This is a genomic window from Mycobacterium sp. 1245111.1, from assembly GCF_001673405.1.
Classification (GTDB): Bacteria; Actinomycetota; Actinomycetes; order Mycobacteriales; family Mycobacteriaceae; genus Mycobacterium.
This window is the reverse complement of record NZ_LZLV01000008.1, coordinates 1-41309: the sequence shown is the minus strand read 5'-3', so window position 1 is coordinate 41309 and position 41309 is coordinate 1. Positions and strand designations below refer to the sequence as shown.

At 66.5% G+C, this 41309-nt stretch carries 38 protein-coding genes; 26 read left to right on the top strand and 12 right to left on the bottom strand.

Annotated elements, in window-relative coordinates; genetic code table 11:
* From A5658_RS02000 to ppc, 9 genes are all read left to right on the top strand, one after another.
* On the top strand, positions 1-536 hold a 536-nt coding region (locus A5658_RS02000), incomplete at its 5' end, for a 2-phospho-L-lactate transferase CofD family protein (protein ID WP_369830468.1).
* Complete coding sequence (gene whiA / locus A5658_RS01995; RefSeq protein WP_156751206.1) at positions 533-1510, top strand: DNA-binding protein WhiA; 978 nt, start codon at positions 533-535, stop codon at positions 1508-1510. The genes A5658_RS02000 and whiA, both read left to right, overlap by 4 nt.
* A gap of 154 nt (positions 1511-1664) precedes the next feature.
* Entirely contained in the window at positions 1665-3419 is a 1755-nt protein-coding gene (locus tag A5658_RS01990; protein WP_067330482.1) for a DUF3556 domain-containing protein, read from the top strand.
* A gap of 76 nt (positions 3420-3495) precedes the next feature.
* Positions 3496-4518 carry a type I glyceraldehyde-3-phosphate dehydrogenase gene (gap, locus tag A5658_RS01985; protein WP_067330479.1) on the top strand — a complete coding sequence of 341 codons (1023 nt, stop codon included), beginning with the start codon at positions 3496-3498 and terminating at the stop codon, positions 4516-4518.
* A gap of 2 nt (positions 4519-4520) precedes the next feature.
* The gene (gene pgk / locus A5658_RS01980) at positions 4521-5732 is read left to right on the top strand and encodes a phosphoglycerate kinase (RefSeq protein ID WP_067330477.1); all 1212 of its coding nucleotides are present in this window, start codon (positions 4521-4523) and stop codon (positions 5730-5732) included.
* 66 nt (positions 5733-5798) lie between these two features.
* Positions 5799-6584, top strand: a complete 786-nt coding sequence (gene tpiA / locus A5658_RS01975) for a triose-phosphate isomerase (RefSeq protein WP_067330470.1) — start codon at positions 5799-5801, stop codon at positions 6582-6584.
* Between the two features lie 222 nt (positions 6585-6806).
* Positions 6807-8018, top strand: coding sequence for a hypothetical protein (locus tag A5658_RS01970; protein ID WP_067330468.1), 1212 nt, complete (start codon positions 6807-6809; stop codon positions 8016-8018).
* A gap of 44 nt (positions 8019-8062) precedes the next feature.
* Complete coding sequence (gene secG, locus A5658_RS01965) at positions 8063-8299, top strand: preprotein translocase subunit SecG (protein ID WP_067330465.1); 237 nt, start codon at positions 8063-8065, stop codon at positions 8297-8299.
* A gap of 45 nt (positions 8300-8344) precedes the next feature.
* The gene (gene ppc, locus A5658_RS01960) at positions 8345-11137 is read left to right on the top strand and encodes a phosphoenolpyruvate carboxylase (protein WP_067330462.1); all 2793 of its coding nucleotides are present in this window, start codon (positions 8345-8347) and stop codon (positions 11135-11137) included.
* Here the strand turns inward: ppc and A5658_RS01955 are convergent.
* Positions 11134-11532: an ATPase gene (locus A5658_RS01955; protein ID WP_067330459.1), complete on the bottom strand. Its 399-nt coding sequence runs from the start codon at positions 11530-11532 to the stop codon at positions 11134-11136. The genes ppc and A5658_RS01955 overlap by 4 nt on opposite strands.
* A gap of 48 nt (positions 11533-11580) precedes the next feature.
* Here A5658_RS01955 and A5658_RS29055 point away from each other — a divergent pair, with 48 nt between their 5' ends.
* On the top strand, positions 11581-11706 hold the full coding sequence (locus A5658_RS29055) for a hypothetical protein (protein ID WP_255361303.1): 126 nt from the start codon (positions 11581-11583) through the stop codon (positions 11704-11706).
* On the opposite strand, the gene pgl is transcribed toward A5658_RS29055, so the two are convergent.
* From pgl to tkt, 5 genes are read right to left on the bottom strand one after another with little or no spacing between them, the layout of a single operon-like run.
* Positions 11703-12446: a 6-phosphogluconolactonase gene (gene pgl, locus A5658_RS01950; protein ID WP_067330455.1), complete on the bottom strand. Its 744-nt coding sequence runs from the start codon at positions 12444-12446 to the stop codon at positions 11703-11705. The genes A5658_RS29055 and pgl overlap by 4 nt on opposite strands.
* Complete coding sequence (gene opcA, locus A5658_RS01945; protein ID WP_067330498.1) at positions 12443-13354, bottom strand: glucose-6-phosphate dehydrogenase assembly protein OpcA; 912 nt, start codon at positions 13352-13354, stop codon at positions 12443-12445. The genes pgl and opcA overlap by 4 nt, the downstream gene beginning before the upstream one ends.
* Entirely contained in the window at positions 13351-14901 is a 1551-nt protein-coding gene (gene zwf, locus A5658_RS01940) for a glucose-6-phosphate dehydrogenase (protein WP_067330452.1), read from the bottom strand. Before zwf ends, opcA begins: the two co-directional genes overlap by 4 nt.
* Entirely contained in the window at positions 14898-16016 is a 1119-nt protein-coding gene (gene tal / locus A5658_RS01935) for a transaldolase (protein WP_067330450.1), read from the bottom strand. Before tal ends, zwf begins: the two co-directional genes overlap by 4 nt.
* Before the next feature lie 15 nt (positions 16017-16031).
* Positions 16032-18134, bottom strand: coding sequence for a transketolase (gene tkt, locus A5658_RS01930; RefSeq protein ID WP_067330447.1), 2103 nt, complete (start codon positions 18132-18134; stop codon positions 16032-16034).
* Positions 18135-18373: 239 nt separating this feature from the next.
* On the opposite strand from tkt, the gene A5658_RS01925 reads away from it, so the two are divergent.
* From A5658_RS01925 to A5658_RS01880, 10 genes are all read left to right on the top strand, one after another.
* Positions 18374-19294, top strand: a complete 921-nt coding sequence (locus A5658_RS01925; protein ID WP_067330444.1) for a heme o synthase — start codon at positions 18374-18376, stop codon at positions 19292-19294.
* A gap of 98 nt (positions 19295-19392) precedes the next feature.
* Positions 19393-20898 (top strand): PPE family protein, encoded by a 1506-nt coding sequence (locus A5658_RS01920; RefSeq protein ID WP_067330442.1) that lies wholly within the window; start codon positions 19393-19395, stop codon positions 20896-20898.
* Positions 20899-21015: 117 nt separating this feature from the next.
* Complete coding sequence (locus tag A5658_RS01915; protein ID WP_067330439.1) at positions 21016-22512, top strand: PPE family protein; 1497 nt, start codon at positions 21016-21018, stop codon at positions 22510-22512.
* The gene (locus A5658_RS01910; RefSeq protein WP_067330436.1) at positions 22512-23717 is read left to right on the top strand and encodes a cupin domain-containing protein; all 1206 of its coding nucleotides are present in this window, start codon (positions 22512-22514) and stop codon (positions 23715-23717) included. Before A5658_RS01915 ends, A5658_RS01910 begins: the two co-directional genes overlap by 1 nt.
* Entirely contained in the window at positions 23717-24676 is a 960-nt protein-coding gene (locus tag A5658_RS01905) for a hypothetical protein (RefSeq protein WP_067330433.1), read from the top strand. Before A5658_RS01910 ends, A5658_RS01905 begins: the two co-directional genes overlap by 1 nt.
* 82 nt (positions 24677-24758) lie before the next feature.
* Entirely contained in the window at positions 24759-25067 is a 309-nt protein-coding gene (locus A5658_RS01900) for a PE family protein (RefSeq protein WP_067330430.1), read from the top strand.
* Positions 25068-25069: 2 nt separating this feature from the next.
* Positions 25070-26701, top strand: coding sequence for a PPE family protein (locus tag A5658_RS01895; protein ID WP_067330496.1), 1632 nt, complete (start codon positions 25070-25072; stop codon positions 26699-26701).
* A 47-nt stretch (positions 26702-26748) separates the two neighbouring features.
* Complete coding sequence (gene esxG / locus A5658_RS01890; protein WP_067330427.1) at positions 26749-27042, top strand: type VII secretion system protein EsxG; 294 nt, start codon at positions 26749-26751, stop codon at positions 27040-27042.
* A gap of 27 nt (positions 27043-27069) precedes the next feature.
* Positions 27070-27360, top strand: coding sequence for a WXG100 family type VII secretion target (locus A5658_RS01885; protein ID WP_067330420.1), 291 nt, complete (start codon positions 27070-27072; stop codon positions 27358-27360).
* 126 nt (positions 27361-27486) lie between these two features.
* Complete coding sequence (locus A5658_RS01880; RefSeq protein ID WP_067330414.1) at positions 27487-29115, top strand: PPE family protein; 1629 nt, start codon at positions 27487-27489, stop codon at positions 29113-29115.
* Here the strand turns inward: A5658_RS01880 and A5658_RS01875 are convergent.
* Positions 29112-30092 (bottom strand): quinone oxidoreductase, encoded by a 981-nt coding sequence (locus A5658_RS01875; protein WP_067330493.1) that lies wholly within the window; start codon positions 30090-30092, stop codon positions 29112-29114. The two genes, A5658_RS01880 and A5658_RS01875, sit on opposite strands and share 4 nt — an antisense overlap.
* A 60-nt stretch (positions 30093-30152) precedes the next feature.
* The gene (locus A5658_RS27265) at positions 30153-31337 is read right to left on the bottom strand and encodes an RNA-guided endonuclease TnpB family protein (protein ID WP_082992882.1); all 1185 of its coding nucleotides are present in this window, start codon (positions 31335-31337) and stop codon (positions 30153-30155) included.
* An 84-nt stretch (positions 31338-31421) separates the two neighbouring features.
* Between A5658_RS27265 and A5658_RS01865 the strand changes: the two genes are divergently transcribed.
* Complete coding sequence (locus tag A5658_RS01865) at positions 31422-32096, top strand: hypothetical protein (RefSeq protein WP_067330409.1); 675 nt, start codon at positions 31422-31424, stop codon at positions 32094-32096.
* On the opposite strand, the gene A5658_RS01860 is transcribed toward A5658_RS01865, so the two are convergent.
* Genes A5658_RS01860 through mptB form a run of 4 tightly spaced genes read right to left on the bottom strand, consistent with a single transcriptional unit; the run spans position 32046 to position 36508 of the window.
* Positions 32046-33008, bottom strand: a complete 963-nt coding sequence (locus A5658_RS01860; RefSeq protein WP_369830471.1) for a heme A synthase — start codon at positions 33006-33008, stop codon at positions 32046-32048. The two genes, A5658_RS01865 and A5658_RS01860, sit on opposite strands and share 51 nt — an antisense overlap.
* Positions 33009-33037: 29 nt before the next feature.
* Positions 33038-33814: an ABC transporter permease gene (locus A5658_RS01855; RefSeq protein ID WP_067330404.1), complete on the bottom strand. Its 777-nt coding sequence runs from the start codon at positions 33812-33814 to the stop codon at positions 33038-33040.
* Between the two features lie 49 nt (positions 33815-33863).
* Positions 33864-34796 (bottom strand): ABC transporter ATP-binding protein, encoded by a 933-nt coding sequence (locus tag A5658_RS01850; RefSeq protein WP_067330401.1) that lies wholly within the window; start codon positions 34794-34796, stop codon positions 33864-33866.
* Positions 34793-36508 (bottom strand): polyprenol phosphomannose-dependent alpha 1,6 mannosyltransferase MptB, encoded by a 1716-nt coding sequence (mptB, locus tag A5658_RS01845; RefSeq protein WP_067330490.1) that lies wholly within the window; start codon positions 36506-36508, stop codon positions 34793-34795. The genes A5658_RS01850 and mptB overlap by 4 nt, the downstream gene beginning before the upstream one ends.
* 80 nt (positions 36509-36588) lie before the next feature.
* On the opposite strand from mptB, the gene A5658_RS01840 reads away from it, so the two are divergent.
* The 5 genes from A5658_RS01840 to A5658_RS01820 form a co-directional block, all read left to right on the top strand.
* A complete protein-coding gene (locus A5658_RS01840; protein WP_369830470.1) occupies positions 36589-37398 on the top strand; it encodes a helix-turn-helix transcriptional regulator in 810 nt (269 codons plus the stop codon).
* On the top strand, positions 37395-38846 hold the full coding sequence (gene sufB / locus A5658_RS01835) for a Fe-S cluster assembly protein SufB (RefSeq protein ID WP_067330395.1): 1452 nt from the start codon (positions 37395-37397) through the stop codon (positions 38844-38846). The genes A5658_RS01840 and sufB overlap by 4 nt, the downstream gene beginning before the upstream one ends.
* Positions 38846-40036: a Fe-S cluster assembly protein SufD gene (sufD, locus tag A5658_RS01830; RefSeq protein WP_067330392.1), complete on the top strand. Its 1191-nt coding sequence runs from the start codon at positions 38846-38848 to the stop codon at positions 40034-40036. Before sufB ends, sufD begins: the two co-directional genes overlap by 1 nt.
* Positions 40033-40806 carry a Fe-S cluster assembly ATPase SufC gene (gene sufC / locus A5658_RS01825; protein WP_067330390.1) on the top strand — a complete coding sequence of 258 codons (774 nt, stop codon included), beginning with the start codon at positions 40033-40035 and terminating at the stop codon, positions 40804-40806. Before sufD ends, sufC begins: the two co-directional genes overlap by 4 nt.
* Positions 40807-40877: 71 nt before the next feature.
* Positions 40878-41309, top strand: a 432-nt coding sequence (locus tag A5658_RS01820) for an aminotransferase class V-fold PLP-dependent enzyme (RefSeq protein WP_369830469.1), incomplete at its 3' end; no start/stop codon positions are given.

Below are 41309 nucleotides of genomic sequence, written 5' to 3'. Positions count from 1 at the left end.
GCGATCGCCACCTGCCCGCGAATCGCCCGGAACATCCGCGGGTCGGCTTCCAGGCCGGAGACGTCGGCCTCGATCTGGTGGTGCTGGGCCCCGGCTCGTGGTTCACCAGCGTGATCCCGCATGTCCTGGTGCCCGCGCTTGCCGCGGCGCTGCAGGCGACCTCGGCCCGCCGTGCGCTGGTGCTCAACCTGGTGGCCGAACCGGGGGAGACCGCGGGGTTCTCGGTCGAACGTCATCTGCATGTACTTGCCCAGCACGCTCCGGGTTTCACCGTTCACGACGTGATCATCGACGCCGAACGGGTGCCGAGCGAACGCGAGCGCGAGCAACTGCGCCGGACCGCGACGCTGCTGAATGCCCAAGTTCAATTCGCGGACGTGTCCAGGCCTGGTACACCTTTACATGACCCGGGCAAACTGGCCGCGGCGCTGGACGGAGTGGGCGTGCGTGACACGGCTCGGCCGCCTGGTGCGGGATCCACGGACGCGGACAGACAGGATCGCAACGGACCGAGGGGTGACGACGCGTGGCGATGACGGCCGAAGTCAAGGACGAATTGAGCCGGCTGGTGGTGACCGCGGTGAGCGCGCGGCGTGCCGAGGTGACGTCGCTGTTGCGCTTTGCCGGCGGATTGCACATCGTGGCCGGCCGTGTGGTCGTCGAGGCCGAGGTCGATTTGGGCAGCATCGCGCGACGCCTGCGCAAGGACATCTTCGATCTGTACGGCTACAACGCCGTCGTACATGTGTTGTCCGCCAGTGGAATCCGCAAGACCACTCGCTATGTCCTGCGGGTCGCCAACGACGGCGAGGCGCTGGCCCGACAGACCGGATTGCTGGATCTGCGTGGCCGGCCGGTGCGCGGCTTGCCGGCTCAGGTCGTGGGTGGCAGCGTCGGCGACGCCGAGGCCGCGTGGCGTGGCGCCTTCCTGGCCCACGGTTCGCTGACCGAGCCGGGTCGCTCGTCGGCGCTGGAGGTCAGCTGCCCCGGACCCGAGGCCGCGCTGGCGCTAGTGGGCGCGGCGCGCCGGCTGGGGATCAGCGCCAAGGCTCGCGAGGTCCGCGGCGCCGACCGGGTCGTGGTGCGCGACGGTGAAGCCATCGGGGCGCTGCTCACCCGGATGGGGGCCCAGGACACCCGGTTGGTGTGGGAGGAGCGGCGGATGCGCCGCGAGGTGCGGGCGACCGCCAATCGGTTGGCCAACTTCGACGACGCCAACTTGCGGCGCTCGGCGCGCGCGGTGGTCGCGGCCGCCGCCCGCGTCGAACGGGCGCTGGAAATTCTCGGCGAGGGCGTGCCGGACCACTTGGCGGCGGCGGGCAAGCTGCGCGTCGAACACCGCCAGGCTTCACTGGAAGAATTGGGCCGGTTAGCCGACCCGCCGATGACGAAAGACGCTGTGGCGGGCCGGATTCGGCGCTTGCTGTCGATGGCCGACCGCAAAGCGAAGGTAGACGGGATTCCGGACACCGAGTCCGCGGTGACGCCCGACCTGCTGGAAGACGCCTAGAGGCACAAGCTGCTTTCAGATCCGTCGACTGTGCAGCTTTTGACCGCGAAATCGGCGGCAAATCCATCCATAAGCTGCACAGTCGGCGCTTCGTCACAGTGTTGAAGGGCTAGATTGTTTTCGCCAACGGTGGCAGACCTGAATCGAGGCCGTGATGGGATTCATCACCCCGGATCTTCCGGACGTCGACCCCGAGACCTGGCACGCCCGGTCGGCGGCCGACCGGATCCAGGTGGTGACCCGGCACTGGGTCGAACACGGCTTCGGCACTCCGTCCGCGATCTACCTGCTCTACGTGATCAAGATGGCCGCCTACGCCGCCGGCGCGGCCGCGGTCGTCTCGCTGACCCCGGGTCTGGGCGGGCTTGGGCGCATCGGGGACTGGTGGACCCAGCCGATCGTCTATCAGAAATTCATCGTCTTCACGCTGCTGTTCGAAGTCCTTGGGCTGGGCTGCGGGTCGGGCCCGCTGACCGCGCGATTCATGCCGCCGATCGGGGGATTCCTATACTGGCTGCGACCCAAGACAATTCGGCTGCCACCGTGGCCGAACGATGTGCCGTTCACGCGCGGCGACACCCGCACCCTTTTCGACGTGGCGCTGTATGCAGTGGTCTTGGCGTCCGGTGTCTGGGCGCTGCTCGCGCCCGGTCGCGGCGGGTCGGTCACCGGTAACGGCGACGTCGGGTTGCTCGACCCGCTGCTGGTGCTGCCGACGATCATCGCGCTGGCGCTGTTGGGCCTGCGCGACAAGACGATCTTTCTGGCCGCTCGCGGTGAGCACTACTGGCTGAAATTGCTGATCTTCTTCTTCCCGTTCACCGACCAGATCGCGGCGTTCAAGATCGTCATGCTCGGACTGTGGTGGGGCGCAGCAACTTCCAAACTCAACCACCACTTTCCCTACGTGGTCGCGGCGATGACGAGCAACAACCCGCTACTGCGCGGCAAGCCGTTCAACTGGTTGAAGCGCAAGCTCTATCGGGACCCGGTCGACGACATCCGGCCGACCTGGATTCCGAAGGTGATGGCCCACGTCGGTGGCACCACGGCCGAACTCATCGTGCCGGCGGTCCTGGTCTTCGCCGGCGGTGATCATCCGTGGCGGTGGTGGTTGATCGGCTTCATGGTGATCTTCCACCTCAACATCATTTCCAACCTGCCGATGGGCGTTCCGTTGGAGTGGAACATCTTCTTCATCTTCTCGCTGTTCTACCTTTTCGGCCACTACGGCAACATCGTGATCTACGACCTGAATTCGCCGCTGTTGCTGGCGATGCTGATGGTGGCTCTCCTTGTGATTCCGGTAGTGGGAAACATGTTCCCTCAACAGATTTCATTCCTGCCCGCGTTGCGGTACTACGCCGGAAACTGGGCCTCGAGTGTCTGGTGCTTCCGCGACGGCGTCGAAGACAAGATCGAAGAGAACGTCGTCAAAAGCTCGGCGCTGACCGCCAATCAAATTGCCCGGCTGTATGACCCGGCCACCGCCGAGATCATCAGCGACAAAGCCCGCGCCTTTCGGTCGATGCATGTCCACGGTCGCGCGCTCAACGGTCTGCTGCCACGTGCACTCGACAACGAGCGGGACTACGCACTCCGTGAAGGCGAAACCGTCGCGGGGCCGCTGATCGGCTGGAATTTCGGCGAAGGACACCTGCACAACGAGCAACTGATCGAGGCGGTGCAGCGGCGCTGCCACCTGGAGGAAGGCGACCTGCGAGTGATCATCCTCGAAGGCCAACCGATTCAGACGAAAAAGCAGTGGTACCGCATCGTCGACGCCAAGACCGGCTTGGTCGAGGAAGGCTACGTCTCGGTCGACGACATGCTGGCACGTCAGCCCTGGCCCGAACCCGGCGACGAACTGCCCGTCCACCCGGTTACCGCGCCCACAAGCGTGACCTGAACCACCGAATTCGCTCCGCATTGTCGCAGCTACTAGGCTGGCGGCGAGCATTGAGTCAGCGTCGAAGGAGATACACGTGACGGTCCGGGTAGGCATCAACGGCTTCGGTCGCATCGGCCGCAACTTCTACCGGGCCCTGCTGGCGCAGCAGGCAGCGGGAGCCGACACCGAAATCGAGGTGGTGGCGGCCAACGACCTGACCGACAACGCCAGCCTGGCGCACCTGCTGAAGTTCGACTCGATACTGGGCCGGCTGCCTTACGACGTCAGCCTCGAGGGCGAGGACACCATCGTCGTCGGCGACCACAAGATCAAGGCGCTGGAGGTCAAAGAGGGACCAGCGGCCCTGCCCTGGGGTGACCTGGGTGTCGACGTCGTCGTCGAGTCCACCGGAATCTTCACCAACGCCGCAAAGGCCAAGGGCCACTTGGACGCTGGAGCCAAGAAGGTGATCATCTCCGCGCCGGCCACCGACGAGGACATCACGATCGTGCTGGGCGTCAACGACGACAAGTACGACGGCAGCCAGAACATCATCTCCAACGCGTCGTGCACCACCAACTGCCTCGGCCCGATCGCCAAGGTGCTCAACGACGAGTTCGGCATCGTCAAGGGTCTGATGACTACGATCCACGCCTACACGCAGGACCAGAACCTGCAGGACGGCCCGCACAAGGACCTGCGCCGGGCCCGCGCCGCCGCACTCAACATCGTGCCGACCTCGACCGGTGCCGCCAAGGCGATCGGTCTGGTGCTGCCCGAACTGAAGGGCAAGCTGGACGGCTACGCGCTGCGCGTGCCGATCCCCACCGGATCGGTCACCGACCTGACCGCGGAGCTGAAGAAGTCCGCCAGCGCCGACGAGATCAACGCCGCGATGAAAGCCGCCGCTGACGGCCCGATGAAGGGCATCCTGAAGTACTACGACGCTCCGATCGTCTCCAGTGACATCGTCACCGACCCGCACAGCTCGATCTTCGATTCCGGTCTGACCAAGGTGATCGACAACCAGGCCAAGGTGGTGTCCTGGTACGACAACGAATGGGGCTACTCCAACCGCCTCGTCGACCTGGTCGCGTTGGTCGGCAAGTCGCTGTAGCCGTGGCCATTCCGAACCTGGACGACCTTCTCGCACAGGGGGTTTCGGGTCGCGGCGTGCTTGTTCGCTCTGACCTTAATGTGCCGCTCAACGACGGCGCCATTACCGACGCGGGCCGTATCATCGCCTCGGTGCCGACCATCAAGGCGCTCGCCGATGCCGGCGCCAAAGTGGTGGTGACCGCCCATCTGGGGCGCCCCGACGGGAAGCCCGACCCGGCGCTGTCGCTGGCGCCCGTCGCCGCGAAACTCGGTGCGGAACTGGGCAAGAACGTGCAGCTGGCCGACGACGTCGTGGGTTCCGACGCCAAGGCCCGCGCCGGACGTTTGGCCGACGGCGACGTCCTGCTCCTGCAGAACATCCGCTTCGACCCGCGGGAAACCAGCAAGGACGACGGCCAACGCCTGGCACTCGCCAAAGAGCTCGCCGAATTGGTCGGCAGCAACGGGGCTTTCGTATCCGACGGGTTCGGGGTGGTGCACCGCAAGCAGGCCTCCGTCTACGACGTCGCGACGCTGCTGCCGCACTACGCGGGCACGCTGGTCGCCGAAGAAGTCGCAGTGCTCGAGCGGCTCACCGGTTCGGCGAAGCGGCCGTACGCCGTGATCCTGGGCGGCTCCAAGGTCTCCGACAAGCTCGGTGTGATCGAGCAGTTGGCCACCAAGGCCGACAGCATCGTGATCGGCGGCGGTATGTGTTACACATTCCTTGCCGCGCTGGGTGTTTCAGTCGGGACGTCGCTGCTGCAGCCCGAGATGATCGACACCTGCAAGAAACTGCTCGATACGCATGCCGACGTGCTGCACCTGCCGGTGGACATTGTGGTGGCCGACAAATTCGCCGCCGATTCGCCGCCGAAAGTTGTTGCCGCCGATGCTATTCCGGACGGCAAGATGGGCCTGGACATCGGCCCGGGATCTGTCCGGCGATTCACCAAGCTGCTGGGCAACGCGGAGACCATCTTCTGGAACGGCCCGATGGGCGTCTTCGAGTTCCCGGCCTTCGCTGCCGGCACCAAGGGCCTCGCCGAAGTGATCGCGGCGGCGACGGCCAAGGGCGCGTTCAGCGTGGTGGGTGGCGGCGACTCGGCCGCCGCGGTGCGGGCACTGGGCCTGCCCGAAGACGGCTTCTCCCACATTTCCACCGGTGGCGGGGCATCGCTGGAATACCTTGAGGGCAAGACGCTCCCCGGCCTCGACGTGTTGACCGCCTGAGCAAAGGACCTCCATGATCGTTCCGCCTCCTCCTCATCGCTTCGCTCTGCATCGTCGGCGGTGGGTATGAGCCGCAAGCCGCTGATTGCCGGCAACTGGAAGATGAACCTCAACCACTTCGAGGCCATCGCTTTAGTGCAGAAGATCGCGTTCTCGCTGCCCGACAAGTACTTCGACAAGGTCGACGTTGCGGTCATCCCGCCGTTCACCGATCTGCGCAGCGTGCAAACGCTGGTCGACGGCGACAAGCTGCGACTCACCTATGGCGCGCAGGACATTTCGCAGCACGACTCCGGGGCGTACACCGGCGAGATCAGTGGGGCATTTCTGGCCAAGCTGGGGTGCCACTACGCCGTGGTCGGCCACTCCGAGCGGCGCACCTATCACCACGAGGACGACGCGCTGGTCGCCGCGAAGGCCGCGGCCGCGCTCAAACACCAGCTGACGCCGATCGTGTGCATCGGTGAACACCTGGACGTCCGTGAGGCCGGCGAGCACGTCAGCCACTGCCAGACACAGCTGCGCGGGTCCCTGGCGGGGTTGTCGGCCGAGCAGATCGGCAAGACCGTCATCGCCTACGAGCCGGTCTGGGCGATCGGCACCGGGCGGGTCGCCAGCGCCGCCGACGCCCAGGAAGTGTGTGCCGCGGTCCGCGAGGAGCTGGGCTCGCTGGCGTCGCCGCAGATCGCCGACACCGTCCGAGTGCTCTACGGCGGCTCGGTGAACGCCAAGAACATCGGCGACATCGTCGCGCAGGACGACGTGGACGGCGCCCTGGTGGGTGGTGCGTCGCTGGATGGCGAGCAGTTCGCGACGCTGTCGGCGATCGCTGCCGGTGGGCCGCTGCCCTGACATATCGAGCGCTGCGCCGTGCCCCTCGGCTGGCCGGCGCCGCGATGAGACGGGGCCGTAACGACGTGATCCGGTCGTCTTAAGCGAATTAAAGGTGAAACAGCGGCCTGTACGGGTTGCATCTCGGTCAGGTCACGCTTAGCTTAAGGAAACCTGAAAGAAGCACAGGGACGTTCAGTTATGCGCGTCGGACGCGGCACGGAGCCCGGGGGAAGGTATCTGATGGCAGGTCGGCACGGGAAAAACAAGGTCGCAGCGGGTCTCGGCCTGGTCGGCGCGGGCGCGAGCGTGTTCTTCGCCGCAGCAGCGTTGGCCACTGGCTCCGCGGCACCCGCGCGGGCGGACTTCGAAGATCTTCTGGACCCGATCGTCCAGCCGATCCTGACATCGCTGACCGACTCGATCGCGGTCTTCGACCCAGCCGCCGCGCTGGACCTGACCAGCTGGGCCGACAGCCTGCTAGCGAGCCTGAACAGCTCGTTCGATTTCGCGCTGCCGAGCGCAGACTCCGCGGTGGCGGCCGCGTCGACGGGGGCGGAGCCCGCTGCGGCCGCGACCAGCTACACGCTTCCGATCACCATGCAGATTGTCACCGAGCCGACCATCCAGGCGGCCATCGGTGCCGGCGACCCGTCGACACTGCTGGTCGACACCGGCTCGAGCGGCTTGGTCGTCCCGTGGCAAGACCTGGGCTCGAACGACTTCTCCGCGCTTGAGGAACTGTTCAAGCTCGGAATGCCCGACAATTACGGGTTCAGCGGCTACAGCGGCGGCGTCGAGTACCTCTACCTGACGTATAACGACGTTCCCGTCGACTACGGCACCGACGGCACCGAAGTGCTCAGCACGACCAGCCCGGTTGACGTCGAAGTTCTCTCGTGGTCAACCAACCCCGCCAACATCTTCGAGAACTTCCAGAGCTTCCTCTCCGGTAACCACGTGGACGGCATCCTGGGCATCGGCCCCGACACGGCCGGGCCGACGGACAGCCCATTCGAGAGTTACGGCGGCGTGCTCGTCGACTTGGTCGGGCCCGAGAAGAGCCTCATCGTCGGGGGCGACAACCCGCTGACCGGAGGCACCTGGCTCGACGGATCCCCGACCGTCGGCCCTCTGACCGAAACTGTGACGCACAACGGTGTCGTGACCGGCACCGGGATAATTACCAACGACCTCGACTCCGGCGGTGTCTACGGAACCATCCCGTCATCGATCGCGCATTCCGGCGTCGCGCAGGGCGACACGATTTCGGTCTACAACGGCAGCACGCTTTTGTACTCCTATCAGGTAGGCACGGACAGCATCAACCAGAGCACAGCGCCGACAGTGATCTCGGGCACCGATATTGACAGCGGCGTCGTACCGTTCCTCAACCACGAGGCGTACTTCGACTACGCCACCGACAAGACCTACTGGGGTCCGCTGACTTCCTAGCGCCGGTCTGAGCCGGGTCGCCGCGGCCCGGTAAGGTGTCGTCCATGGAATTGGCCCTGCAGATCACCCTGGTGGTCACCAGCATTCTGGTGGTACTGCTGGTGCTGTTGCACCGCGCCAAGGGTGGTGGTCTGTCCACGCTGTTCGGTGGTGGCGTGCAGTCCAGTCTGTCCGGTTCGACGGTGGTGGAGAAGAACCTCGACCGACTGACGTTGTTCGTCGTCGGCATCTGGTTGGTCGCCATCGTCGGTATGGCGCTGCGCATCAAATACAACGCCTGACTCCACGAAAGGCGAAGTCGGCCAGCCGCCCTGATACTGGTAGGTATGGTTGAAGCACCCGACTCGCTGGAGCCCTTCGGTGCCGTCCAACGCACCCAGATCGGACGCGACGCGACCGAGCCGATGCGTGAAGACATTCGGTTACTCGGCACCATCCTTGGTGACACCGTCCGCGAGCAGAACGGCGACGAGGTGTTCGCCTTGGTCGAGCGGGCCCGCAAAGCGTCCTTTCAGGTGCGCCGCTCTGAGATCGAGCGCGCCGAGGTTGCGCAGCTGTTCGACGGCATCGACATTCATCAAGCGATCCCGGTCATCCGGGCGTTCAGTCACTTCGCCTTGCTGGCCAACGTCGCCGAAGACATCCATCGCGAGCGCCGCCGCGCGATCCACGTCGCGCGTGAGGAGCCGCCGCAGGACAGCAGCCTGGCCGCGACGTATTTGAAGCTCGACGCGGCACGCCTGGACACTGCGACCGTCGCCGAGGCGCTGACCGGCGCACTGGTCTCGCCCGTCATCACCGCCCATCCGACCGAAACTCGCCGCCGCACGGTGTTCGATACCCAACACCGCATCACCCAGTTGATGCGGATGCGTGCGCATGGCCAGACCGAAACCGACGACGGCGGTGACGTCGAGACCGAACTGCGCCGGCAGGTGCTGATGCTCTGGCAGACCGCGTTGGTCCGGCTGTCCCGGCTGCAGATCTCCGACGAGATCGCGGTCGGGTTGCGCTATTACCAGGCAGCGTTTTTCGACGTGGTACCGAAAGTCAACGCCTCGGTCCGCGACGCACTGCGCCACCGCTGGCCTGACGCGGACCTGCTTCCCGAACCGATCCTGCGGCCCGGCTCCTGGATCGGCGGCGACCGCGACGGCAACCCCAACGTCACCGCCGATGTGGTGCGCCTGGCCACCGGGAGCGCGGCCTACACGGCGCTGAACCACTACCTCGCCGAGCTGAGCGCTCTCGAGCAGGAATTGTCGATGTCGGCGCGCCTGGTGGCGGTCACCGGCGAGTTGACCGCGCTTGCCGAAGCGTGCGAGGAGCCGGCTCGCGGCGACGAGCCCTACCGCCGCGCCCTGCGCGTCATCCACGGCCGGCTCACCGCCACTGCCGCGCAGATTCTGGACCGTGAGCCGGACAATCTGCTCGACCTCGGTCTGCCGCCGTATTCGACGCCGGGGGAGATGCTGGCCGACCTCGATGTCGTCGATGCCTCCCTGCGCGCCAACGGCAGCAGGCTGTTGGCCGACGATCGGCTGGCGCGGCTGCGGGAAGCCTTGCACGTCTTCGGTTTTCACCTTTCCGGTTTGGACATGCGGCAGAACTCCGATGTGCACGAGGAAGTGGTCGCGGAGTTATTGGCCTGGGCCGGAGTCCATCCCGACTATGGGTCGCTGAGTGAAGACGAGCGGGTCAACATCCTCGCCGGCGAGCTGAGCACGCGGCGGCCGCTGATCGGCGATCGCGAGCAACTGTCCGACCTGGCCCGCAAAGAACTCGCCATCGTCTCCGCCGCCGCCCGGGCCGTGGAGATCTACGGCCCGGAAGCGGTGCCCAACTACATCATTTCGATGTGCCGCTCCGTCTCCGATCTGCTCGAAGCGGGCATCCTGCTGAAGGAATCCGGACTGCTCGACGCATCGGCCGACAAGCCCTACTGTCCGGTTGGCATCGTCCCGCTGTTCGAGACCATCGACGATCTGCGCAGGGGCGCGTCGATTCTCGAAGCGGCGCTTGATCTTCCGGTCTACCAGACCATCGTCAGGGCCCGGCAGGGCAGCCAAGAAGTGATGCTCGGATACTCCGATTCGAACAAGGACGGCGGTTATCTGACCGCCAACTGGGCGCTGTATCGGGCCGAACTCGATCTCGTCGAGTCGGCGCGCAAAACCGGTATTCGGTTGCGGCTCTTCCACGGTCGCGGCGGCACGGTGGGCCGCGGCGGCGGTCCGAGTTATCAGGCCATTCTCGCTCAGCCGCCGGGCGCGGTGAACGGCTCGCTGCGGCTGACCGAGCAGGGCGAGGTGATCGCCGCCAAGTATGCCGAACCGCAGATGGCGCAACGCAATCTGGAGACACTGCTGGCGGCCACCTTGGAATCAACCCTGCTCGATGTCGAGGGCCTTGACGATATCGCCGGCCCTGCCTACGAGATTCTCGACGAGCTCGCGGATCGGGCACAACGTGCATACTCCGAATTAGTCCATGAGACAGACGGTTTCGTGGAGTATTTCCTGCAGTCGACACCGGTCAGCGAGATCGGTGCGCTGAACGTCGGCAGCCGGCCCACGTCACGCAAACAGACGTCGTCGATTTCCGACCTGCGCGCGATTCCGTGGGTGATGGCGTGGAGTCAGTCGCGGGTGATGCTGCCGGGCTGGTACGGAACCGGCATCGCGATCGAGGAGTGGATCGCCGGTGGCGAGGGTCGTCTCGAAACGCTGCGCGAACTGTATGAGCGATGGCCGTTCTTCCAGACCGTGCTGTCGAACATGGCGCAGGTTCTGGCCAAGACCGACCTCGGCCTGGCCGCCCGCTACGCGGAACTGGTCGAGGACGAATCGCTGCGGCGTCGGGTGTTCGACAAGATCGCCGCCGAACACCAGCGAAGTATCAAGGCGCATCAGCTGATTACCGGTCAGGACAACCTCCTGGCCGACAACCCGGCGCTGGCCCGGTCGGTGTTCAACCGCTTCCCGTATCTGGAGCCGCTGAACCACCTGCAGGTCGAGTTGCTGCGGCGCTACCGCTCCGGTGACGACGACGAACTGGTGCAGCGCGGAATCCTGCTGACCATGAACGGTCTGGCCAGCGCGCTGCGCAACAGCGGTTAGCGACTACCGCGATTGCGTAAGGCGTTGAACGCGTTGCGGACTGCGTGTTCGGTGACCGACAGCGGCGACATCACCGTCTCGCCCACGCCGACCATGTAGTCGATGCGCTCGACGATCGCCTCGACCGGCGCCACCAGCGTCACCAGCCGCTTCATCAGGTCGTCAATCCGGCCGAGGGTGGCTTCGAAGTGGTCGAGGCCGTTGTCCAGGCGGTTCACGGCGCCGTTGAGGTTCGTGAGAGACGTGTTCAAGTCGCCCAACGTGTCGCCCAGGCCACCCAGGATGTCTTCGAGCTGGTTGACGGTGACGTCGGCATTCATCGCCGCTTGGGTGAGCGTCTTGATCCGCTGCCGCGCTGGGCGATCACCGGCGCTTTTATCTGCCATATCGCTCATTATGACGGTCGACGGAACCGGCGGGACCGGATATCCATCTGATCGGATATGCACCGACGAGAATCTGAGCAGCACTGCGCCGCCGTGATCGGCCACTCACCCGACATCGTCCAGCGCCTGCTGGAGTACGCGCGCGGCTACGCGGACGGGCAGACCGACCGGCGGTCGGGCTAGGCGGGCAGCTCGCTGGCGGCGCCCCTGTCGAGGAACCAGATCGTGTGCTCGCGACCGACGGCGCCGGCCGCCGGAATCGACACCGGGTCGGCACCGCCGACAGCGCCGGCCACCGCCTCGGCCTTCTCGGCGCCCGACACCAACAGCCAGACCTCGCGGGACCGCCGAATTGCGGGCAGTGTCAGGGTGATTCGCAGCGGTGGTGGTTTCGGCGAATTCTCGACATCGACCACCAAGCGAGTTGTCTCGCGCACGGCCGGTGTGTCCGGGAACAGCGAGTTAATGTGTCCCTCGGGTCCCACGCCGAGCAGATGGACGTCGAAATTAGGGGCGGGATCGCCGGGGTCGGCGTTGGCGGCCAGGATCTGCTCGTAGGCCAGTGCGGCGGCGGCTATATCGTTGCCGAATTCGCCATCGGCAGCCGCCATCGCGTGCACATTGCGAGCCGGAATGTCGACGTGATCCAGCAACGCCTCGCGGGCCTGCTTCTCGTTGCGTTCGTCGTCGTCCTCGGTGACGTACCGCTCGTCACCCCAGAAGACATGCACGTTGGCCCAGTCGATGCGGCCGGCGTGTGTCGCGAGGAAGCGCATCAGCTTGTTGCCGTTACCGCCGCCGGTCAGCACCACCAGCGCCTTTCCGCGGGCGGCGATCGCGTCTTCGACGACGGCGATCAAGCGTTCGCCCGCGGCGGTCACGAGTGCGTCGCCGTCGTCGAACGTTTCTACAGAGGTGCTCATGCGTACTCCACCCGATCGATACCTTCCAACGCGGCAAAGTAAATGGTGTCGGCATCCAGTCGCCGGAGATCTTCGGCGAGGCATTCGGGGACGTCGCGCCGGTGCAGCGGAACGAGTGCGTCCGGCTTGCCGGTGCGGCTCAACGTCGCCGTCACGCCTGTCTGGGGCCTGCGCAGTACCACCGTCTCAGTGGGCCGCTCGAGTTCGACCTTGAGCTCGCCCACGACGCGGCGCACCGGGCCGTCGATCCGGCTGGCCAACCAGCCGGCCAGGATATCCAGCGCCGGTTCGCCTTTCAGGCCCGACACCACCGCTGAGGTGATCGGCTCGTGTGGCGGCTGATCGATCGCCGACGCGAGCAGCGCCCGCCAGTAGGTGATCCGGCTCCAGGCCAGGTCGGTGTCGCCGGGGGTGTAACCCGGTAGCCTGCTTTTGATTGCCGACAACGGGTCCGCTCCGTTGGTCGCATCCGTTATCCGACGAATTGCCAACTGACCCAATGGGTCTTGCGCGGGTACCGCAGGGGCGATGTCTGGCCACCAGGCCACCACGGGGATGTCGGGTAACAGGAATGGGACGACGACGCTGCTGTTGTGGCCGGCCAGGGGCCCGGATAGTCGCAGAACCACCACTTCGGCCGCGCCGGCGTCGCCGCCGACCCGCAATTGGGCGTCCAGGCGCGCATCGGCGGCGTCGGCGTCGCCTGCCACCACCACGATCACCCGACTCGGGTGTTCGTGGCTGGCCACATTCGCGGCTTCGATGGATTCCTCCAGCAGTGCGTCGCTGCCGGGGGCGATCACGAGCGTCAACACCCGGCCGAGAGTGACCGCGCCGGTCTTCTCGCGAAGCTCGTTGAGCTTCTTGTTGATCTCGGTGGTGCTCGTGTCGGGCAATTCGAGAATCACGGTCGCCGCCATTCTCGCCCGGTGCGCCGCAGCATCTCGAATGCCGACGCCGGGCCCCAAGTACCCGCCTCGTAGGGGTCGGGCTTGCCATGATCGGCCCAGTAGTCGAGCGCGGGATCCAATATCTCCCAGGCTAATTCGACTTCTGCGTTCACCGGGAACAGTGAGGGCTCACCCAAGAGCACGTCCAGGATCAGCCGTTCGTAGGCTTCGGGGGAGTCCTCGGCGAACGCCGAGCCGTACGAGAAGTCCATGTTGACGTCGCGCACTTCCATGCTGCCCGGCACCTTCGACCCGAACCGCAACGTGACGCCTTCGTCCGGTTGTACCCGAATGACCAAGGCGTTGGCGCCCAATTCGTCGGTCATCGTCGCGTCGAACGGCAGATGAGGTGCCCGCTTGAACACCAGTGCGATCTCGGTTACCCTGCGGCCCAACCGTTTTCCGGTGCGCAGATAAAACGGGACGCCGGCCCATCGGCGCGTCTTGACTTCGAGCGTGATGGCGGCGAACGTCTCCGTAGTGGACTCCGGGGAGAAGCCCTGCTCCTCGAGCAGTCCCACCACGCGCTCGCCGCCCTGCCAGCCGGCGGTGTACTGCCCGCGAGAAGTGGTCTCCTCCAACGGCTCCGCCAACTCGATCGCGGAGAGCACCTTGATCTTCTCGGTCTGCAATTCTGTCGGTTGGAAGCTCACCGGCTCTTCCATCGCCGTCAGGGCCAGCAGCTGTGTCAGGTGGTTCTGGATGACGTCGCGGGCGGCGCCGATCCCGTCGTAGTAGCCGCCGCGGCCGCCCAGACCGATGTCTTCGGCCATGGTGATCTGCACGTGGTCGACGTAATGGTTATTCCAGATCGGGTCGAACAGCTGGTTGGCGAAGCGCAGCGCCAAGATGTTCTGAACCGTCTCCTTGCCCAGATAGTGGTCGATGCGAAACACCGAGTCCTCGGGGAAAACGCTGTTCACCACTTTGTTGAGCTCGCGGGCACTGTCGAGATCGTGGCCGAACGGTTTCTCGATGACGACCCGACTCCAGCTGTCCTCGCGCGCCCGCGCCAAGCCTGCCTTGTCCAACTGCTCGCAGACGGTCGGGAAGCTCTTGGGGGGAATGGCGAAGTAGAACGCGTGGTTGCCACCGATACCCCGCTCGGCGTCGAGCTTGTCCAATGTCTCGGCCAGCCGCGTGAACGCGGCGTCGTCATCGAAAGTGCCTTTCACGAAACGGCATCCGTCGGCGAGCCGGTCCCAGATGGCCTGACGGAACGGCGTGCGGGAGTGCGCCTTAACCGATTCCTGAACCTCGTTGGCGAAGTCCTCGTCGTGCCAATCGCGGCGGGCGAAGCCCACCAACGCGAAGTTGGGCGCTAGCAAGCCCCGGTTGGCCAGGTCATAGATGGCCGGCACCACCTTTTTGCGGGCCAAATCGCCGGTCACGCCGAAGATCACCACCGTGCAGGGCGGGGCGATTTGTGGCAGGCGCTTATCGCACTTGTCCCGCAACGGATTTCGCCATTGCCCAGAACCGGCCCGGGTTCCGGCTGGACTCATTTGTCGGCGGACTGCAGCTGAGCCTCAGTCGCGTCCAGCAGCTCTTTCCACGAGGCCTCGAATTTCTCGACGCCTTCGTTCTCCAGCACCAGGAACACGTCGGTCAAGTCGATGCCGATCGCGTCGAGCTTGTCGAACACCTCCTGGGCGGCCGACGCGGTGCCGGTGACGGTGTCGCCCGTGACGATCCCGTGGTCAGCCACCGCATCGATCGTGGCCTCCGGCATGGTGTTGACGGTGTTCGGTGCCACCAGTTCGGTGACATACAGCGTGTCGGAGTAGTCGGGGTTCTTCACCCCGGTCGAGGCCCACAGCGGACGCTGCACCCGTGCCCCCTCGCGCTCGAGCGCGGCGAAGCGGTCACCACCGACGAACACTTCCTGGTAGGCCGCGTAGGCCAGCCGCGCGTTGGCGACGCCGGCCTGCCCGCGCAGCGCCAGCGCGTCATCCGAGCCGATCTTCTCCAGTCGCTTGTCGATCTCGGTGTCGACGCGCGACACGAAAAACGATGCCACCGAATGGATTTTGGATACGTCATGCCCGGCGGCCTTGGCGGCTTCCAGTCCGGCGAGGTAGGCGTCCATCACCTCGCGGTGTCGCTCGACCGAGAAGATCAGGGTGACGTTGACCGAAATCCCTTCCGCCAGAACGGCACTGATGGCGGGCAGGCCGGCCTTGGTGGCCGGAATCTTGATCAGCAGGTTTGGGCGGTCGACGATCTTCCACAGCTCGATGGCCTGGGCGACGGTCTTGTCGGTGTCGTGTGCCAACCGCGGATCGACCTCGATGGACACCCGGCCGTCGACGCCGTCGGAGGCCTCCCACTGCGGCCGCAGCACGTCGCAACCGTTGCGGACATCGTCGGTGGTCACGGTCCGAATGGTGGCGTCGACATCCGCGCCGCGCTCTGCGAGTTCGGCGACCTGTGCGTCATAGGCATCGCCCTCGCTGAGCGCCTTCTGGAAGATCGACGGGTTGGTGGTGACCCCGACGACGCTCTTGGTGTCGATGAGCTCCTGCAGGTTGCCGGACTGCAAGCGCTGGCGAGACAGGTCGTCCAGCCACACCGATACACCCGCGGAGCTCAGGGCAGCGAGGTTGGGATTCTGAGTCATCGTCTTTCCCTTCGGTTAGTTGTCGATTGTTCGTTCGGCGGCGTCGACGACGGCTTCCGGGGTGAACCCGAACTCGCGGAACAAAGTCTTCTCGTCGGCGGATTCCCCGTAGTGCTCGATCGAAACGATCTCACCGGTGTCACCGACCAATTTGTGCCAGCTCTGCGCGACACCGGCCTCGACGGCCACCCGGGCCGACACCGACGGCGGCAGCACGCTGTTGCGGTATTCCTCGGGCTGCGACTCGAACCACTCGACACAGGGCATCGACACCACGCGAGCGACAATGTCCTTGTCCGCCAACAGTTTCTGAGCAGCTACCGCCAGTTGAACCTCGGATCCGGTGGCGATCAGAACCACGTCGGGCTCTTGATCTTCCCGGCCGTCGCCCTCTTTGCCGAGGATGTAGCCGCCCTTGGCCACGCCGTCGTAGTTGGTGCCCTCCAGAATCGGGACACCCTGCCGGGTCAGGATCAACCCGACCGGGCCGCTGCCGTTCCCGCGGGCCAGAACGGTGCGCCACGCGTAGGCGGTTTCGTTGGCATCAGCCGGCCGCACCACCGACAACTTCGGGATGGCCCGCAGCGCCGCGAGGTGCTCGATCGGCTGGTGGGTCGGGCCGTCTTCGCCGAGCCCGATCGAGTCGTGGGTCCACACGTAGATGGTGTCGATATCCATCAGCGCGGCCAGTCGCACCGCCGGACGCATGTAGTCCGAGAACTGCAGGAAGGTTCCGCCGTAGGCGCGGGTCGGGCCGTGCAGCACGATGCCGGACAGGATCGAGCCCATGGCGTGCTCGCGGACACCGAAATGCAAAGTGCGGCCGTACCAGTCCGCCGTGTAATCCTTCGTCGAAATAGAGGGTGGGCCAAACGATTTCACGTTGTCCATGGTGGTGTTGTTGCTGCCGGCCAGGTCGGCTGAGCCGCCCCACAGCTCCGGTAGGTGCGGACCGACCGCGTTGAGCACCTTGCCGGAGGCGGCGCGGGTGGCGAGCGCCTTGTCGCCCGGCTCCCAGTGCGGAATGTCGGCGTCCCAGCCGTCGGGCAGCTCCTCGGCGGTCAGCCGGTCGAGCAGCTTCTTGCGTTCGGGCTCGCGCTTCGCCCATGCCTCGAAGTCGGCGTTCCACTTTTCGTGGGCTTCCTTGCCGCGCTGCACCAGCTCGCGGGTGTGTGCGATCACCTCGTCGCTGACGTCGAATTTCTTGTCGGGGTCGAATCCCAGGATCTTCTTGACCGCGGCGACCTCTTCGTCGCCGAGCGCCGCACCGTGCGCCTTGCCGGTGTTCATCAACTTCGGTGCGGGATAACCGATGATCGTGCGCACCGAGATGAACGACGGCTTGTCGGTGACCGCCTTGGCCTTGGCGATGGCCTCCTCGATCGCGACGACGTTCTCGCCGCCCTCGACGCGCTGCACGTGCCAGCCGTAGGCCTCGTAGCGAGCCGCGGTGTCCTCGCACAACGCGATGTCGGTGTCGTCCTCGATCGAGATCTCGTTGTGGTCGTAGAACACGATGAGGTTGCCCAGTTGCTGCACGGCCGCCAGCGACGACGCCTCGGACGTCACGCCCTCTTCGATGTCGCCGTCGGAGGCGATCACGTAGATGTGGTGGTCGAAGGGGCTGGTCCCGGGCGCGGCGTCCGGGTCGAACAGGCCACGCTCGTAACGCGCCGCCATCGCCATCCCGACGGAGGACGCCAGGCCCTGGCCCAGCGGACCGGTGGTGATCTCCACGCCCTTGGTGTGCCGGAACTCCGGGTGCCCGGGCGTCTTGGATCCCCAGGTCCGCAGCGACTCGATGTCGGAGAGCTCGAGACCGAACCCACCCAGATACAGCTGCAGGTACAGGGTCAGGCTGCTGTGCCCGCAGGACAGGATGAACCGGTCGCGGCCCAGCCAGTGCGTGTCGCTCGGGTCGTGCACCATCGCCCGCTGGAACAACGTGTAGGCCAGCGGAGCCAGGCTCATCGCCGTCCCGGGATGGCCGTTGCCCACTTTCTGGACCGCGTCGGCGGCCAGCACTCGCACGGTGTCGACGGCAGCCGAATCGAGCTCAGTCCAATCGTCGGGGTGGTGCGGCTGGGTCAGGGTCGAGATGTCTTCGAGTGTGGTCACTTCAGTGAAGTCCTCGGGTCGGGCGAATGATCCTGGTCCCACCCTAATGCCGGAACGTTGCGGCCGTGTTAGTGCGTATTTCGGCTTCCCGATTGTTCAGTCCCCGTCAACTGCCCGTTGCGCCTCGCACCGTGCCGATTGGCTGCGAATAGGTACTGCGGTGCATGCTGGGCAAGTCGTCCCGTCTACCATCGTGCGTAGTAGAAGCTGCGCGCTGCTGTGATCCGAGGAGTTCTTGCGTGAGCATTCGCGAGCGCGTTGCGCCGAGCCGAGTCAGCGGTACCTTGCTGGCCTATTTGGCGCTGACCAAGCCGCGGGTCATCGAACTGCTGCTGGTCACCGCGATTCCGGCGATGTTGCTCGCCCACCGCGGCAGCGTGAACCCGTTGCTGATTTTCGACACGCTGGTCGGCGGAATGCTCGCCGCCGGGGGCGCCAACACCTTGAACTGTGTGGCCGACGCCGACATCGACAAGATGATGAAGCGCACCGCGCGCCGTCCGCTGGCGCGGGCCGCCGTGCCGACCCGCAACGCTTTGATTTTCGGCTTGACGCTGAGCGTCGCCTCGTTCGCGTGGCTGTGGTGGACGACCAATCTGCTGTCCGGCCTGCTGGCGGTGGGCACGATCGCGTTCTACGTCTTCGTCTACACCCTGCTACTCAAGCGTCGCACCTCCCAGAACGTGGTCTGGGGCGGCGCGGCCGGCTGCATGCCGGTGATGATCGCCTGGTCGGCGGTCACCGGAACCATCGGCTGGCCGGCGCTGGTCATGTTCGCGATCATCTTCTTCTGGACGCCGCCACACACCTGGGCGCTGGCGATGCGCTACAAGGAGGACTACCAGGCGGCTGGGATCCCAATGCTGCCGGCCGTGGCGACCGAACGTCAGGTCACCAAGCAGATCCTGGTGTACACCTGGCTGACCGTCGCCGCGACGCTGGCGCTCGCGCTGGCCGCGGGCTGGCTCTACACCGCGGTGGCCGTGGTGGCCGGCGTGTGGTTCCTGGCCATGGCACACCAGCTCTACGCCGGCGTACGACGCGGCGAGCCGGTGAAGCCGTTGCGGTTGTTCCTGCAGTCGAACAACTATCTCGCGGTCGTGTTCTGTGCTCTGGCGCTCGATTCGGCGCTCGCGCTGCCCACGCTGTTGCGGGTCTGATCCTCAGCCACAGGTCCCGGACCTGCGAATACCCCATACCCCGACGGGGTCTTGCGACTACGACGCGGCGTAGTTTTCAATGCCGTCGTGATGAGGTTATGACCGCGCCGATCTGGATGGCCCTGCCGCCCGAAGTCCATTCGACACTGCTGAGCAGCGGCCCCGGGCCGGGCTCGCTGCTGACCGCGGCGACCGCCTGGTCGGCGCTGAGCACCGAGTACGCCGAGGTGGCCGACGAGCTGACCACGGTGCTGGCGGCCGTGCAGACCGGTGCCTGGCAGGGCCCCAGCGCCGAGCGATACGTCGCCGCCCACGCCCCGTACCTGGCCTGGCTGATGCAGGCCAGCGCCGACAGTGCGGTCGCGGCGGCCCAGCACGAGACCGCAGCCGCGGCCTACACCGGGGCACTGGCCGCGATGCCGACGTTGCCCGAGTTGGCCACCAACCACGTGGTCCACGGGGTGCTGACGGCGACGAATTTCTTTGGCATCAACACGATTCCGATCGCGCTCAACGAGGCCGACTACGTGCGCATGTGGGTGCAGGCCGCGACGACTATGAGCACCTACCAGGCCGTCGCCGGTTCGGCTCTCGCCGCGGTTCCACCGGCCGAGCCGGCACCGCAAATCATGCAGGCGAGCGGCGAAACCTCCTCCGCGGCAACACAAGCCGCAGCTGCTGCGGACACCTCGTGGCAGGATCAATTAGCCGCGCTGCTCAGCGACTACACGCAGGGGTTCGCCTGGCCGCTGGGCAAACTGCTCTACCCGGACGGGTGGCCGTTTCCCGCCTACCCCTTCGCCAGCGGCATCGCCAACGCGCTTCAGTCGGCGATCCCCGGCCTGTCGCCCACACTGGCCTCCGCGATCGGCTGGACCGTGTTCCACACCACCGTCCTGTTCTGGCCGTTGGTGCAGGCGGCGCCCTTCTTGCTGCCCTTCGCGATCCCCGCGGCCTTCGGCGTCGGATTTGCCGGGCTGGCCGGACTCGCGGGCATCGCGGCCGTCCCCAGTGTTTCCGTTCCGCCGGTCGCGGCCGTCCCGGCCACGCCGGTCAGTGCCGCACCGGTGAGCGCGACGCCGTCGGTCTCGACCGTCGGGAGCATCGGGACCAGCGGCGGGCACGCACCCGCGGTGTCGAACGCCCCGGCGCCAAGCACGGTCGGCGCGTCCGGCGCGGTGCCGCCGGGCGCCGGTCCGGGCTTCCCGCCGCCGTACGCGGTGGGCGGGGCTTCGCTGGCGTCCGCGCTCAACGCGCAGGCCAAGACCCACGAGCCGACATCGCGCGGTGCGTCCAAGGCGCCCGCCGCAGCCGCGGCGGTGGCCACCGGCGCGCAGGACCGGACCCGGACGCGGCGGCGTCGGCGCGTACGGCAGCAGGCGCACGCCCACGAGTACATGGACATGAACATCGATGTCGACCCGGACTGGGGCGCGACGGCCGCGGCCACGGATAGGGGAGCGGGACCGCTCGGCTTCACCGGAACGGTGGCCAAAGGCAGGGTGCAGGCGACCGGGCTTGCGACGCTGTCCGAGGAGGGCTTCGGCGGCGGTCCGAGCCTGCCGATGCTGCCGAACACCTGGGGTGGCGCGGGGTCGCCTTAGCCCCGCGACCGGCGGATACCCCCTACCGGTACCGAGTCTTGTCCTACGACATGACGTCGTATTCACTTTGTCCGTGATCGCACACATATGTGCCGCGTCGGTAGCGGATGTGCGGTGATGACGACGCCGATATGGATGGCAGCGCCGCCGGAGGTGCACTCGGCGTTGCTCAGCAGCGGCCCGGGTCCGGGCTCGCTGCTGGCGGCGGCGAGCGCGTGGAGTTCGCTAAGCGCGGAATACTCCTCGGTCGCCGAAGAGCTCAGCGGCGTGCTGGCCGCGGTGCAGGCCGGGGCGTGGCAGGGCCCGACCGCCGAGCGCTACGTGGCCGCGCACGCGCCCTACCTGACCTGGCTGATGCAGGCCGGCGCCAAGAGCGCCGCCGAAGCCGCCCAGCACGAGACGGCGGCGGCTGCCTACACCGCGGCGCTGGCCGCCATGCCGACCTTGCCGGAGCTGGCCACCAACCACGTGGTGCACGGGGTGTTGACGGCGACGAATTTCTTTGGCGTCAACACGATTCCGATCGCCGTCAACGAAGCCGACTACGTACGCATGTGGGTCCAAGCGGCCACCACCATGACCACGTACCAGGCTGTGTCGACAGCGGCGCTAGCCGGTGCGCCGCAGACCGAGGCGGCCCCGCAGATCGTCAGCTCCAACTCTGCTCACGCGGCCGATAGCGAATCCGGTGACGAGGGCGATGGCGGAACGCTGCCGCCGATCGACAACGACGGCGGCACCCCGTACGACCTGAGCTGGTGGAGCAATCGAGTCCTGGAAGTCTTGCAAACCTTCCAAAGGGATGCCGGGATCATCGCCCAGAACCCAACACAGGGGATCACTCAGCTCTTCTCCGATGTGGGGGCCCTGGCATCAGACGAGTTCGGCCACGCGATCGAAGCCATTCAAGCCTTTCCGCAAGTCCTGGCGCTTCCGTTCCTGCTGCCAGCTGGAGTCTTCGGAGGCGTCGGAGGACTGGGAGGACTGGCCGGCATACAGCCCGCCACACCAGAACTCCCCGCCGAGATGCCGTCGCCGACCCCGCAAGCCTCGACGCTGCCGGCCACCTCGACCGGCAGTCCCGTCGCGATAGGTGCGCCGAGCGCGCCGGCCACCGCCCCGGCGTCAGCACCCGCGCCCACGGCCGGGACGGTCGCGACGTCGGTGCCGACATCGCCGCCGCCCGCGGGCGGCCCGGGTTTCGTGCCGCCGTACGCCGTCGGCCCGCCCGGGATCGGATCGGCTTCCGACATGGCCAGCACCGCCAGCGCCGGCGACAAGAGGAAAGCCGCCGAACCCTTCGCCGCGGCAACCGCCGCCGCAGCGGCTGATCGCGGCCAACTCCGGTCGAGACGACGCCGGCGCGCCGGCATGCGCGGGTACGCTCACGAATTCATGGACATGAATATCGCCGTGGACCCGGACTGGGCTGGATCGACGGCGAGTTCCGACAGCGGCGCCGGCCCGCTGGGTTTTGCCGGCACAGTACGCAAAAGGGCCTCGGCTGCAGCGGGTCTGGCTACCCTCGACGATGACGAATTCGGCAGCGGAGCGGTGCTGCCGATGGTGCCGGGCACCTGGACCACCGGCGGCGAGGCGGAAGAACAGGGCTGATGGGTCAGCGCTCACCGGGCGTTCACACCGAATTGTCGCTGGCCTGGTTGCTTCAACCGCTCACCGTCAATGCTTTTCTCGACGAGTTCTGGGGTAATTCGCACATTCACGTGAGCCGAAGCAGCCCCGGCTATTTCGACAGTCTGCTGCAAGGAGCGGACTCGGTCGATGCCCTGCTGGCGGTGTTTCGGCCACACCTGTCACTGGTCAGCGTGGTCCGGCAGGGGGAGCGCAAAGAGCAGTACGTCTACCGGCTCGCCGACGGCGGTTTCGACGTCGCTGCCGTCGGCCAGGACTTCGCCGACGGCTTCACGATCGTGCTGGACAGCGTCCACCGGTACGTGCGCTCGATCGCGTCGCTGGCGCATTCCATCGACGTGGAGCTGAATTTCGCGGCGCAGGTGAACGCGTACTTCACGCCGCCGCAATCGCAAGGCTTCGTGGCGCATTTCGACGACCACGACGCGCTGATCGTGCAACTTCACGGATCCAAGATCTGGCATCTCTACGAGGGCATCGACGTGGCGCCGCACGAGATGTGGCGCCACGATTCAATTCCCGCCGCCGAGCTCCCTACGCCCACAGACGTCCGCCTGGAAGCGGGGGACGTGCTGTATGTGCCGCGCGGACGCGTGCATGCCGCCGAATCGACCTCGGAGCTGTCGGTGCATTTGACGATCGGTTTGCACGCACCCACGCTGTCCCTGCTCGTCGCCCGAATGCTGAACGCGCTCAACAATTCCGATGCCCGTGCACACATTCAACTACCGCCACGTTTCCTATCCGATCCGGACGTGCGGGCCGGATTGGGATCGCTCGTGCACGAGATTACCGAATCCCTGGAGCAACCGGAAGCCATTGCGGCAGCGCTTGATTCGCTCGAGGCCGACCTGGTCAGACGGGGCCAGTGCCACCCGCTGGGAGCGGCCATCTCCGACGCGGTGGACGTCGACGACCAGACCCGGGTGGTGAAGTCCCAACCGCTGTATTCGCGGGTGACCGAGGATTCCGCCGGAGTGGCATTGCACTTCGCCCAATCGGTGGTGAACGCCGACGCCGACCACCGCGAGGCGCTGCGGTACCTGGCGAGAAGTGCCGAGCCGCTGCGGGTTTCCGATCTGCCGGGGCTTTCCGAAGTGCAGCGAATCGAACTTGCGCGAACTCTGATCTTGCAAGGATTCCTCCTTCGGCTGCCGGGCGACTGATGGAGATCGCCGACCTCGCCCAGTGGACGCCGATTCGATTCAACTTGTCCACGCCCACCCCGACCGTCGATTGGGCCGACCTGTCGGCCGAGCGTTTCGTCGAGCCGTTCTTCGACCAGACCGTCGGTCGCTGGTCCACTGGCCCACACGCGCAGCCGCTGGTCCGCACCGGACTGGATGCGTTGGTGGCGCTCGACCAAGAGCCGTCACTTGACCCGGCGGGCATGATTTTTCACGTCTCGCGATGCGGATCGACACTGGTATCCCGGCTCCTGTCCACCGTTCCGGGGGTGGTGGTCGTCGCCGAGCCGTCGCCGCTGAACGCGCTCCTCGGCCTGAATCCGGCACAAGTGGACGGGGCCACCCTCGTTCGGCTGGTTCGCTTTCTGGTGCGGGCGCTGGGTCGCCGACGCCACGGCGACGAACAGCAGCTGGTGCTCAAGTGCACCAGCTGGAACATTCGCCGCCAGGAAATTCTCACCGCGGCTTTTCCAGACACGCCGTGGGTCTGGGTGCAGCGCGATCCGGTCGAAGTGGCGGCCTCGCTGCTGGCCGCGCCGCCGGGATGGCTCGGTCACCAGGTGCCGCCGGCGCAGACCGCGCTGCGGTTCGGTATAGAGCCGGCGAGCGTACCGACCATGCCGCGGGCCGAGTTCGTCGCCCGCGCCCTGGGCGCCATGCTGTTCTCCGCCAGCGCTGGGCCGCCGGGGCGGATCTGCGTCGACCATTCTGAGCTGCCCGCCGCGGTGTGGCAGCGGGTCGCACCGCATTTCGGGATTGAAGTCGACCCGGCGGCAAGGGAACGCATGACCGAACAGTCTCAGTTCTACTCGAAAGATTCTGAACCCCAAAGTTTTTCGAGTGACCAACAAGACGGCCGTACGGTGACAGACGAGATGCGGGAGGCCGTCCGACGCTTCGCCGAATTCGGCTATCGACAGTTGGCGTCGCGTCCGTAGCGGTTTCGAGTTCCCAATCCCAACTCGCTGTGCTAAAACTGTTAATGAAAATCATGTTCATAACGGTGACCGGAGGGCTGTCATGACACTGCGCGTCGTTCCTGAAGGCCTTGCTGCCGCTAGCGCGCGCATCGAAGCCCTCACCGCGCGGTTGGTGTCTGCCCAGGCCGGTGCGGTGCCGATGATCACGGCCGTGGTTCCGCCGGCCGCCGACGCGGTGTCGCTGCAAACCGCGGGCGGTTTCAGTCTTCGTGGCGGTCAGCATGCCGCCGCCGCGGCCCAGGGCGCCGAGGAGCTGGGCCGCTCCGGCACCGGGGTCGCTGAGTCGGGTGTCGGTTATGCCGCGCTCGATGCCGCCGCGGCGGCGTCGTATCAGGGCGTTTGGGGCTGACGGTGACGGCGCCCATCTATATGGCCGCGCCGCCGGAGGTGCACTCGACACTGCTGAGCAGCGGCCCAGGGCCCGGCTCGCTGCTCGAGGCTGCCGGGGCGTGGGATTCACTGAGCGCCGAATACACCGCGGTAGCCGCGGAACTCAGCTCGGTGCTCACCGAGGTGCAAGCCGCCGCCTGGCAGGGGCCGAGCGCGGAATCGTTCGTATCGGCGTATGTGCCATATCTGGCATGGCTGACGAAAGCCGGTGCCGACAGCGCCGCGGCCGCCGCCCAACACGAGACCGCGGCCGCGGCTTACACCGCCGCGCTGGCGGCGATGCCGACGATGCCGGAGCTGGTGACCAACCACGTGGTGCACGGGGTGCTGCAGGCCACGAATTTCTTTGGCATCAACACGATTCCGATCGCGGTCAACGAGGCTGACTATGTGCGGATGTGGGTCCAGGCCGCCACCACGATGAGCACCTATCAAGCCGTCGCCGACACCGCGGTCGCGGCGACGCCGGCCACCGACACCGCGCCTCCGATTCTGAAATCCAACGATGCGTCGCAGCCCGCCGACAGCGGCGACAATCCGCTAGGGCTCCCGCAGTGGCTCGTGGACGATCTGGAGAAACTCGGCATCGGCAACAGCCAGCTCGCGCATGACCCGACGGTCGACACCCCTTTCGATGACGCGATTGCGCAGTGGCTGCAGAACTTCGGTTACACCTGGGATCCCGCTCAGGGAACGCTGAACGGACTCGAGTACGACGCCTACACCAACCCGGGCCAGGTCTCATTCTGGGTCGCTCGGGCCCTCGAACTCACCGAGGACTTCCAGTACTTCGGCCAACTGCTGCAGCAGAATCCAATCGAAGCCATTCAATGGTTCATCAGCTGGCAGCTGTTCGACTTTCCCACCCACATCCTGGAAGTCGCGAGCTTTTTGTCACAGAACCCGGCGCTGTTCGTTGCCTTCGCGCCCGCACTCAGTCCGCTTGCGGCCGGCAGTGCGGGCCTGGCAGGACTGGCGGCCTTGGCACAGCCGGTGATCCCTGTGCTGCCGGTCGAATCCGTTGTGGTGCCGTCGCTCTTCCCGGTGACCGCGCCCGCACCGGCCGTCCTGGCGTCGTCGGTGGCCCCCAGTGCTCCGGCCCCGTCGCCCACGTCGGCCGGTGCGGCGAGCGCACCCGCGGCGCCGGCTGCCCCCGCTGCGTCGGCGCCTCCTGGTGCAGGGCCGGGCTTTTCGCCGCCATACGTCGTCGGCGGTCCGACCATCGGGTCGGGGATGAGCACCCAAGCGAAGACGCAGGAGCCCACCTCGCGGGGCGCGTCGAAGGCGCCGGAGATCGCTGCCGCAGCGGCGGCCGCCGCGGCAAAGCACCCCGCCCGGCGTCGGCGGCGCGCGATGCAACGCGACCACTACGACGAATACGCCGACATGAACGTCGACGTCGACCCCGATTGGGCTAAGCCGACGGAGTCCTCTGATCGGGGCGCGGGGCCGCTCGGGTTCTCCGGCACTGTGTCCAAGAACGGTGAACAGGCGTCCGGACTGGCTACTCTTACGGATGACGGTTTCGGAGACGGGCCGAGAATGCCGATGCTGCCCAACACCTGGTCGCCGGGAGAGGACCAGGACAACTGAATGTCTTTGTACAGCAACGCTAATCAAGTGAGGAAAGGATTTCGGGGATGAGTTTGTTGGATGCTCACATTCCGCAGTTGGTGGCGTCGCAGTCGGCGTTCGGGGCCAAGGCGGGGTTGATGCGGTCGACGATAGGTCAGGCCGAGCAGGAGGCGATGTCAGCGCAGGCGTTTCATGCCGGCGATTCGGCGGCGGCGTTTCAGGCCGCGCATGCCCGGTTCGTGGCGGCGGCGGCGAACGTGAACTCGTTGCTCGATATCGCGCAGGCGAACTTGGGCGATGCGGCGGGTACTTATGTGGCCGCCGACAGTGCTGCGGCGAGCAGCTACCCGGGCTTCTGAAACCAGGGCTGAGAAAGAGGGTTTGTGATGTCGCAGATCATGTACAACTACCCGGCGATGCTGGCGCATTCGGCGGACATGGCCGGCTACGCGGGCACGTTGCAGAGCCTGGGTGCCGATATCTCGGCCGAGCAGGCCGCATTGCAGGCGGGCTGGCAGGGTGACACCGGGATGAGCTATCAGGCCTGGCAGGCGCAGTGGAACCAGGCGATGGAACAGCTGGTGTTGTCATATCGGGCGATGGCGAGCACGCACGAGAACAACACCACTTCGATGTTGGCTCGTGACTCGGCCGAAGGTGCCAAGTGGGGCGGCTAGGTCGCTGACCTTTGCGGTCAGCGAGTCGACGTGAGGATGTGACGACGACGGACTTCCGTCCGGCAACTCGGTGGTGTTAGCTGAGCAAATGCTCACCCGGCTTGCCGGTAGCGGCAGGCGCTGACCATGACCGCGCCGATCTGGATGGCACTTCCGCCCGAAGTGCACTCGGCGCTGTTGAGCAGCGGTCCAGGGCCGAGCGCGTTGTTGGCGGCCGCCGACGCGTGGAATACGTTGAGCGCGGAGTATCTATCGGCCGCCGACGATCTCACCGCGGTGTTGACGTCGATACAGGCCGGCGGATGGCAAGGGCCCAGCGCTGAGGCATACGCCGCCGCCCACGTGCCGTATCTGGCGTGGTTGATGCAAGCGAGCGCCGATAGCGCGGCGGCGGCCACCGCCCACGAGGGCGCTGCCGCGGCCTACACCACCGCGCTGGCGGCGATGCCGACACTGGCGGAGTTGGCTGGCAACCACATGGTGCACGGTGTGCTGGTGGCCACCAATTTCTTTGGTATCAATACGATTCCGATCGCGCTCAACGAGGCCGACTATGTGCGCATGTGGGTGCAGGCGGCCACCACGATGACAAGCTACCAAGCAGTCTCGGGTGCGGCACTAGCCTCGTCGCCGCGGACCGCGCCTGCACCGACGGTGGTCAAGTCGGCCGCGTCGAATTACGGCGACACCGTCAGCAACGCCATCCAGGCAATCGAGGAGCTGGTGCACGACGCGTCCACTCTGAATCTGTCCGATCTCGAGTCGTCCCTGCTGAACGTGTTTCAAAACTTCAACGTGACCGCGTTCCTGGAGAATCCGGTGGGTTATAGCCAGCAGATCGTCGAGTCCTTGGTCAACCAGTTTCCTATCCTGTCGGATTTGTACTACGGCTTCGGCGGGGACCACATCTTCGAGTTGCTCACCGACCCGGTCGGTTTCGTGCAGCACGTCATCAACAATTTTCTGACCAATCCGCTGGGTGTAATCGCCAATCCGTTCACGCTTCTTCTCAGCGCCGACGATTATCCGACGATCTTCTATCCGCTGGTCTCGCCGGCCATCGCCCCCGCCTTGGCGGCCGCCACCGCGGGTTCGGCCGGCGGCCTTGCGGGGCTTGCAGCCATACCGATCGCAACGCCCGATATCTCACCCGCGTTGGACCCTGCAACGGTCTCGGTGCCGACCGCGGGAACGCATGCCGCCGTCGTGTCCGCCGTAGCGCCAGCCGCGGCGCCCGCCTCGGCGCCGGCCTCCACCAGCGCACCTGCGGCGGCATCGCCCGCGGCCCCGGCGGTCGGCCCGTCACCGGCAGTGCCGGCGGCGGGCGCACCGTTCGTGCCGCCCTACGCCGTGGGTCCGCCCGGCATCGGGTTCGACTCGGGAATGAGCGCGGGCGCCATGTCCCGCGCCATGCGGAAGGCTCCCGAACCCGACGGCGCTGTCGCCACAGCCGCAGCGGCGGTAGGTGAGCAGCGGAAGGCGCGGCGACGCCGGCGCGCGATCGCGCGTGATTACGGCGACGAGTACGCCGACATGAACGTCGAAGTGAATCCGGACTGGAACGCGACATCCGTCGACCAATCGCGGGCATCGGGCAGCGGCGCCGGGCTGTTGGGATTTGCCGGCACCGTTCGCTCCGAGTCCGTAGAGCAAGCGGCGGGATTAGCGACGTTGGCCGGTGACGAGTTCGGCGGTGGTCCGACGATGCCGATGGTGCCGGGCGGCTGGGAGGCCGGTCCAACGAACGACTCCTAGGGCGTCAGCACGATCGATCCGATGGTCTGACGGCCCTGCAGGTCGCGATGTGCCTGCGCGGCCTCGGCCAGCGGGTAGCGGTGGCTGACCTCCACGCTCAGCTCGCCGTCGGCGATAGCCTTGAATAATTCGCCTGCGCGCCAAGCGAATTCCTCGCCGGTTCGCGTGTAGTGGACCAGCCCCGGCCGGGTCAGGAAGACCGATCCGGCCGTGTTGAGCCGTTGCGGGTCGACGGGCGGCACCGGACCACTGGCCGCGCCGAACAGCGCCAGCGTGCCGCGCACGGCGAGGCTGGCCAGGCTGGCGTCGAACGTGCTCGCCCCGACGCCGTCGTACACCGCAGCCACGCCGGACCCATCGGTCAGGTCGCGAATCCGTTGGCCGAATGCGGCCGCGTCGTCGCCCGGGTAGTCCAGCACCTCGGCAGCGCCGGCCTGCCGCGACCGCTCGGCCTTCTCCGGCGTCGACACCGTCGTGATCACCCGAGCACCCTTATGCGCCAACCACTGCGTGAGAATCAGGCCGACCCCGCCGGCGCCGGCATGGACCAGCACCGTGTCACCGGGCTGCACCGCGTATACCGACGTGATCAGGTAATGCGCCGTCAAACCCTTCAGCAGGGCCGAGGCGGCCACGTCCAAGCCGATCTCCGACGGCACCCGAGCAGCGAATTGTGCTGGGGCAGTACTAAATTCGGCGTACGACCCGGATGCCGAAACGGCGGTCACCACCCGGTCGTCGATGCTGAGATTGGTGACGCCGTCACCGATCGCGGCGACCGTGCCGGCGACCTCGTTGCCCAGCACGAACGGCAGGTCCCGCGGATAGCTGCCCGACCGGAAATAAGTATCGATGTAGTTCACGCCGACCGCTTCGGCCTTGATCAGAACCTGACCCGGTCCCGGAGACGGCTCTGGCGTCTCGACGTAGCGAAGAACTTCCGGACCACCGATTTCGGCGACTTCGATTGCGTGCATGGTGACTATCTTGACGGCCTCCGCGGACTGACGTCCGGAGATTCCAACCCGATCTCCCATTTACGTGGTAGGAAGGCTCGGTTGAGGTTCACAGTTCGCAGACCGCCTGACGGCGAGGTCTCCCCGTGCTGGCACCGCCCGTCCGGCGGCGATATTGCGAGCGGCGTTCACGTCTGCGTGGCACGGCGCAGCACCGCAGGAGGTACACTCGAAAACCGCTTGGCTCTTGCGGTTTTCGCGTGCGACATGCCCGCAGGCGCTGCATCGCTGCGACGTGTACGCGGCTGGGACTCGTTCGAGACGTCCGGCAGCCTTCTGATCGAGACGGGTGACCATGCGGCCCCACGCCTGGCGGATAATCGCGCGGTTAAGGCCGCGCTTCTGCGCGACTCGAACTCCAGGATGCTCGAGCGTGCCGCGCGCGGATCGTGTCATCGCCCGAACGTCCAGCTGCTCCACCCGAATAATGTCAAATCGTCGAGCAAGCTCGGTCGTAGTCTTTTCTACCCAGTCCCGGCGTCGGTCGGCTTCCCTCGCTTTAATTCTCGCTATCGCCAACTTGGTGCGCTGTCGGCGGTGGGAGCCACGTTCGGCACGTGCCAAGCGCTGCTGTAGCCGCCGCAACCGAATCTGCTCCCCGGGTGTCAGACCGGGGACGTGTAACAACTCTCCGGTGGAGAGTGCCGCGGACACGATCACACCGCGGTCGACACCGACCGTGCTGCCGTCCCCGGGCCCGTGGATTGGCTTGGGGATGTGCGCGAACGCGACATGCCAACGCCTGGCTCGATCTTTCGTGATGCGATAAGACTTCACTCCTGCCGGCACGGCTCTGGTCCAGCGAAATCGGACCCAACCAACCTTCGGCACCCATACGCGGCCGTACCGGCGATTTAATCTCTCGACATGACGCGCCTTCACCCCTACTTGGCGAAATCCCTCGTGGACCCCGGCCTTGCGCCAAGACGGGCGGCCATGGGTGCCGCCGAAGAAATTTCGCATCGCCTGAGCAAAATCTCGCAGCGCCTGTTGCTGCACATTCTGTGAACCCGCAGCCAACCAGTCGTACTCGGCGCGTACCTCGGTCAACTGTGCGGATTGTGTGTTGTACCCGGGGGCACGGCGCCCCGGCTGCCAGAACTGTTGCTGTTCTACGGCAAGGTTCCAGACAAATCGAGCATGCCGGCAATGCTCGGACAGCACCACCAGCTGAGCTGGTGTCGGCGACAATCGAAACCGCGACATATCCGAAAAGTAGTTGCTGCCACCGACACCAATGGTCGTTGTCGGACTCGGTGCATATGTGCCGGGTTTTCTAAAGGAGTCCGCATGAAGTTGGCCCGCCCCGACATTCGCCATCCCCGGATCGTGCTGGCCGGCTCCGCGGACGGCGATGACGCCGGGCTGGTGGCCGCGCTGCGCGCGCGCGGCCTGCATGCGCACTGGTTGTCTTGGGAGGACCCGCGCACGCTGGACGCGGATCTGGTGATCCTGCGGGAGAGCAGCAATCGCAACGAGTTTCTGGCGTGGACCAAGCGGGTGCCCGCCCTGCTCAACTCCGCCGAGGTCGTCGCCTGGAACAGCGGTCGGCGTCATCTGCGCGACCTTGGCCGGGCGGGAGTGCCAGTGCTGCGTGGGCGTCGACCCTCGGGCTCTGCGGTTCGGACCGCGCTGGTGTTTCTCGGCGGCGTCCAGTCCCATGCGTTTGGCGAGGGTTCGCCGGTCGACGCCGATTTCGAATTGTGGGATCTCGGGCAGACCGCACTGCAGGCGGCGGCCGACCACGTGGGTATCGGGGTGGAGGAGCTGCTGTACGCCCGCGCGGATGTGATCGAGGAAGCCGGGGGCGCCGAGTTGGCCGAGTTGGATCTGGTTGCCCCGTCGCTGGGTTGGGGACTGCTCGACGACGACTCCCGCGTGGATGCGCAACGCCAGTTCGCGCTGTGCGTGGAGTCAGCTTTGGACCGGCTGGGGCTGGGTCCGCTCTCGCATCGAGCCCCATAACGCCGCTGTGGCCGCGGTGCAGATCGCCGCTCCGGCGACGTGGACCGCCACCAACGCCGCGGGAACCCCGGTGAAGAACTGCACGGTCCCGACGGCCGCCTGACCGAACACCGCCATCAGCAACACGCCAAGTCGCAGCAGCACCGGCCGCGGTGCGTGCACGGCCAGTAGCCCGAAGCCGAGTCCGACCAGCAGGGCCAGATAGGCGATCAGCAGCGACGTGTGCGCGTGCACCAGCGTGGTGATCTCGATGCGCAGTCGCGGGACGGTTCGGTTCGGGCTGGTGTCACCGGCGTGCGGCCCCGCCGCGGTGACGAGCGTTCCGGCCACCAGCACCGCGGCCAGTGTCAGCCCGCTGAGCGCGGTCAACCTCCGCAGCGGCGTGGCGACCTGATCGTTGACCACGCCTTCGTCGGGCTGGCCGACCTTGACGAACAGCAGCACCGCCAGCCACACCATCGTCATCGACGTCAGCAGGTGAATGGCCACCGTCCACCACAACAGCCCGGTCCGGACGGTGATGCCGCCGATCACCGCCTGCAACACCGTCGACGCCGGCATCAGCCAGGCGTAGACCAGCACCTCGCGCCGTCGGTGCGCGCGCATGACCGCCAGCACCGCCAGCGCCGCGGTGAGTACCACGGCGAAGGTGACCATTCGATTGCCGAATTCGACGGCCTGGTGGATCCGGGGGACCTCGGAATGGGCGATCGGCGTGAAGCTGCCCGGAAAGCACTGCGGCCAGGTCGGGCAGCCCAGACCTGACGCGGTGACGCGAACGATCGCCCCGGTGACGGCGATGCCGCCCTGCGACAGGATCACCAGCGCCGCGATGATCCGCTGTGCGCGAAGGCTGGGGCGCGATAATCGCCGCAATGCTTGCCCGACCGGCATCGCCCGATCGTAGGGCAACGACAACTACGCCTCGTAGTAGGGCCGCGTCAGGTGAATCGGAACCAGCGCATTGCGCCCAGGCCGGCCAGCGTGCCCCATACGACGAGCACCAGCACGCCGAACCAATCCACCGAGAGGCTCATCGCGCGGGACAGCGATTCGGTGAGCGCTCCGGCCGGGGTGAGTCGCGCGGCCCACTTCACGGTAGATCCGACCATGCCGGATTCGATGGTCAGCGCACCGAGGCCGGCGAAGACGAACCACAACAGGTTGGCGACCGCCAGCACGATCTCGGCGCGCAGGGTGCCACCGAGCAGCAGGCCCAGCGCGGCGAACACCGCGGTGCCCAGCGCTATCACCGCCGCGCCCAACGCCAGGCCGAGTGGATGCGGACGCCATCCGAGCGCAAAGCCGATGGCCCCCAAGATGATTGACTGCAGGAAGACGACGGTCACGACCGCTGCGGATTTGCCGGCGATGATGCCCCACACCGGCAGCGCCGTCGCGCCCAGTCGTTTGAGTGCGCCATAGCGGCGATCGAACGCGACTGCGATGGCCTGGCCGGTGAACGCGGTCGAGATCACCGCCAGCGCCATGATCACCGGGACGAACGTGGCGGCGCGGTTGTCGCCGAACGACCCGAACGGCAACAGCGTCAATCCGATCAGCAACGTGATCGGGATGAACATGGTCAGCAGCAGTTGCTCGCCGTTACGCAGCAGCAGCTTCAACTCCAGACCGAACTGCGCGGCCAGCATCTTCGGCACCGCGGCGGGCCGCGGGTTGGGCGCGAAAGTGCCTGCAGTGAAATGGCTTTCGGTCATATGTGCCACTCCTCAGCGTAGCTGCGGTCTGCATCGTCGTCCGCGCGGGTCATGCGCGTAACTCCCGGCCGGTCAGCTCGAGAAATACATCCTCCAGGCTGCGCTGCTCCACCCGCAGATCGGTGGCCAGCACATTGATCTGGGCGCACCAGGCGGTGACCGTGGCCAGCACCTGCGGATCGATCGGCCCCTCGACCAGATACTCGCCCGGTGTCGCCTCGACGGCGTGGTAATTCTCGGGCAACGCCGCCACCAGCAGCGAAAGGTCGAGGCGTGGGGGAGCGCTGAACCGGAGTTGCCCCTTGGCGCCGCTGCGGGTCAACTCCGCCGGTGTCCCGGACGCCACCGTCACCCCATGGTCGATGATCACCAGCCGGTCGGCCAGCTCCTCGGCCTCCTTGAGTTGGTGGGTGGTCAGCACGACCGTTACGCCGTCGCGGCGCAGCGCATCGATCAACTCCCACACCAGGATTCGGGCCTGCGCATCCATCCCCGCGGTCGGCTCGTCGAGGAAGACCAACTCGGGGCGGCCGACCAGCGCGCAAGCCAGCGCGAGCCGCTGCTGCTGCCCGCCGGAGAGCCGGCGGTACGTGGTGCGGGCCGCGTCCGTCAGACCCAGGGTGGCCAGCAGCCACTGCGGGTCCAGCGGATCGGCGGCGTACGAGGCCACCAGGTTCAGCATCTCGCCGGCGCGGGCCGCGGGATAGCCGCCGCCGCCCTGCAACATCACGCCGATGCGCGGCCGCAGCCGGGCGTTGTCTGCGATCGGATCCAGACCGAGCACTTCGACGGTGCCGGCGTCGGGCCGGATGAAGCCTTCGCACATCTCGACCGTCGTGGTCTTGCCCGCGCCGTTGGGGCCGAGCAGCGCCAGCACCTCGGCGGCGTGTACCTCGAGATCCAGCTGGGACACGGCGGTGGTCGAGCCGTACTGCTTGCACACCCCGCGCAGCCGCACGGGGATATCGGAAGCGGGGCTCACGACGATTTAGCGTAAGCGCCGGGCAGCGGATCGGGTCGCGGGGTCTGGCCGTCGGGCGGCGAATCCTGGTCGGCTGCGTCGGCGGCGGGCTTACCGTTGGGCAGCGGCCGCCACGGCAGCCGGTCGTAGGTCACCGCGATCAGCAGCAGCACGACGACCGTGCTGGCCACCGTGGCGTCCACGATCTGGAACAACGCAAATCGGTCGCCGTTGGCTGTCGGCCCGAAGACGCCGATGACGATCGTCACCACGATGACCGCGATCCGGAAGCCCGGCCTCGTCGCCCACGCCGCCAGCGGGATGATCGCCCAGAGCAGGTACCACGGCTGCACCACCGGAAACAGCAGAACGCAACCACCCAGCGCGACCCCGAGCCCGCCGACCGGATGCAGCCGGCCGCGCAGCACGGCCACCAGCAACCAGGCGACCAGCACCGCGATGATCAGTACGCCGATGCCACGGGTTAGCGACAACACAGCGGTGGTGTGATCGCCCAGACCCAGCAGGATGCCGACCTGCCCGGTGCCTAGCGCGATCAGCGTGGGCGGCGACATCCAACTGCGGACCACGTTCGCGGTACCCAGCGTGTAGATCCAGCCGAAGCCGAGTCGGCTGGCCCATCCGACGGCGGCCATCACGGCCAGAGACAGTCCGCTCATCAGCGCGCCGGTCAGAACGAACGCCTTGAAGCCGCCGCCGTAACGCCGGGCCAGCGCCATTGTCACGAATCCCAGTGCCAGCAGCGACGGGAGCTTGATCTGTGACGACAGCACGATCAGGACCGAGCCGGCCAGCAGCATGCCCAGCGGCGCCCAGTCGGCGCGGTCGCCGCTGGCGCGCGGCCACGGTCGTGGCCACAGCGGGCGGGCGGAGGCCCCGGTCTCCAGGCCGCGTAGGGCCAGTTCGGTGCCGGTCAGCATCAGCCCCATCATCGGGGCCTCGTTATGGATGCCGGCTACCAGATGCATGATCAGCAACGGGTTGGCCGCTCCCAGCCACAGCGCGGTGACTTCGGCCACCCCGCAGCGGCGGGCCAGCCGCGGTGTCGCCCACACGATCAGGCCCACCCCGAGCAGCACCACCAGCCGGTGACAGAGCACCGCCGCGACGATGTTCTCGCCGGTCAGCGCGGAAATGCCGCGGCCGATCCACAAGAACAGCGGCCCGTAGGGGGCCGGGGTCTCGCGCCACAGGCTCGGCACTGACAACGTGAAGACGTGACCGAGCCCCAGACCGGTCGCCGGCCCCACCCGATACGGGTCGAGGCCCAGCCGCGCGATCTGGCTCTGCGCCAGGTAGGAGTAGACGTCCTTGCTGAACATCGGCGGCGCGATCAACAGCGGCAGCACCCAGAGCAGCAGCGTGCGATCCAGTTCGCCGCGCGACATCCGCCGCTTGCCGAGCGCGAACCGGCCCAGCATCAGCCAGGCCAGGGCCATCATCGTGGCCCCGCTCGTGGTCATGGTCAGCGACACCGTCTGGATTCGGGACGGCAGATTGAGCAACCGCACGCCGAACGTCGGGTCCTGGACCACGGGCCGGGCGCCGGCTCCGAGCGCTCCGATGCCCATCAGCACCGTGCCGGTCGCGCCGAAGACCCGGGTGCGACGAAGCGCGCGTTCCTCGGCTTCGTTAAGCGGCTGGCCCACCGTCATCTCGTCGCCGTGCAGGCTGGCGATCGAGGAACTCAGCGAGTGGTGGCGGTCTGCCATCAGAGCAGCGTAAACCGCCACCGGGGTGCCGCCGAACTGGTCAGGTGTGACCAGCGCAACCACGGCAGAGGGTAGCCTTGCTGGACCCGTCCTCGGAATTGCGTCACACTGGTGTTGTGAAATTCCCGCCCTCCGTCTCCAGCGCCGAAGCAGCAGCGGCTGCCGCGACGCACGACGGTCAGACCCGCAGCGCCGTGGTGCGGCTGCTGCTGGAGTCCGGGTCTATCACCGCCGGGCAGATCGGCGAGCAACTCGGATTGTCTGCGGCCGGGGTCCGTCGTCACCTCGACGCGCTGATCGACATGGGTGACGCCGAGTCGGCTCCCGCAGCGCCGTGGCAGCAAGCCGGACGGGGACGCCCGGCCAAGCGGTACCGGCTGACCGCCACCGGGCGCGCGAAGCTGGGCCACAGCTACGACGATCTGGCGTCCGCGGCCATGCGCCAACTTCGGGAGATCGGCGGCGAAGAGGCGGTCCGCAGCTTTGCCCGGCAGCGCATCGACTCGATCCTGTCCGGGGTCGAGGCAGCCGGCGCGGATACCGACGAGGAGATCGAGGCCACCGCCGAGCGAATCGCCGGCGCCTTATCCAAGGCCGGCTACGTCGCGACCACCACACAGGTGGGCGGTCCGATCCACGGTGTGCAGATCTGTCAGCATCATTGTCCGGTGTCGCACGTCGCCGAGGAATTCCCGGAGCTGTGCGAAACCGAGCAGCAGGCGATCGCGGAGGTACTCGGTACCCACGTGCAGCGGCTGGCGACCATCGTCAACGGCGATTGCGCCTGCACCACCCACGTCCCGCTCGCTGCGGCGGACACCAAACCGACTGAACTTCGGCGCACAGCCCGCGCCGAAGCCACCACGAGCACCAAAGGAGTGTCGTTATGACCCTCACCCCGGAGGCCGCCAAGACGGCTGTGCCCGAGACGCTGACCCAGGAGGAGACGATCGCCTCGCTGGGCCGCTACGGCTACGGCTGGTCGGACTCCGACGTGGCCGGTGCCAGCGCGCAGCGCGGGCTGTCGGAGGCCGTGGTCCGCGACATCTCGGCCAAGAAGAACGAGCCGGAATGGATGCTCGAGCACCGGCTCAAGGCGCTGCGCATCTTCGAGCGCAAGCCGATGCCGAACTGGGGGTCCAACCTGGAGGGCATCGACTTCGACAACATCAAGTACTTCGTGCGTTCCAGCGAGAAGCAGGCAGCCACGTGGGACGATCTGCCCGAGGACATCCGCAACACCTACGACAAGCTCGGCATCCCGGAGGCCGAGAAGCAGCGATTGGTCTCAGGCGTTGCGGCGCAATACGAGTCAGAGGTGGTTTACCACTCGATCCGTGAGGACCTCGAGGCCCAGGGCGTGATCTTCCTGGACACCGACTCCGGTCTGCGCGAGCACCCGGAGATCTTCCAGCAGTACTTCGGCACCGTGATCCCGGCCGGTGACAACAAGTTCTCGGCGCTGAATTCCGCTGTGTGGAGCGGTGGTTCGTTCATCTACGTCCCGCCGGGCGTGCATGTCGACATCCCGCTGCAGGCCTACTTCCGGATCAACACCGAGAACATGGGCCAGTTCGAGCGGACGTTGATCATCGTCGACGAGGACGCCTATGTGCACTACGTCGAGGGCTGTACCGCGCCGATCTACAAGAGCGACTCGCTGCACTCCGCGGTGGTCGAGATCATCGTGAAGCCCGGTGGCCGTTGCCGTTACACCACGATCCAGAACTGGTCGAACAACGTCTACAACCTGGTCACCAAGCGGGCCCGGGCCGAGGCGGGCGCGACCATGGAATGGGTCGACGGCAACATCGGATCCAAGGTCACGATGAAGTACCCGGCGGTCTGGATGACCGGTGAATACGCCAAGGGCGAAGTGCTTTCGGTCGCGTTCGCCGGCGAGGGCCAGCACCAGGACACCGGCGCGAAGATGCTGCACCTGGCGCCCCACACCTCGAGCAACATCGTGTCCAAGTCGGTCGCCCGCGGCGGTGGTCGCGCCTCCTACCGCGGCCTGGTCCAGGTGAACAAGGGTTCGCACGGATCGCGGTCCAGCGTGAAATGCGATGCGCTGCTGGTGGATACGATCAGTCGCAGCGACACCTACCCTTACGTCGACATCCGCGAGGACGACGTCACGATGGGCCACGAGGCCACCGTGTCCAAGGTCAGCGACAACCAGTTGTTCTACCTGATGAGCCGCGGGCTGACCGAGGACGAGGCGATGGCGATGGTGGTACGCGGCTTCGTCGAGCCGATCGCCAAGGAACTCCCGATGGAGTACGCCCTGGAGCTCAACCGGCTGATCGAGCTGCAGATGGAAGGCGCGGTCGGCTAGTGACGGGATTGACTGAAGCGGTTGAGGGTTCGGCCCTCGCCGCTGCCAACAAGGGTGAGCTGTTCTCGTCGTTCGACGTCGACGCTTTCGAGGTTCCGGGTGGACGGGACGAGATCTGGCGGTTCACCCCGCTGAAGCGGCTACACGGGCTGCACGACGGCTCGGCGCACGCCACCGCGAGCGCGAAGATCACGGTTAGCGAGCGGCCCGGCGTGCGGGTGGAGACCGTGCGTCGCGGTGACGAGCGGCTCGGGCAGGCCGGTGTGCCCGCCGACCGGGTTGCCGCGCAAGCCTTTTCGTCGTTCAACGCCGCGAACGTGGTCACCGTGGCCCGCGACACGCAGGTTGCCGAGCCGATCGAGATCGCCGTCGAAGGTCCCGGAGCGGGAGCCGTCGCTTACGGCCATCTCCAGGTGAGGGTCGAAGAGCTGGCCGAGGCGGTCGTGGTGATCGACCAGCGCGGCAGCGGAATATATGCCGACAACCTCGAATTCGTCGTCGACGACGCCGCGCGGCTCACGGTGGTCTGGATCGCCGACTGGGCCGACGACGCAGTGCATGTCAGCGCGCAGCACGCCCGGCTGGGTAAGGATGCGCTGCTGCGCCACGTGGCGATCACGCTGGGCGGCGACGTGGTGCGGATGACCGGTAACGTGCGATTCGGTGCGCCCGGCGGTGACGCCGAGTTGCTCGGCCTGTACTTCGCCGACGACGGCCAGCACCTCGAGTCGCGGTTGCTGATCGACCACGCTCAGCCGGACTGCAAATCCAACGTGCTGTACAAAGGCGCGCTGCAAGGGGATCCGGACTCGAAGCGCCCGGACGCGCACACCGTGTGGATCGGCGACGTGTTGATCCGCGCCGAGGCCACCGGCACCGACACCTTCGAGGTCAACCGCAACCTGGTGCTCACCGACGGCGCGCGCGCCGACTCGGTGCCCAACCTGGAGATCGAGACCGGTGAGATCGTGGGCGCCGGGCACGCCAGTGCCACCGGAAGATTCGACGACGAGCAACTGTTCTATCTACGTGCCCGAGGCATCCCGGAAGAGCAGGCCCGCCGGTTGGTGGTGCGCGGCTTCTTCAACGAGATCATCGCCAAGATCGCGGTCCCCGAAATACGTGAACGCCTGACCAACGCCATCGAACACGAACTGGCCATTACCGAATCGAGAATCACTTCCTCATGACAACCCTGGAAATCAAGGACCTTCACGTCAGCGTCGAGAACGCCGCCGACGGCGACGAGATCGTCATCCTCAACGGCGTCGACTTGACGATCCGCTCGGGCGAAACCCACGCGGTGATGGGCCCCAACGGATCTGGCAAGTCGACGCTGTCCTACGCGATCGCCGGCCACCCGAAATACCGCGTCACGTCGGGCTCGATCACCCTCGACGGGCAGGACGTCCTGGCCATGAGCGTCGACGAGCGCGCCCGCGCCGGCCTGTTTCTGGCCATGCAGTACCCGGTCGAGGTCCCCGGTGTCTCGATGTCGAACTTCCTGCGCTCGGCCGCGACCGCCGTCCGCGGCGAGGCGCCCAAGCTGCGGCACTGGGTCAAAGAGGTCAAGGGCGCCATGGCGGAGCTGGACATCGACCAGGCCTTCGGCGAACGCAGTGTCAACGAGGGTTTTTCCGGCGGTGAGAAGAAGCGCCACGAGATCCTGCAATTGGGACTGCTGAAGCCCAAGATCGCCATCCTCGACGAGACCGACTCCGGTCTGGACGTCGACGCGCTGCGGGTGGTCAGCGAGGGCGTCAACCGCTACGCCGAAGCCGAGCACGGCGGCATCCTGCTGATCACGCACTACACCCGGATCCTTCGCTACATCCAACCGCAGTTCGTGCATGTCTTCGTCGGTGGCCGGATCATCGAGTCCGGCGGCCCGGAGCTTGCCGACGAACTCGAAGAAAACGGCTACGTCCGCTTCACACAGCCGGCGGCTTCCGGAGCTTGACCGTGAGCAATTCCGTCACGCCCTTGGACGTCGCCGCGATCCGCGCCGACTTCCCGATCCTCAAGCGCGTCATGCGCGGCGGAAATCAGTTGGCGTATTTGGATTCCGGCGCAACGTCGCAGCGGCCGGTCCAGGTACTCGACGCCGAACGCGAATTCCTGCTCACCTCCAACGGTGCCGTGCACCGCGGCGCGCACCAGCTGATGGAAGAGGCTACCGACGCCTACGAGCAGGGTCGTGCCGACATCGCCGCATTCGTCGGCGCGGGCCCCGACGATCTGGTGTTCACCAAGAACGCCACCGAAGCGCTCAACCTGGTGTCATACGTGTTGGGGGACAACCGCTTCGACGGCGCAGTTGGGCCCGGCGACGTCATCGTCACGACCGAACTCGAACACCACGCCAACCTCGTCCCGTGGCACGAACTGGCGCGGCGGACCGGGGCCACATTGCGCTACTACGAGGTCACCGACGACGGCCGGATCGACCTCGACTCACTTCAG

Coding starts and splice junctions, on each gene's coding strand:
- A5658_RS01920 (WP_067330442.1), top strand. CDS start 19,393: ATGACCGCGCCGATCTGGATGGCCCTGCCGCCCGAAGTCCATTCGACA.
- sufB (WP_067330395.1), top strand. CDS start 37,395: ATGACCCTCACCCCGGAGGCCGCCAAGACGGCTGTGCCCGAGACGCTG.
- ppc (WP_067330462.1), top strand. CDS start 8,345: ATGGTTGAAGCACCCGACTCGCTGGAGCCCTTCGGTGCCGTCCAACGC.
- A5658_RS01990 (WP_067330482.1), top strand. CDS start 1,665: ATGGGATTCATCACCCCGGATCTTCCGGACGTCGACCCCGAGACCTGG.
- A5658_RS01865 (WP_067330409.1), top strand. CDS start 31,422: ATGAAGTTGGCCCGCCCCGACATTCGCCATCCCCGGATCGTGCTGGCC.
- A5658_RS01880 (WP_067330414.1), top strand. CDS start 27,487: ATGACCGCGCCGATCTGGATGGCACTTCCGCCCGAAGTGCACTCGGCG.
- tal (WP_067330450.1), bottom strand. CDS start 16,016: ATGACTCAGAATCCCAACCTCGCTGCCCTGAGCTCCGCGGGTGTATCG.
- A5658_RS01915 (WP_067330439.1), top strand. CDS start 21,016: ATGACGACGCCGATATGGATGGCAGCGCCGCCGGAGGTGCACTCGGCG.
- A5658_RS01905 (WP_067330433.1), top strand. CDS start 23,717: ATGGAGATCGCCGACCTCGCCCAGTGGACGCCGATTCGATTCAACTTG.
- mptB (WP_067330490.1), bottom strand. CDS start 36,508: ATGGCAGACCGCCACCACTCGCTGAGTTCCTCGATCGCCAGCCTGCAC.
- A5658_RS01910 (WP_067330436.1), top strand. CDS start 22,512: ATGGGTCAGCGCTCACCGGGCGTTCACACCGAATTGTCGCTGGCCTGG.
- zwf (WP_067330452.1), bottom strand. CDS start 14,901: ATGAGTCCAGCCGGAACCCGGGCCGGTTCTGGGCAATGGCGAAATCCG.
- sufC (WP_067330390.1), top strand. CDS start 40,033: ATGACAACCCTGGAAATCAAGGACCTTCACGTCAGCGTCGAGAACGCC.
- secG (WP_067330465.1), top strand. CDS start 8,063: ATGGAATTGGCCCTGCAGATCACCCTGGTGGTCACCAGCATTCTGGTG.
- pgl (WP_067330455.1), bottom strand. CDS start 12,446: ATGAGCACCTCTGTAGAAACGTTCGACGACGGCGACGCACTCGTGACC.
- A5658_RS27265 (WP_082992882.1), bottom strand. CDS start 31,337: ATGTCGCGGTTTCGATTGTCGCCGACACCAGCTCAGCTGGTGGTGCTG.
- A5658_RS01855 (WP_067330404.1), bottom strand. CDS start 33,814: ATGACCGAAAGCCATTTCACTGCAGGCACTTTCGCGCCCAACCCGCGG.
- A5658_RS01875 (WP_067330493.1), bottom strand. CDS start 30,092: ATGCACGCAATCGAAGTCGCCGAAATCGGTGGTCCGGAAGTTCTTCGC.
- A5658_RS29055 (WP_255361303.1), top strand. CDS start 11,581: ATGCACCGACGAGAATCTGAGCAGCACTGCGCCGCCGTGATCGGCCAC.
- A5658_RS01955 (WP_067330459.1), bottom strand. CDS start 11,532: ATGAGCGATATGGCAGATAAAAGCGCCGGTGATCGCCCAGCGCGGCAG.
- A5658_RS01900 (WP_067330430.1), top strand. CDS start 24,759: ATGACACTGCGCGTCGTTCCTGAAGGCCTTGCTGCCGCTAGCGCGCGC.
- esxG (WP_067330427.1), top strand. CDS start 26,749: ATGAGTTTGTTGGATGCTCACATTCCGCAGTTGGTGGCGTCGCAGTCG.
- tpiA (WP_067330470.1), top strand. CDS start 5,799: ATGAGCCGCAAGCCGCTGATTGCCGGCAACTGGAAGATGAACCTCAAC.
- A5658_RS01970 (WP_067330468.1), top strand. CDS start 6,807: ATGGCAGGTCGGCACGGGAAAAACAAGGTCGCAGCGGGTCTCGGCCTG.
- whiA (WP_156751206.1), top strand. CDS start 533: ATGACGGCCGAAGTCAAGGACGAATTGAGCCGGCTGGTGGTGACCGCG.
- A5658_RS01885 (WP_067330420.1), top strand. CDS start 27,070: ATGTCGCAGATCATGTACAACTACCCGGCGATGCTGGCGCATTCGGCG.